The sequence below is a fragment of the Pseudomonas sp. D47 genome, from assembly GCF_045447305.1.
GTDB lineage: Bacteria > Pseudomonadota > Gammaproteobacteria > Pseudomonadales > Pseudomonadaceae > Aquipseudomonas.
The window spans coordinates 1-48,887 of record NZ_JBJGXU010000043.1 but is presented as its reverse complement, the minus strand read 5'-3'; the positions used below and the strand labels follow the sequence as shown (position 1 = coordinate 48,887).

The 48,887-nt window shown below is 61.2% G+C and carries 42 protein-coding genes; 25 read left to right on the top strand and 17 right to left on the bottom strand.

The genetic code is table 11. From position 1 onward, the window contains the following. Positions 1 to 168 precede the first annotated feature (168 nt). The 6 genes from ACI77I_RS23190 to leuC all read right to left on the bottom strand — a co-directional run bounded on the left by ACI77I_RS23190 (position 169) and on the right by leuC (position 7,146). Positions 169 to 1,413 (bottom strand): MFS transporter, encoded by a 1,245-nt coding sequence (locus ACI77I_RS23190; RefSeq protein WP_242155262.1) that lies wholly within the window; start codon positions 1,411 to 1,413, stop codon positions 169 to 171. Continuing rightward, positions 1,410 to 2,135 (bottom strand): 2OG-Fe dioxygenase family protein, encoded by a 726-nt coding sequence (locus ACI77I_RS23185; RefSeq protein ID WP_242155261.1) that lies wholly within the window; start codon positions 2,133 to 2,135, stop codon positions 1,410 to 1,412. The genes ACI77I_RS23190 and ACI77I_RS23185 overlap by 4 nt, the downstream gene beginning before the upstream one ends. A 4-nt stretch (positions 2,136 to 2,139) precedes the next feature. Next, on the bottom strand, positions 2,140 to 3,501 hold the full coding sequence (locus ACI77I_RS23180) for an acetyl-CoA carboxylase biotin carboxylase subunit family protein (protein ID WP_242155260.1): 1,362 nt from the start codon (positions 3,499 to 3,501) through the stop codon (positions 2,140 to 2,142). Positions 3,502 to 3,531: 30 nt separating this feature from the next. After that, positions 3,532 to 4,686: a KamA family radical SAM protein gene (locus ACI77I_RS23175; RefSeq protein WP_242155258.1), complete on the bottom strand. Its 1,155-nt coding sequence runs from the start codon at positions 4,684 to 4,686 to the stop codon at positions 3,532 to 3,534. A 430-nt stretch (positions 4,687 to 5,116) separates the two neighbouring features. Beyond that, positions 5,117 to 5,731, bottom strand: a complete 615-nt coding sequence (gene leuD, locus ACI77I_RS23170; RefSeq protein ID WP_094952093.1) for a 3-isopropylmalate dehydratase small subunit — start codon at positions 5,729 to 5,731, stop codon at positions 5,117 to 5,119. After that, the gene (gene leuC, locus ACI77I_RS23165; protein ID WP_406998509.1) at positions 5,728 to 7,146 is read right to left on the bottom strand and encodes a 3-isopropylmalate dehydratase large subunit; all 1,419 of its coding nucleotides are present in this window, start codon (positions 7,144 to 7,146) and stop codon (positions 5,728 to 5,730) included. Before leuC ends, leuD begins: the two co-directional genes overlap by 4 nt. Before the next feature lie 287 nt (positions 7,147 to 7,433). Here leuC and ACI77I_RS23160 point away from each other — a divergent pair, with 287 nt between their 5' ends. The 8 genes from ACI77I_RS23160 to ACI77I_RS23125 are packed head-to-tail and all read left to right on the top strand — an operon-like array spanning position 7,434 to position 13,605. Next, on the top strand, positions 7,434 to 8,636 hold the full coding sequence (locus ACI77I_RS23160; protein WP_094952095.1) for a PepSY domain-containing protein: 1,203 nt from the start codon (positions 7,434 to 7,436) through the stop codon (positions 8,634 to 8,636). Further along, positions 8,633 to 9,172 (top strand): thiamine pyrophosphate-binding protein, encoded by a 540-nt coding sequence (locus ACI77I_RS23155; protein ID WP_094952096.1) that lies wholly within the window; start codon positions 8,633 to 8,635, stop codon positions 9,170 to 9,172. Before ACI77I_RS23160 ends, ACI77I_RS23155 begins: the two co-directional genes overlap by 4 nt. Further along, positions 9,169 to 9,498 (top strand): hypothetical protein, encoded by a 330-nt coding sequence (locus tag ACI77I_RS23150; RefSeq protein WP_242155254.1) that lies wholly within the window; start codon positions 9,169 to 9,171, stop codon positions 9,496 to 9,498. The genes ACI77I_RS23155 and ACI77I_RS23150 overlap by 4 nt, the downstream gene beginning before the upstream one ends. Further along, on the top strand, positions 9,495 to 10,055 hold the full coding sequence (locus ACI77I_RS23145; protein ID WP_406998508.1) for a DUF6162 family protein: 561 nt from the start codon (positions 9,495 to 9,497) through the stop codon (positions 10,053 to 10,055). Before ACI77I_RS23150 ends, ACI77I_RS23145 begins: the two co-directional genes overlap by 4 nt. A 19-nt stretch (positions 10,056 to 10,074) precedes the next feature. Beyond that, complete coding sequence (locus tag ACI77I_RS23140) at positions 10,075 to 10,995, top strand: metal ABC transporter substrate-binding protein (RefSeq protein WP_406998507.1); 921 nt, start codon at positions 10,075 to 10,077, stop codon at positions 10,993 to 10,995. Next, positions 10,992 to 11,738 carry a metal ABC transporter ATP-binding protein gene (locus ACI77I_RS23135; RefSeq protein ID WP_406998506.1) on the top strand — a complete coding sequence of 249 codons (747 nt, stop codon included), beginning with the start codon at positions 10,992 to 10,994 and terminating at the stop codon, positions 11,736 to 11,738. The genes ACI77I_RS23140 and ACI77I_RS23135 overlap by 4 nt, the downstream gene beginning before the upstream one ends. Next, positions 11,735 to 12,634 (top strand): metal ABC transporter permease, encoded by a 900-nt coding sequence (locus ACI77I_RS23130; RefSeq protein ID WP_094952102.1) that lies wholly within the window; start codon positions 11,735 to 11,737, stop codon positions 12,632 to 12,634. The genes ACI77I_RS23135 and ACI77I_RS23130 overlap by 4 nt, the downstream gene beginning before the upstream one ends. After that, positions 12,634 to 13,605: a metal ABC transporter substrate-binding protein gene (locus ACI77I_RS23125; protein ID WP_406998505.1), complete on the top strand. Its 972-nt coding sequence runs from the start codon at positions 12,634 to 12,636 to the stop codon at positions 13,603 to 13,605. Before ACI77I_RS23130 ends, ACI77I_RS23125 begins: the two co-directional genes overlap by 1 nt. Before the next feature lie 167 nt (positions 13,606 to 13,772). On the opposite strand, the gene ACI77I_RS23120 is transcribed toward ACI77I_RS23125, so the two are convergent. Beyond that, on the bottom strand, positions 13,773 to 14,486 hold the full coding sequence (locus ACI77I_RS23120) for a UTRA domain-containing protein (RefSeq protein WP_010211607.1): 714 nt from the start codon (positions 14,484 to 14,486) through the stop codon (positions 13,773 to 13,775). A 525-nt stretch (positions 14,487 to 15,011) separates the two neighbouring features. Here ACI77I_RS23120 and ACI77I_RS23115 point away from each other — a divergent pair. The 6 genes from ACI77I_RS23115 to ACI77I_RS23090 all read left to right on the top strand — a co-directional run bounded on the left by ACI77I_RS23115 (position 15,012) and on the right by ACI77I_RS23090 (position 20,392). After that, positions 15,012 to 16,079 (top strand): ABC transporter substrate-binding protein, encoded by a 1,068-nt coding sequence (locus ACI77I_RS23115; RefSeq protein WP_094952105.1) that lies wholly within the window; start codon positions 15,012 to 15,014, stop codon positions 16,077 to 16,079. A 208-nt stretch (positions 16,080 to 16,287) separates the two neighbouring features. Further along, positions 16,288 to 17,094 carry an alkaline phosphatase family protein gene (locus ACI77I_RS23110; RefSeq protein WP_094952106.1) on the top strand — a complete coding sequence of 269 codons (807 nt, stop codon included), beginning with the start codon at positions 16,288 to 16,290 and terminating at the stop codon, positions 17,092 to 17,094. Positions 17,095 to 17,099: 5 nt separating this feature from the next. After that, positions 17,100 to 17,936, top strand: a complete 837-nt coding sequence (locus ACI77I_RS23105; protein ID WP_176462973.1) for an ABC transporter permease subunit — start codon at positions 17,100 to 17,102, stop codon at positions 17,934 to 17,936. Then, positions 17,923 to 18,723 (top strand): ABC transporter permease, encoded by an 801-nt coding sequence (locus ACI77I_RS23100; protein ID WP_094952108.1) that lies wholly within the window; start codon positions 17,923 to 17,925, stop codon positions 18,721 to 18,723. Before ACI77I_RS23105 ends, ACI77I_RS23100 begins: the two co-directional genes overlap by 14 nt. Then, positions 18,720 to 19,709 (top strand): ABC transporter ATP-binding protein, encoded by a 990-nt coding sequence (locus ACI77I_RS23095; protein ID WP_242155253.1) that lies wholly within the window; start codon positions 18,720 to 18,722, stop codon positions 19,707 to 19,709. Before ACI77I_RS23100 ends, ACI77I_RS23095 begins: the two co-directional genes overlap by 4 nt. A 29-nt stretch (positions 19,710 to 19,738) precedes the next feature. Further along, on the top strand, positions 19,739 to 20,392 hold the full coding sequence (locus ACI77I_RS23090; RefSeq protein ID WP_094952110.1) for an HAD family phosphatase: 654 nt from the start codon (positions 19,739 to 19,741) through the stop codon (positions 20,390 to 20,392). Positions 20,393 to 20,535: 143 nt separating this feature from the next. On the opposite strand, the gene ACI77I_RS23085 is transcribed toward ACI77I_RS23090, so the two are convergent. Then, positions 20,536 to 21,498, bottom strand: coding sequence for a zinc-binding dehydrogenase (locus ACI77I_RS23085; RefSeq protein WP_094952111.1), 963 nt, complete (start codon positions 21,496 to 21,498; stop codon positions 20,536 to 20,538). A 138-nt stretch (positions 21,499 to 21,636) separates the two neighbouring features. Between ACI77I_RS23085 and ACI77I_RS23080 the strand changes: the two genes are divergently transcribed. Both ACI77I_RS23080 and ACI77I_RS23075 read left to right on the top strand, forming a co-directional pair. Further along, positions 21,637 to 23,718 (top strand): carboxy terminal-processing peptidase, encoded by a 2,082-nt coding sequence (locus ACI77I_RS23080; protein ID WP_176462974.1) that lies wholly within the window; start codon positions 21,637 to 21,639, stop codon positions 23,716 to 23,718. A gap of 117 nt (positions 23,719 to 23,835) precedes the next feature. After that, positions 23,836 to 25,602, top strand: a complete 1,767-nt coding sequence (locus tag ACI77I_RS23075) for a bifunctional diguanylate cyclase/phosphodiesterase (protein ID WP_406998510.1) — start codon at positions 23,836 to 23,838, stop codon at positions 25,600 to 25,602. Here ACI77I_RS23075 and ACI77I_RS23070 read toward each other — a convergent pair. From ACI77I_RS23070 to ACI77I_RS23055, 4 genes are all read right to left on the bottom strand, one after another. After that, positions 25,599 to 25,970 (bottom strand): hypothetical protein, encoded by a 372-nt coding sequence (locus ACI77I_RS23070; RefSeq protein WP_005786715.1) that lies wholly within the window; start codon positions 25,968 to 25,970, stop codon positions 25,599 to 25,601. The two genes, ACI77I_RS23075 and ACI77I_RS23070, sit on opposite strands and share 4 nt — an antisense overlap. Continuing rightward, positions 25,967 to 26,305, bottom strand: coding sequence for a helix-turn-helix transcriptional regulator (locus ACI77I_RS23065; protein ID WP_094952122.1), 339 nt, complete (start codon positions 26,303 to 26,305; stop codon positions 25,967 to 25,969). The genes ACI77I_RS23070 and ACI77I_RS23065 overlap by 4 nt, the downstream gene beginning before the upstream one ends. 96 nt (positions 26,306 to 26,401) lie before the next feature. Further along, positions 26,402 to 26,857, bottom strand: a complete 456-nt coding sequence (locus ACI77I_RS23060) for a YkvA family protein (RefSeq protein WP_094952113.1) — start codon at positions 26,855 to 26,857, stop codon at positions 26,402 to 26,404. A gap of 421 nt (positions 26,858 to 27,278) precedes the next feature. Further along, on the bottom strand, positions 27,279 to 28,019 hold the full coding sequence (locus ACI77I_RS23055; RefSeq protein WP_094952114.1) for an FKBP-type peptidyl-prolyl cis-trans isomerase: 741 nt from the start codon (positions 28,017 to 28,019) through the stop codon (positions 27,279 to 27,281). A gap of 247 nt (positions 28,020 to 28,266) precedes the next feature. On the opposite strand from ACI77I_RS23055, the gene ACI77I_RS23050 reads away from it, so the two are divergent. Then, entirely contained in the window at positions 28,267 to 30,075 is a 1,809-nt protein-coding gene (locus ACI77I_RS23050) for a di-heme-cytochrome C peroxidase (protein WP_406998504.1), read from the top strand. After that, positions 30,072 to 31,235: a catalase family protein gene (locus ACI77I_RS23045; protein WP_406980168.1), complete on the top strand. Its 1,164-nt coding sequence runs from the start codon at positions 30,072 to 30,074 to the stop codon at positions 31,233 to 31,235. Before ACI77I_RS23050 ends, ACI77I_RS23045 begins: the two co-directional genes overlap by 4 nt. A 244-nt stretch (positions 31,236 to 31,479) precedes the next feature. Here the strand turns inward: ACI77I_RS23045 and ACI77I_RS23040 are convergent, their stop codons facing one another. The 4 genes from ACI77I_RS23040 to ACI77I_RS23025 all read right to left on the bottom strand — a co-directional run bounded on the left by ACI77I_RS23040 (position 31,480) and on the right by ACI77I_RS23025 (position 37,473). Then, a complete protein-coding gene (locus ACI77I_RS23040) occupies positions 31,480 to 32,760 on the bottom strand; it encodes an MFS transporter (RefSeq protein ID WP_094952117.1) in 1,281 nt (426 codons plus the stop codon). A 15-nt stretch (positions 32,761 to 32,775) separates the two neighbouring features. After that, positions 32,776 to 33,711, bottom strand: a complete 936-nt coding sequence (locus ACI77I_RS23035; protein WP_263274809.1) for a LysR substrate-binding domain-containing protein — start codon at positions 33,709 to 33,711, stop codon at positions 32,776 to 32,778. A gap of 83 nt (positions 33,712 to 33,794) precedes the next feature. Next, positions 33,795 to 35,804 carry a CocE/NonD family hydrolase gene (locus ACI77I_RS23030; protein ID WP_406998503.1) on the bottom strand — a complete coding sequence of 670 codons (2,010 nt, stop codon included), beginning with the start codon at positions 35,802 to 35,804 and terminating at the stop codon, positions 33,795 to 33,797. 85 nt (positions 35,805 to 35,889) lie between these two features. Beyond that, positions 35,890 to 37,473: a BCCT family transporter gene (locus tag ACI77I_RS23025; protein ID WP_406998502.1), complete on the bottom strand. Its 1,584-nt coding sequence runs from the start codon at positions 37,471 to 37,473 to the stop codon at positions 35,890 to 35,892. Positions 37,474 to 38,205: 732 nt separating this feature from the next. On the opposite strand from ACI77I_RS23025, the gene kdpF reads away from it, so the two are divergent. The 6 genes from kdpF to ACI77I_RS22995 all read left to right on the top strand — a co-directional run bounded on the left by kdpF (position 38,206) and on the right by ACI77I_RS22995 (position 46,331). Then, positions 38,206 to 38,304, top strand: a complete 99-nt coding sequence (kdpF, locus tag ACI77I_RS23020) for a K(+)-transporting ATPase subunit F (RefSeq protein ID WP_053255293.1) — start codon at positions 38,206 to 38,208, stop codon at positions 38,302 to 38,304. Positions 38,305 to 38,411: 107 nt separating this feature from the next. Beyond that, positions 38,412 to 40,118, top strand: coding sequence for a potassium-transporting ATPase subunit KdpA (kdpA, locus tag ACI77I_RS23015; RefSeq protein WP_094953568.1), 1,707 nt, complete (start codon positions 38,412 to 38,414; stop codon positions 40,116 to 40,118). 10 nt (positions 40,119 to 40,128) lie between these two features. Continuing rightward, the gene (gene kdpC / locus ACI77I_RS23010) at positions 40,129 to 40,776 is read left to right on the top strand and encodes a K(+)-transporting ATPase subunit C (RefSeq protein WP_094953569.1); all 648 of its coding nucleotides are present in this window, start codon (positions 40,129 to 40,131) and stop codon (positions 40,774 to 40,776) included. 12 nt (positions 40,777 to 40,788) lie between these two features. Continuing rightward, entirely contained in the window at positions 40,789 to 42,858 is a 2,070-nt protein-coding gene (gene kdpB, locus ACI77I_RS23005; protein WP_406998501.1) for a potassium-transporting ATPase subunit KdpB, read from the top strand. A gap of 132 nt (positions 42,859 to 42,990) precedes the next feature. Continuing rightward, positions 42,991 to 45,642 carry a DUF4118 domain-containing protein gene (locus ACI77I_RS23000; RefSeq protein ID WP_406998500.1) on the top strand — a complete coding sequence of 884 codons (2,652 nt, stop codon included), beginning with the start codon at positions 42,991 to 42,993 and terminating at the stop codon, positions 45,640 to 45,642. Further along, positions 45,639 to 46,331 carry a response regulator gene (locus ACI77I_RS22995; RefSeq protein ID WP_242155245.1) on the top strand — a complete coding sequence of 231 codons (693 nt, stop codon included), beginning with the start codon at positions 45,639 to 45,641 and terminating at the stop codon, positions 46,329 to 46,331. Before ACI77I_RS23000 ends, ACI77I_RS22995 begins: the two co-directional genes overlap by 4 nt. Here the strand turns inward: ACI77I_RS22995 and ACI77I_RS22990 are convergent. Continuing rightward, the gene (locus ACI77I_RS22990) at positions 46,291 to 47,214 is read right to left on the bottom strand and encodes a LysR family transcriptional regulator (RefSeq protein ID WP_406998499.1); all 924 of its coding nucleotides are present in this window, start codon (positions 47,212 to 47,214) and stop codon (positions 46,291 to 46,293) included. The genes ACI77I_RS22995 and ACI77I_RS22990 overlap by 41 nt on opposite strands. Positions 47,215 to 47,319: 105 nt before the next feature. Here ACI77I_RS22990 and ACI77I_RS22985 point away from each other — a divergent pair, with 105 nt between their 5' ends. Then, positions 47,320 to 48,825: an MFS transporter gene (locus ACI77I_RS22985; protein ID WP_406998498.1), complete on the top strand. Its 1,506-nt coding sequence runs from the start codon at positions 47,320 to 47,322 to the stop codon at positions 48,823 to 48,825. Positions 48,826 to 48,887 lie beyond the last annotated feature (62 nt).

The following is a 48,887-nucleotide window of genomic DNA, read 5'->3' as shown; positions in this document are numbered from 1 at the left end:
GCTTGGCTGGTGGCGGCGATCAAAAGACAGCCCCAAAAACTAGGGCTTTAACGGAAAAAACCATCTGCAATCCCTCGCACTGTGTGATCAGGCGAAGGACTTTGCAGAGGTTTTCAGGCGGTATCTGTAGAGCTTATCCGGTAGTTACGTGGGATGTTTCAGTAGTCCCTATCCTCTCCCGTCGCAACGCAAAACTGCACTGCGACGATAAACGCTGTACCCCAGCCATATACCCATGACCAACAAAGCGGTCAGCGGCAGGCCATGAAACAGCACAATCACCTGCGCCGGCGTCCACGTCAGGTAGAACGGCCCCACCACCAACATGCCCACGCCGAAGCCAGCCATCTGGATCAGGGTCAATAAGCTGAACAGCGGCAGGCGCAGGCTGTCTGGCTCGCTTTGCGCACGGGAGATCAACGCCACTTCGGACACGCCGTCGCCCAGCCCCGCCCACACCACCAACAGCAGTGCCAACCACAGTTCGGTTTGCTGGAAGGTCAGGATGAAGCCGCTGGACATCAGCGCCACGCCCAGCATGAACAGGCGTTCCATGGCTTGGGTGCCACGGCCTTTGAGCAACGCACTGGCGATTCGCGCACCGACGAACTTGCCGCACGCCCACACCGCCAGCAGATACCCCATGACGGTCTTGGCTGTGTCCGGCGAAATGTACTGCGACAGCACCGGCCAGCCGACGTTATGCGCAGCGCTACCGAGGGTGTCGAGCATGCTGATCAACAACATCGCCGCCAGCACCGGCGCGCCCCGCAGCCCTTGGGTCAGCTCACGCCACTCCGCCGAGAGCCCGCGGTGCACGGCAACGGTGACCGAATACAAGGCGCGCAACGGCATGATCAGGCACGCAGCCAGGACGTAGGTGCCGATGTTGACGGCAAACACCGCCTCGAATCCTCCCGTGGCAATCAGCAACCCGGACAGCAGGCTGCCGAACACCGCACCGGTGGCCGCCGCCGACGTGATCCACGCATTGGTGCTCACCCGCTGTTCAAGCGCGACCCACGTCGGCAACTGGCTGTTCAGGCCAATCGCAAACAGCGAATTGCATAGGCCGATACCAAACGCGATAAAGGGCAGCACGCTGAGCTGATGCGCCGGTATCAGCACCAGCAGCGGCAACAGCAGCAATGCTCTGGCCAGGTCCAGCCCCGCCAGGGTGCTACGCCCTGGAAAGCGCCGAAAAAACGTAATGCCGAACAAGCTGGCGACAATCCCGCCGGTGACGCGGCACGCCAGGAAAATACTGACAAACACCACGCTTTGGCTGAGCCAGTAAACGTAGGTGGACAGCGCCACCATATTGAGGAACGCGCCAAAGTCCGAAACGCCACGGGCAAAGATGATCAAGCGCGCGTTGCGGGTCGACAGGGTCAGCTGCGGATCTTGGCTCATGCAGGCAGCGCCTCTTCGTCAGTCGGCACGCCGCGCAGGCTCACCAGCAGCAAGTCGCGCCAGGCCGGCGCGGAATCGGCCTGGGGCCGTACATCGCCAGCGCGGTGGTAGAGCCCTCGGTCGTTGATCACGATGGTTTCCAGAAACTGCTCCATCGCCAGGTTCAACACCCGGCTTTGCTCGGCTTGCGTGGTAAATACCTCCGAAACCACCGGCACCGTATTGCTCTGGCCAATGAAGTGCATGAACACCCAATCCAGACCATCCTGGTGAATCCCCGAGGTCGTCGGGCTGCTCGATTGCGCATCTGCGCGGACGCGGAACTGGTGGATATCGATCGTATAGGTCTGCTCGCCAAGATGCGGGGCAATCACCGCAAGATCGGTGGCCAGCAGTTTCTGCATCAGCGGGTGCTCGATAAAGCCGTCCTCGCAATAGCTCAAGTGGTTCACTCCCTGTCGATACTTGATGGCGTAGGTGACCGGCGACTTGAACGCGGCATCCCGGTCGATCTGCAATTGCCGCGATGGCAATAAACGATAGCGCAGAATGCGGCGTTCGCGGTGGGTGTATTCCTTGAACGCCTCGTCTCGTACCAGGTTTGCCCAGTAGGCGCGAAAGCTTTGCTCTTCGCCGGGCTCAACCGCGATCAACTCGCGAAAGTCGCGGCGGTGGCAGTAGTGATGGTCGCGCAAATGCGCGGAAATCTGTGGGATGTCCATATCGCTAAACCTTATTCTCGATGATCACGTGCAGGTTTTGCCTGATCGCGTCATGCAAGGCATGAGCATCGGCGGCATCGTCGACCTTGGCCCAGCACTTGAGCAGGTAGTGCTCTTCAATATCGGCGTCGATGTAGTGACCGGCGTCCTGTTGCGCGTACTCGAGCACCGACGCGTGATGCTCCAAGAACTGCAGGCCCTCGATGCCCTTGAAGTAGCCACTGCGCTCCGGGTAAACCGCCAGCATCGCGTAATGTTGGTCGCCGTTGGCGACCTTGTGCGCGCCAGCCTCAAGTTGCGCATTGAGGCCCGGCTCGCCCAGCAGCAGCTGCATATACAGCTGATGCGGGTTGATCGCAGCAAGGTCACGCAACGCCGCGTTGACATACAGCCCGCCCACGCGCGGGTTGATCTCAATGACCACAGGCCCGGCATCGGTCATGCGGAATTCGAAATGCACCACCGCGTTGGTCAGCCCGACTGCGCGCAAACATGCAGCGGCGTACTCGCGGATCTGCTCGCACTGCTGCGCCGTGAAAGAGGTCGGCGGAGAAATCAGCAGGTTCTCCAGGACAGTGCCGCTGCGCTCGGTCAGCAGCAGTTTTTCGTTGATCAGCAGCGCATGAACGCGCTCGCCGATCACCACGCATTCCACGCTGCCTTCAACGCCGGGGATATAGCCTTCCAGAAGGATACTGCGCCCTGGAATGTATTCGCGCCGCTGTCCGTCTGCTTCGGGCAAGCTGTGCGCGTAGCCATAAAAATCAGCATAAGAGGCTGCGCCGTGGTCGCTCAGGAAATGTGCGTAATGGCTGCGCAGCTGCGCCCAGTTGGAACACTTCGTGATAAACGCCGAGGCACCACCAAAGGGCGGTTTGGCGATCAGCGGATAACCTACCCGGTCGGCGCCCGCCTGGAGTTCCTGCTCGTTATTGCACAGCGCGAATGGCACCGAACGCAGCCCCTGTTTTTTCAACATGCGGCGCATCAGGTACTTGTTATTGCACGCGGCAATCGCCTCCGGGCAGCTGTACACCAGGCCCAGGCGCTTACAGGTGTGTGCAACGATGCAGCCGACTTCGCCCTGTGCAGACGGATGCCCGGCATGGCAGAAAATCGCGCGAATCTGGTAGCGCCCATCCAGCCGGCCCACCAAGTCCAGAATCGACTGTTCAGTTAACGACTCGAGCAGGAACACTTCATCACTGTCGTCCCGCAGCCGCTGCAGGTGATGACGCCCCGCGACCCCAGCGGTCAAACAGACCAGGCCTTGTGCACGCGCGACAGCAAAGTGGGGCTCGCGGTAGCTGTAACGCACCGAAACACTGTCATCGACATCAATAAAAAGAATCGCATCTTGCTTCATAACTGACACAGCCTCTTGCCGTAAGTTAATTCAGGCATCCTGCCAACTGCACCAGTGCCCTTCCCAGTTACGGAAACGGTAATGACGCAGCCCGTCACGCACTTCAAAATGCGGCAAGTCTTCAGGCTTTTCAAAATCCAGCAACGGTACGGTGAACTTACCCTGTGCATGCGGCAGTACATATTCGGGCATGGCAATGTTGGACACGCGCCGCTTGAGGCGATCCATAATAGCGATGGCTTGGCTGATCGAAGCTTTATACTCCGACGCACCCGGTGAGAACGGCATAAAGTGATACAAGTAATACGGCTTTACACCCAGGCGATAAAGATCAATAAACAGTTTATGCAAGGTCGCTTCATCGTCATTCACGCCGCGCAACAGTGGCATGTTAGAAAATACAATGGGCACCACGTTCTGGATACGTTTTACCGCTGCTGCAAAATCAGCCGTCAGTTCAAGCGGGTGGCAAACATGCACACCAAACGCGTTGACGTTGTACTTCTCGAGCATCGCCACCAATTCGTCGGTGACGCGAAACGGGTTGAAACTCAACGCCCGTGAATGAATACGAATCAGCAGGTCGTCACTGATTGAACGCAACGCCGCCAAGTTTTCTTCCAGCTTGCGGTCGGCCAGCATCAACGGGTCACCGCCGCTGAGGATCACTTCTTCAATCGCCGGGTTATTGCGGATGTATTCCACCGAATCCTTGAAGGAGTCGGTGCTGGCGTTGGCTTTCTCGGTACCAACCTGCAAGGTGCGCAGTGCCTCGAAGCAAAACTGGCAATAGGCATTGCAGGTGTTGGTCATGCGCAGAATCACGCGATTGTCGTACTTGTGCTGGCAAATCGGCGTTTTCATTTCATGCCCGAGCTCCCAGTTCTCGGACGTGCCGTCGTAATCGCCCGCGACCTGCTCACTCCAATACGGCACCACTTGGCGCCATAACGGGTGGTCGGTTATCGGGCCGCCAGTGAGTGAGCGCTTGATCAAATCAATATAATAAGGCGTGATCTGCATCTTGCGGTCTTGCAAGTTGTGCTCGATATGCGCTGTTATTTCTTCACTCCAACCACCGCACGCATTGCGCAGTGCAGGTTCATCGCGCAGGGCATTCTTTTGCTGCCAGCGCCAGTCTTGCCATTGTACCGAGCGGTACGTTGCTTGATCAAAAATCGACATGAGTAGGTACTCTCTGTTTTTCAACTTATATTAAGGACATATCAATGCGTGCCGTTCCATGACCGGAAAGGCATTAATATCCGCAATAAAGACAATCGTTTACAGGCGAGCGCTGCCGATCAGGTTATCAGCGTGATCACCGGCACCAGAGAGGTGTAACAACTCACTAATTCATCGGTCATAGCATCAACTTCCTTTTCTTATAATGTGCTGACTTTCCAAGTCAGCCCTCACTTAAGCCGATGATCTACAACGTGTCAACCCAATAACCCTTTACGTTTCCCGGAATTAATCCTTTCGCACGCCACGGCCCCAGCAATGAGTGAGGAAACCCGCTTTTAACGCCGACTATTTGAAAAGTAAATAACACAACAAAACGCCCTCTTATTAAATAGAGGGCGTTCTTTCTACGTATATAACTACGTAATTCTCAACTTAGCCAAGGGTAGGCAGCCAAATGCCTGCGCTCAAACGCTTTGATTTGCTCACTGCGCTGCAAGGTGCTGCCAATCGCGTCCAGGCCGAGCAACAGCGCGGTTTTGCGCAAGGTATCGAGCTGGAACGGGATGACCTGGCCATCGGCCAGCCGAATCTGCTGTGCCTCAAGGTCTACGCTGATCTGCGCCTGGGCAGCCTGGCTGACGGTCTGCCCGAGTTTCTGCAATATCGCCTCGTCCAAGGTAATCAACAACACCCCGTTACGCTGGCAGTTGTCATAGAAAATCCCGGCAAAGCTGCTGCCGATCAGCGCGCGGATGCCCATTTGTTTCAAGCCCCACACCGCGTGTTCGCGACTGGAGCCACAGCCGAAGTTCGGCCCAACCACCATGAAGCTCGCACCCTGCCAGGCCGGCTGGTTCAGCACGAACGCTGGGTTGGGCTGGCCGGACGCTAGAAATCGCAGGTCGAAGAACAGCCCACGGTCCAGACCGCTGCGGTCGATGCCCTTGAGAAACTGCTTGGGCATGATCACGTCGGTGTCGATATTCGCCGCCAGCATCGGCGCGGCTTTGCCGGTGACCAGAGTGAACGGTTGCAGGCTCATACACGGTCTCCAAAGTGGCGAATATCGGTGAGGCGGCCCGTGATCGCGGCGGCGGCGACCATCGCCGGGCTCATCAGGTGCGTGCGTGCACCCGCGCCCTGGCGGCCTTCGAAGTTACGGTTGGTGCTGGAGGCGCAGCGGTCGCCGGCGGCGAGCACATCGTCGTTCATCGCCAGGCACATCGAGCAGCCGGACTGGCGCCATTCGAAACCGGCGTCGATAAAGATCGCCGCCAGCCCTTCGGCCTCGGCCTGGTCGCGCACCTCGGTGGAGCCGGGCACGATCATCGCCCGCACGTGGTCGGCCACGTGTTTACCGCGCACCACGCTGGCGGCGTCGCGCAGATCTTCGATGCGGGCGTTGGTGCAGGAGCCGATAAACGCATGGCTGATGACGATATCGCTGAGCGGCATGCCGGCTTCCAGGCCCATGTAGTTGAGGGCCCGACGCATGTCCTGGCGCAGGATCAGGTCGCTGACGTCCTGCGGGTCGGGCACCCGAGCGCCGATAGGCGCGGCTTGGTCGGGGCTGGTGCCCCAGGTGACCATCGGCTCCAGGGTGTTGGCATCCAGATACACTTCGCGGTCGAACACAGCGCCTGCGTCCGAATGCAGTTGGCGCCAGCCCACCAGTGCCTGTTCCCACAGCTCGCCCTGCGGCGCGCGGGGCTTGCCCTTGAGGTAGGCGAAGACTTTTTCGTCCGGCGCCATGAAGGCGCCACGCGCACCGGCTTCCACCGCCATGTTGCAGATGGTCATGCGCGCTTCGACGCTCAGCGAATCAATGGTGGAACCGCGAAATTCGATGGCGTAACCGGTGGTACCGGACGCACCGATCTTGCCGATCAGCGCCATGATCACGTCTTTGGAGGTCAGGCCTGGCGCCAGCGCCCCTGTGACCGTCACGCGCAGGCCTTTCAGGCGCTTGTAGACCAGCGTCTGCGAAGCCAGCAGGTGCTCGATTTCCGAGGTGCCGATGCCAAACCCGAACGCGCCGAGGGCGCCGTAGGTGGTGGTGTGGCTGTCACCGGCGGCGATCACCATGCCCGGCAGGATGAAACCCTGCTCCGGGGCGATCACGTGTTCGATGCCTTGGCGCTTGTCGAGGATATCCAGCAGCTCAATGCCGAAGTCGCGGCAGTTTTGCGCCAGATACGACACCTGCCGCGCCCCGCCCGCATCCGGCATCGCCGCGATGCGCTTGGGCGTGGTGGGGTTTACATGGTCGACCACCGCCAATGCCGTGCCGGGGCGCCACACCTTGCGCCCAGCCTCGCGCAGGCCGCTGAAGGCCTGGGGGCTGGTGTATTCGTTGATCACCTGACGGTCGATATAAAGCAGCACATGGCCCTGGTCATCCAAGGGGCACACCGTGTGGGAATCGATGTGTTTGTCGTAGAGGGTTCTGGCAGTCATTTTTCTTAGGGCTCACGTTCTTGGGGCTGGCTCAACGGCATACACCCATCCTACGCAGCCACCCCGCCTCATCAATGGCGCCAGGGTGATGGCTTGGAACATGTTTCGTGTTCGATCTGCACCTCAAAGCACTGCGAATGTGAACCTGAAACATTTTCTTTCATATCTGGCTTAGGGATTTCTGATTCTCATCCGTCTTAACTTAGATACAGCCCGTCGCGTCAGCAAAAGCTACGACCGGCCTTTTCCGGGCCTCTTTCGCCCCTCCGATCAAGATCCTCATTCACATGTCGAAGAAGTCGCGCTCCAAACTCTGGTTTCTCGTGCATAGCTGGCTGGCATTGCCCATCTGGTTCTTTGTGCTGATTGTCTGCGTCACCGGCACCCTGGCGGTGGTCAGCCAGGAAATCGTCTGGCTGGCCAACCCGGACATCCGCGCCAGCAAACCATCGGATGACGCCGAACTGCTGAGCTTTGACCAGGTGATCGCGGCCATCAAGCGCGACGAACCCCAGGCAATCGTGCAGTCCATCGTGCGTCCGGATGAATCGCACTTTGCCCTCAGTGTCGACCTCAGCTACCCCGACGGGCGCTCCGTGGAGGTCTACGTCAACCCGTTCACCGGCGCGATCCAGGGCATCAGCCCGTCGTTCAACTTCAAGCAATTTACCCGCGCCCTGCACGGCTGGTGGCTGGTGCCGTTCACCAATGGCTTCAGCTGGGGCTGGTACCTGGTCTCGGCGCTCGGCCTGCCGTTGCTGGCGTCGCTGGTCACCGGGCTGGTGGTCTACAAGCGCTTCTGGAAGGGCTTTCTGCGCCCTACGCTGCGCATCCGCCACGGCGCGCGGATCTTCTGGGGCGATTTCCACCGCCTGAGCGGTATCTGGTCGATCTGGTTTATTGCGGTGATTTCCATCACCGGCACCTGGTTCCTGATCCAGGCGATCCTGGGGGACAACCAGATTTCCATCTCCAGCGAACCGATCGTGCCGGTGATTGCCCGCGAGAAGGTGCCGACGTCTGCGCCCGGCGTGCCGGCACCGATGATCCCGCTGGACGACGCCATCAAGATTGCCACCCAACGCATTCCCGGGCTGGACGCCACGTTCGTGTTCCTGCCGCTCAATGCCTACAGCCACCTGCAGATTGGCGGGCGCGGCTGGTACCCGCTGATGTTCCAGACCGCCCAGCTCAACCCATACAGCGGCGAGATTGCGGTGTCGCACTTGCTGTCCGACCGCTCGACGCTGGAGTTCGTCACCGAATCCATGCGCCCACTGCACACCGGCGACTTTGGCGGGCTGTGGATCAAGCTGATCTGGGCATTCTTCGGCCTGGTGCTGAGCATGATGGTGTTGAGCGGCCTGCTGATCTGGACCAAGCGCACCGCCCTGGCCACCCTCAACGCCCTCAAGCGCGAAGCCAAGACGCAACGTGCGCCGGCTTCCATCCCAGCCATGCACGCTGAAACCTCGCAGGCCCACTCATGAGCAAGGTCGCTCGCGCTACGCCCCCTTCGCCGCTGCGCGCCTTTTGGCTGAAATGGCGGTTCCACATCAACATCCTGCTGTTGCTGGTGCCGCTGGGGTTCATGCCCAAATACTTTGCCGATGCCGCGTTGTTTCGCGGCGACAGCGGCATTGGTGAGCGGGTGGTCGGGGACGTGCAGGTCGGGCCCTGGAGCCTGAAGCTCGCCGAGTTTCGCAATGAAGGCCCAAGCCCGGACCCGGCCGGCCCGATGAAATTCTTCAACGCCGCCCTGTGCGACACCTGCGCCGAGCAGGTCAAGGCCACCTACCTGCGCATCGGCAAACCGCGCAGCCTGCGCGCCGCCGGGGTGATCTTCTTTGGTACGCCGTACCGCATGGGCGCCGCCTTGCCGGTGCCGGAACGCACGCCGGCCGACGCCGAACTGTGGGTCACCATGGAAGGCTGGGACGGCACGATGCATCAGGGTTCCATCCCGCTGAGCCAGGCCTCGCCTGCCACCATTGCCTGGCTGAACAAGCAAGGAGTTAAACCATGACTTTCAAGCGCCTGACCCGCGCCTGCGCCGCACTGTTGCTCGGCGCCGGTTTCAGTACCGTGGCCCTGGCCCACAACCCGATGTGCGAATGCAAAGAGATCCCCGGCGAGCAGATCCAGTGCACCGGCGGTTTCTCCGACGGCAGCGGCGCCCCGGGTGTGACCCTGGACGTGATCGGCTACGACGAAACCATCCTGCTGCCCGGCAAACTCGGCCAGGACTCGACCCTGACCTTCAAGAAGCCTGCGGCCGAGTTCTATGTGCTGTTTGATGCAGGCCCCGGCCACGTCGTGGAAATCGACCAAGCGGATATCCAACCTCAATGAGTACCACACAGGTAGTCCGCCCGGCCGGTGCCGGCCACGAAACCCTCTACGTGCTACTGCTGTGCCTGATCATCCTCGCGGTGGCAGGCTCGGTGATTGCCCTGCACGGTGAAACCCAGGAAGTTGTGGCGCTGCCCAGCCACCAGTTGGATGCGCGCCGCGACCTCAGCGCCGCCGAGCAAGGCATCTACGCCGACCTGCGGGTGACCCTGGATGAGATCCAACTGCTGCAACAGGAGCAAAGCGCGCTGCCGACGCCTGAGCAACTGGCCGAAGAAGGGTTTGCGCCGTTTGCCCAGGACGCCAGTTCGGTCAGCCGTGGCGACCATCGCTGGCAGTTGCTGGCGCCGTCGGCCTATGTAGGTCTAAGCCAGACGCCCAGTGCCAGCGGCTCGCTGCTGATGCGCGTGCACGGCGCCGAGCCGGATATCTGGCTCAACCGCCAAGCCAACCTCGCCGCCCCTTCCGACCTCACTGACCAGGCGCTGATCGCTGCCGGCTGGCAACAGGTGGTCGCGCAATTCGATGCCGGCGTTACGCGCCAGCACCGTCACTGACCGAGAAGACCGATTGCCCATGTCTATTTCATCTCCCCTGTTGCGCCTGTTGCTGGTCAGCCTGTTCAGTTTGATGCTGGCACCTTTGGCGAACGCCGAGGCAGCCAAACGCCTGCGCATCGGCATCACCCTGCACCCTTATTACAGCTACGTCACCAATGTCGTCGGCGACAAGGCCGAGGTGGTGCCGTTGATTCCGGCCGGTTTCAACCCGCACGCCTACGAGCCGCGCGCCGATGACATCAAGCGCATCGGCACGCTGGACGTGATCGTGCTCAACGGCGTCGGCCATGACGATTTCGCCGACCGCATGATCGCCACCAGCGAGCGCCCGGGCATCCCGGTGATCGAGGCCAATGCCAACGTGCCGCTGCTGGCCGCCACCGGCAATGCCGCGCGCGGTGCGGGCAAAGTGGTCAACCCGCACACCTTCCTGTCGATCAGCGCCTCGATTGCCCAGGTCAACAACATCGCCCGAGAGCTGGGCAAACTTGACCCGGACAACGCCAAGACCTACACCCAGAACGCCCGCGCCTACGGAAAGCGCCTGCGCCAGATGCGCGCCGACGCCCTGGCCAAGCTGACCAGCGCGCCCAACCCGGATCTGCGCGTAGCCACTGTGCACGCGGCCTATGACTACCTGCTGCGCGAGTTCGGCCTGGAAGTCACCGCCGTGGTCGAGCCGGCCCACGGCATCGAACCGAGCCCCAGCCAGCTGAAAAAGACCATCGACGAACTGCGCGCCCTGGACGTGAAGGTGATCTTCTCGGAGATGGATTTCCCATCCACCTACGTCGAGACCATCCAGCGTGAATCCGGGGTGAAGCTGTACCCGCTGTCGCATATCTCCTACGGCGAATACACGCCTGAAAAGTACGAAGTGGAAATGACCGGCAACCTCAACACTGTGGTGCGGGCGATTCAGGAGTCGGGGGCATGACGGCGGCAGAGCACCTGAAGGTGGCCAGCATTGGCCCGACCCTCGACTTCGATAAGGTCTCGCTGACCTTGGGCCGCACCGTGATCCTCGATGGCGTGAGCTTCCAGGTCCAGCCGGGCAGCATCCACGCATTGGTCGGCCCGAATGGCGGCGGTAAAAGCTCGCTGATCAAGACCCTGCTGGGGCAAACGCCACACCAAGGGCAGTTGCGCCTGGAGTGGCCGACCACACCCGGCACCGTCGGCTATGTACCGCAGGCGTTGGAGTTCGACCGGGGCTTGCCGATGACTGTCGACGACTTCATGGCGGCCATGTGTCAGCGGCGCCCGGCGTTTCTTGGTTTGTCCAAGCATTACGCCGGGGCAATTGGCGAGGCGCTGGAACGGGTGGGCATGCAGGACAAACGTAAACGCCGCATGGGTGCGTTGTCCGGCGGTGAGCGTCAGCGCGTGTTGCTGGCCCAGGGCCTGATCCCGGCACCGCACCTGCTGGTGCTGGATGAACCGATGTCGGCCCTCGATGAAGCCGGCATCCAGGTTTTCGAACGGCTGATCAATGACTGGCGCCTGGCCGGGATCACCGTGCTGTGGATCGAACACGACCTGGAAGCCGTGGGCCGCCTGGCCGACCGCGTTACCGGCCTGAACCGCCGCGTGCTGTTCGACGCCACGCCCAAAGAGGCGCTGACCCCGGATCGCCTGTTGACCCTGTTCTCCACTCACCCTCGGAGCCCGGCGCAATGAGTTATGAAGCGTTTCGTTTGATGGTCCAGGGCTGGGCCTCTTCCGGCTATCTGCCGGAAGCGCTGGCCTATGGGTTTGTGGTCAATGCCTTGCTCGCCGGTTTGCTGATCGGCCCGGTACTGGGCGGCCTGGGCACGCTGGTGGTGGTCAAGCGCTTCGCGTTTTTCTCCGAAGCGGTCGGGCATGCCGCACTGACCGGCGTGGCCGTGGGCATTCTGTTGGGTGAACCCTACACCGGGCCGTATGGTGCGCTGTTCGGTTACTGCCTGTTGTTCGGCATCCTGCTCAACTACCTGCGCAACCGCACCGGCCTGGCGCCGGACACCTTGATCGGCGTGTTCCTCTCGGTGTCCCTGGCGTTGGGCGCGAGCCTGCTGCTGATCCTGGCGGGCAAGATCAACGTGCACATCCTCGAGAACGTGCTGTTTGGGTCGGTATTGACGGTCAACGGCAACGATTTGCTGGTACTGGCCGTGGTTGGCTCACTGGTGATGGCCCTGGCGCTGCCGCTTTACAACCGCATCATGCTCGCCAGTTTCAACCCGCAACTGGCCGCCGTGCGCGGTGTGGCCGTGAAGACCCTGGATTATTTGTTTGTGATCCTGGTGACGTTGATCACCGTGGCGGCGGTCAAGGTGATCGGCGCGATTCTGGTTGGCGCGCTGCTGGTGATTCCGGCAGCCGCCGCTCGCCTGCTGAGCCAGTCGCTCAAAGGCTTTTTCTGGATCTCGGTGGTGATCGCCACGGTGAGTACGCTGTGCGGCATCCTGCTGCCGATCATCTTCGACCTGCCTATCCCGTCCGGTGCCGCGATCATTCTGGTGGCCGGTATCGCCTTCGCCTTCGCCGCCATCGCGCGCGGCACCGTGCCCAGCCTCAAAGGGAATCTTGGATAATGCGCCCTGTCTTTCGCCCACTGGCCTTGGCCATCGCCTGTTTGCTCAGCACCTCGGCGCTGGCCGCCGTCGACGGTTTTAATCCCAACGAGTTCAAAGTCAACCAAGGCCTCGGCCATGCCGCCCTGACCAAGGCCAAGAAGCCGGTCAAGGTTCTGGCCTCGCTGCCCATCACGTACGGCTTGGCCGAGGTGCTGCTCAAAGGCACCGACGTGAAGCTTGAGCGCGCCGCGCCGCCCAACCTGCCCGGCTCGCGGCAGGTGTCCTACTTCACCGGCCGTGGCGCGCAGGCGTTGAACAGCCTGGCCCAGGACGCCGACGCCACCATCGGCCTGCGATCGCTGTGGGCGGATGACCCGCTGTACCCGGTGGCGCGGCGCAGCAATATCCGCATCATCGAAGTTGACGCCGCACGCCCGGTGGACGGCGGCTTGCCGGGTATCGCCGTGCAGCCGGGCAGCACCGATGGACTGAACAGCCAGCCGTGGCAGTCGAGCAACAACATGGGGCGCATGGCCGATGTGATGGCCGCCGACCTGAGCCGCCTGGCGCCCAGCGCCAAACCAAAGATCGACGCCAACCTCGCAGCCCTCAAACAGCGCCTGCTCAAACTCAACGCCGACAGCGAAGCGCGACTGGCCCAGGCGGACAACCTGAGCGTGGTCAGCCTGAGCGATCACTTTGCGTATCTGGTCAGCAGCTTGAACCTGGAAGTGGTCAGCACCGATGCACGGCCGGATGCCGATTGGACGCCTGAGGCGTTACAGGCGTTAACCGCCAGCTTGAAGGGCAGCGACGTGGCCGTGGTGCTGCATCACCGCCAGCCGAGTGAAGCGGTGAAAGCGGCGGTGACGGCATCCGGTGCGCAGTTATTGGTGTTGAACGTCGACAGTGCGGACCCGGTGGCGGAGTTGGAAAGCAATGTGGATCAGGTGCTCAAAACACTGATGCCTGACTCAGAGTTCTTGTGACAAACAGGCTTGCTGTGGCGAGCGGGCTTGCCCCGCGTTGGGCTGCGCAGCAGCCCCAATAAGACCGCCGCGTTCTTTCAGACAAATCACCTTCGAAGGTTTTGGGGCTGCTGCGCAGCCCAACGCAGGGCAAGCCTGCTCGCCACAACAAGCCCGCCCCCGCAGCGTCACACCACATCCACCCCCACATGAATCGCATCATGCCGCCAAAACTCCAGGTCGCAGTCGATCAAACGCTGGTGCTGGTCATAATTGACCCGGGCAATGCGCAGGCCTGGGCTGCCCACCGACACGCGCAACGCGGCGGCGGCCTCCACCGGCAGTGACGTCGGCACAATCTCAAAACGCACGCGCCCGTAATGCAGGTCGTACTTGCGCGCATACAGCTCGGTCATCGACTGATTCAAATCACACGCCAGAATCCCTGGAAAATACTGCGGGTTCAGGTAGTGCTCCACATACAACACCAAGCGCCCATCAATCCGCCGGCCCCGGCAGATCTGGATCACACTCGACAATGCCGGCAACTGCAGCCAGGCACACACCGCCGCCGACGCCGGTTGCAGCCGCGCCGAAATCACCTCCGTAGACGCCACCCGCCCCTGGTCGCTGACCATCGCGTGAAAGTGGCTGCGCTGCATCAGGTTATAGGCCAGGCGTGGCGGCGAAACAAACCAGCCACGGCGCTCTTCGCGATAAATCTGCCCTTGGGCTTCCAGCTGTAACAAGGCTTCCCGCACGGTAATGCGCGTGGTACCAAACAACTCGCTGAGCTTGCGCTCGGCGGGCAACTTACTGGCAGGCGGCAACAAGCCATGGTCGATCTGCTCTTGCAGCGCCAGGCCGATGGATGTCACCGCCTTGATTGCCTCATCACGCATTAACGTTACCTATCTGGACTAGACCAGCACCGTTCAGGTGCACAAACCGCGCTGTATTCGGGCGTCTGCTGTTGCTTGCTAGCCTAGGCATAACAGATGACCGACAGATGACAGTCCCTGTCCACACCCGCCTCCATACCCTGCAATACATCGGCCAAGTCCAGGGCCTGCGGGTACTTGAGCATGGTCTACGCTGAGTCTGGAATGAGCGACATAAGCGATTTAAAAACGACATCGACATGAAACTGTCATCCAGCGAGCCTAGATTGGCTCAGGTATTGCTCTGACCTAGACCAAACGGGGCGATTCATCACTGATTTCTTGGGGCGCGCCGGGCCCTTCGGGTTGTGCCTGAAAGCCAGCCATGCTGTGTTGCAGTCCTTGGCAAGGAAACGCCCCTTACCTGCGGACTGCGCCTTGCCTGGCCGGCTTTCAGGCGCAACGCGCCCCAAGAAATCAGTGATGAAACGCCCCCCGCACACGTTCATAAAAACGCCGCGTTGAAAACGCCCAAAGGAGCTTCGGATGAAAAAGCTTTTCCTGGCATCACTGTTAGGCTCGACCATTGCCATGTGCACCGCCGCCATGGCCGCTGACACCGATTTGAAAACTCTGGAAGCCGCCGCGAAAGCGGAAGGCGCCATCAACAGCGTCGGCATGCCCGATGACTGGGCCAACTGGAAAGGCACCTGGGAAGACCTGGCCAAGACCTACGGCCTCAAGCACATCGACACTGACATGAGCTCGGCCCAGGAAATCGCCAAGTTCGCCGCCGAGAAAGACAACGCCAGCGCCGATATCGGTGACGTCGGCGCCGCCTTCGGCCCGATCGCGGTGAAACAGGGCGTGGCCCAGCCGTACAAACCGACCACTTGGGCACAAGTGCCGGATTGGGCAAAAGATAAAGACGGCAACTGGGCACTGGCCTACACCGGCACCATCGCCTTTATCGTCAACAAAAAACTGCTGCACGGCTCCGAAGCCCCGAAAAGCTGGGCTGATCTTAAGACCGGCAAATACAAAGTCTCCATCGGTGACGTGAGCACCGCCGCCCAAGCCGCCAACGGCGTGCTGGCTGCAGCCTTGGCCAACGGTGGCGACGAGAAGAACATCCAGCCTGCGCTGCTGATGTTTGCCGAGATCGCCAAGCAAGGCCGCCTGTCGCTGGCCAACCCGACCATCGCCACCATGGAAAAAGGCGAAGTCGAAGTGGGCGTGGTTTGGGACTTCAACGGCCTGAGCTACAAAGCCAAGATGGCCAACCCGGATGACTACGTGGTGCTGATCCCCTCGGACGGCTCGGTGATTTCCGGCTACACCACCATCATCAACAAATACGCCAAGCACCCGAACGCCGCCAAGCTGACCCGCGAGTACATCTTCAGCGACGCCGGCCAGACCAACCTGGCGCGCGGCAACGCTCGGCCTATCCGTGCCGAGCACCTGACCCTGCCGGCCGATGTACAGGCCAAGCTGCTGCCGAACGAGCAGTACAAGAAAGTCACGCCGATCAAAGATGCCGACGCTTGGGAGAAGACCTCCAAGGCACTGCCGCAGAAGTGGCAGGAAGAAGTCATTATCAATATGCAGTAAGGCCTGAGCTGTAAACACGGTCAGTGTAGGCGCTGGCTTGTGTGGGAGCCGGGCTTGCCCGCGATGCAGACGACTCGGTGTTTCATGTGATCCGAGGTGATGCTATCGCAGGCAAGCCAGCTCCCACACAGGCCCGCTCCCACATTTTTCACTCAGTTCCCCCCAGAACACCGAACCAAGTCTAATCCGTTGCGGAGCCCCAGCCCCTATGAAGCACAACGTCATCCTTGTGGTGCTCGACGGCCTGAACTACGAGGTTGCCCGCCATGCCATGGGGCATCTGCAGGCCTATATCGGCGCAGGACGCGCAGCGCTTTACAAACTGGACTGCGAACTGCCGGCCCTGTCCCGGCCCTTGTATGAATGCATCCTCACCGGCGTGCCACCGATCGACAGCGGCATCGTCCACAACCATGTCTCGCGCCTGTCCAACCAGCGCAGCATTTTCCATTACGCCACCGACGCAGGTCTCACCACAGCGGCGGCGGCTTACCACTGGGTCAGCGAGTTGTATAACCGCACACCCTTTATTGCCGCGCGTGACCGTCATACCGACGACAAGGCGCTGGCGATCCAGCACGGGCATTTCTACTGGAATGACCACTACCCGGACTCGCACCTGTTTGCCGACGCCGAGAGCCTGCGCCACAAACACGCGCCGAATTTCCTGCTGGTGCACCCAATGAACATTGACGACGCTGGCCACAAGCATGGCCTGGACACCGCGCAATACCGCAACAGCGCGCGCTCGGCCGACATCATCCTTGCCGACTACCTGCAAGGCTGGCTCGACGCCGGCTACCAGGTGCTGGTGACCGCCGACCACGGAATGAACAACGATCGCTCGCACAACGGCCTATTGCCGGAAGAACGCGAAGTACCGCTGTTCGTGCTGGGTTCGGCGTTTAACTTCGACCCCGCTGCCAGCCCTAAGCAAACCGACCTGTGCGGCACCGTCTGCGAGCTGCTGGGTGTGCCCCATGACAAACCTGTATGCCGGGAGCTGTTGAAGTGAACGCCATGACCCGTAGCAAATGGCTGGCGATCCTGTGCCTAGTGCCCTTTGCGCTGTTCTTTATCGTGTTTGAAATCGCCCCGCTGGTGTGGGTAATGATCAACAGCCTGCAATCGGAAGAGTTCGGCTGGGGCCTGGCCAACTTCACCAAGATCTTCAGTTCGAAGTTCTACCTGCAGGCCATCCAGTACAGCCTGGAGATCAGCTTCTACTCCAGCGTGTTCGGCATCCTCATCTCAGTGCTCGGTAGCTATTCGTTACGCCGCGTCGATGGGCGGTTGCGCAATTTCGTCACCGCCTTCGCCAACATGACCAGCAACTTTGCCGGTGTGCCACTGGCCTTCGCCTTCATCATCCTGCTGGGCTTCAACGGCAGCATCACTATCATGCTCAAGCAGGCCGGAATCATTCAGGACTTCAACCTGTACTCCAAGACTGGCCTGATCATTCTTTACACCTACTTCCAGATTCCACTGGGCGTGCTGCTGCTCTACCCGGCCTTTGATGCGTTGCGCGAAGACTGGCGCGAATCGGCCTCCCTGCTTGGCGCCAGCAGCTGGCAGTTCTGGCGGCACATCGGTCTGCCGGTGCTCACCCCGGCACTGCTCGGCACCTTCGTGATCCTGCTGGCCAACGCCCTTGGCGCCTATGCCACGGTGTACGCGCTGACCACCGGCAACTTCAACGTATTGCCAATCCGCATCGCGGCGATGGTCTCCGGCGACATCTCCCTGGACCCGAACATGGCCAGTGCCCTGGCCGTGGTGCTGGTGGCGCTGATGACCGTGGTCACCGTGGTCCATCAACTGCTGCTCAAGAGGAGCTACCATGTCTCGCGCTGAAGCCGGCTCGGCCGCCCTCTACCATCGCGTAGTGGTGTACCTGTTGTTTGCGATCCTGGTGTTGCCGCTGGTGGGCACCTTTGTCTACTCGATTGCCAGCAGTTGGTCGGCGACCATCCTGCCCTCCGGCTTCACGCTGAAATGGTACGTGCAACTGTGGAGCGACCCGCGCTTTTTGGCCGCTTTCGGTCAGTCGCTGCTGGTATGTGTGGGCGCGTTGGTCCTGTCGGTGGTGCTGATTCTGCCGCTGCTGTTCGTGGTGCATTACCACTTCCCCCGACTCGACGCGCTGATGAACATCCTCATCCTGCTGCCCTTCGCGGTGCCGCCGGTGGTGTCCTCGGTGGGCTTGCTGCAACTCTACGGCTCCGGGCCGCTGGCGATGGTGGGCACACCGTGGATCCTGATCGGCTGCTACTTCACCGTGGCGCTGCCGTTCATGTACCGCGCGATCACCAACAACCTGCAAGCGATCAACCTGCGTGACCTGATGGACGCCTCGCAGCTACTCGGCGCCAGCACCTGGCAGGCGGCGATCCTGGTGGTGCTGCCGAACCTGCGCAAAGGCCTGATGGTGGCGCTGCTGCTGTCGTTCTCGTTCCTGTTCGGCGAGTTCGTGTTCGCCAATATCCTGGTGGGCACCCGCTACGAAACCCTGCAGGTGTACCTCAACAACATGCGCAACACGAGCGGCCACTTCACCAGTGCCATCGTCATTTCCTACTTCTTCTTTGTGCTGGTGCTGACCTGGGCCGCCAATATCTTGAACAAGGACAAAAGCCAATGAGCTTCGTCAGCGTCCAACACCTGCAAAAAGGCTACGCCGGCACCCCGGTGTTCAGTGATATCAATTGCGAGATCGCCAAGGGCGAATTCGTCACCCTGCTCGGCCCGTCCGGTTGCGGCAAGTCGACCTTGCTGCGCTGCATCGCCGGCCTCACCTCGGTGGACAGTGGCCAAATTCTGCTGGATGGCCAGGACATCGTGCCCCTGAGCCCGCAGAAACGGCATATCGGCATGGTGTTCCAGAGCTATGCGCTGTTCCCCAACATGACCGTGGAACAGAACGTCGCCTTCGGCCTGCGCATGCAAAAGGTCAACGCCGACGACAGCCACAAACGCGTGCAGGAAGTGCTGCAATTGGTGGAACTCAAGGAGCTCGCTGGCCGTTATCCGCACCAGATGTCCGGCGGCCAGTGCCAGCGCGTGGCCCTCGCCCGCTCCCTGGTGACTCGCCCGCGCCTGTTGCTGCTGGATGAACCGCTGTCGGCGCTGGATGCACGGATTCGCAAGCACCTGCGCGAGCAGATCCGCCAGATCCAGCGGGAACTGGGGCTGACCACGATTTTCGTGACCCATGACCAGGAAGAAGCACTGACCATGTCCGACCGCATCTTCCTGATGAATCAGGGCAAGATCGTACAAAGCGGCGATGCCGAGACCCTTTACACTGCACCGGTGGATGTATTCGCCGCCGGTTTTATCGGCAACTACAACCTGCTCGACGCCGACAAGGCCAGCCAGTTGCTGCAACGCCCGATCAGCGGGCGCATCGCGATTCGCCCGGAGGCCATCGAACTGAGCCGCAGCGGCGAGCTGGACGCACTGGTGCGCAGCCACAGCCTGCTGGGCAACGTGATTCGCTACCGCATCGAAGCGCGCGGCGTGGAGTTGGTGGTGGATGTACTCAACCGTTCGGCCGACGACCTGCACCCGGATGGCCAGCGTTTGGCACTTTCCATCGACCCCAGTGCGTTGTGTGAAGTAGCCTGACGCGACGATTTAATGAGAGAGCATGACGGATGGCATTGGTAATTTTTGATTTGGACGACACCCTGATCCACGGCGACTGCGCCACCCTGTGGAGCGAGCAGATGGGCCGCCTGGGCTGGGTCGACCCTGAGTCGTTTATGCGCAAGAACAACGAATTGATGGACGCCTACAGCCAGGGCAAGCTGCGCATGGAAGACTTCATGGCCTTCAGCCTGGAGCCGATGATCGGCCGCACGCCGGAAGAAATCGAGCACCTGGTGGAACCCTGGGTCGAGGACGTTATTGAGCCGCTGATCTACAGCGACGCCACCAAGACCATCGCCCGGCACCGTGCGAATGGCGACCGGGTCCTGGTGATTTCCGCCTCGGGCACGCATTTGGTCACGCCGATTGCGGCACGCATCGGTATCGACGAAGTGTTGGGAATTGATCTTGACGTCAGCCATGGCGCGTACAGCGGCCGTACCGTGGGTGTACTGACTTACCGTGAAGGCAAGATCACGCGGTTGCTCGAATGGTTAGAGCGCGAAGGTGAGACGCTGGAGGGTGCGTATTTCTACTCGGATTCGCGCAATGATTTGCCATTGCTGTTGAAGGTCGATCACCCGCAGGTGGTGAACCCGGACCCGGTATTGCGCGAGCATGCCGAGAAGGCCGGCTGGCCGATCCACAACTGGGTGTGACCCCGACTTATTTGAATTGAAATCCAATCCACTGTGGGAGCGGGCTTGCCCGCGATAACGGTGTATCAGATGAAACATTCTTCACTGAGACACTGCTATCGCAGGCAAGCCTGCTCCCACATTGAACGCATTCCAGTTCAGAGTCAGGCCAAACTGTCGTCAATCACCAACACCAACTTCCCGGAGATCTGGTTGGTCGCCAACTCGGCAAACGCCGCCTCGGCATCCTTGATCGGGAAGGTCTTGGCCAGTTGCGGGCTCAAGCGCCTCTCGGCAAACAGCGGCCATACATGCTGGCTCAAGTCACTGAACAGGTCCGCCTTGAACTGATCACTGCGGCTGCGCAGGGTTGAGCCGAGCAGCTGGATACGCTTGCCCAGCACCTGCGCCAGGTCAAGCTGCGCGTCGCGCCCGCCCATCAAGCCAATCAACACCCAGCGACCGTCCAGGGCCAGCAGCTTGAGGTCCAGCGCCGCATAGTTGCCACCCACCGGGTCGAGGATCACGTCAAACGGCCCGAAATCGCGCAGCCCTTCAATCCCCTCAGTACGTACAACGCCACCCTGGGCGCCGAGTGCTTCGCAGTAGGCCAGGCGCTCCGCCGAGCCGACGCTGACCCAGCACGGGCTGCCAAACGCCTTGCACAGCTGGATCGCCGCCGAGCCCACGCCACTGGCGCCGGCATGCAGTAATACTTTTTCACCGGGTTTTAGACCCGCCAGCTGGAACAGATTCAGCCACGCCGTGCTGTACACCTCAGGCAACGCCGCTGCTTCGGTCAGCGACAAGCCTTCCGGCACTGGCAGCACGTGGCGCGCATCCACCACTACTTCTTCGGCCATGCCGCCACCGGCCAGCAGCGCGCAGACGCGATCGCCGACCTGCCAGGACGACCCCGGCCCAACTTCGCTGATGATCCCGGAACACTCAAGACCGAGCACAGCGCTGGCCCCGGGCGGTGGCGGATAGAGCCCCGCGCGCTGTAATAAATCGGCGCGGTTGAGGCCCGCAGCCGCCACACGAATGCGAACTTGGCCTACATCGCAGGTAGGACTGGGTTCTGTCAGCCACTCCACATGACCTTCAACGCCTTGCAATGCTTTCACAGTGCCTCCATAGTGAGTCTGGACTGAGCCCGTTGCTGTAGCGCCGGGCTTTTTGCATTATGCGACCGGATCATATGGAACCGGCTCCCTCAAAGACGGCCTAATATGCGTTATCAATTGCCCCCGCGTCGAATCAGCATGAAGCATCTGTTCCCCAGCACCGCCCTCGCTCTTTTCATTGGTCTAGGCTTCGCGTCGATGTCGACCAATACGTTCGCAGCCAATAGCTGGGACAACCTTCAGCCTGATCGCGATGAGGTGATTGCCAGCCTTAACGTTGTCGAGTTGCTCAAGCGTCATCACTACAGCAAGCCGCCGCTGGACGACGCTCGCTCGGTGATCATCTATGACAGCTACCTCAAGCTGCTGGATCCGTCGCGCAGCTACTTCCTGGCCAGCGATATCGCTGAGTTCGACAAGTGGAAGACCCAGTTCGACGACTTCCTCAAGAGCGGCGACCTGCAGCCCGGTTTCACCATCTACAAGCGCTACCTGGACCGCGTCAAAGCGCGTCTGGACTTCGCCTTGGGTGAGCTGAACAAAGGCGTCGACAAGCTCGACTTCACCCAGAAGGAAACCCTTCTGGTGGACCGTAAGGACGCGCCTTGGCTGACCAGCACCGCCGCCCTTGACGACCTGTGGCGCAAACGCGTCAAGGACGAAGTGCTGCGCTTGAAGATCGCCGGCAAAGAGCCCAAGGCCATTCAAGAGCTGTTGACCAAGCGCTACAAGAATCAGCTGGCACGTCTGGACCAGACCCGTGCCGAAGATATCTTCCAGGCCTACATCAACACCTTCGCGATGTCCTACGACCCGCACACCAATTATCTGTCGCCAGATAACGCGGAAAATTTTGATATCAACATGAGTCTGTCGCTGGAAGGCATCGGTGCCGTCCTGCAAAGCGACAATGACCAAGTCAAGATCGTACGTCTGGTGCCGGCAGGCCCTGCCGACAAGACCAAGCAGGTCGCCCCGGCCGACAAAATCATCGGCGTAGCCCAGGCCGACAAAGAGATGGTCGACGTGGTCGGCTGGCGCCTGGACGAAGTGGTCAAGCTGATCCGTGGGCCGAAAGGCAGCGTGGTGCGCCTGGAAGTGATTCCGCACACCAATGCACCGAACGACCAGACCAGCAAGATCGTGTCCATCACCCGTGAAGCGGTGAAGCTCGAAGACCAGGCCGTGCAGAAGAAAGTCCTCAACCTCAAGCAGGATGGCAAGGACTACAAGCTGGGCGTGATTGAAATCCCGGCCTTCTACCTGGACTTCAAGGCGTTCCGCGCTGGCGATCCGGACTACAAGTCCACCACCCGCGACGTGAAGAAAATCCTCACCGAGTTGCAGAAAGAGAAAGTCGACGGTGTAGTCATCGACCTGCGCAACAACGGCGGCGGCTCCCTGCAGGAAGCCACCGAGCTGACCAGCCTGTTTATCGACAAGGGCCCGACCGTGTTGGTACGCAACGCTGACGGCCGTGTCGACGTGCTCGAAGACGAGAACCCAGGCGCCTTCTACAAAGGCCCGATGGCGTTGCTGGTCAACCGTCTCTCAGCTTCGGCCTCGGAGATTTTCGCCGGCGCCATGCAGGACTATCACCGTGCGCTGATCGTCGGTGGCCAGACCTTCGGCAAAGGCACCGTGCAGACCATTCAGCCGCTGAACCATGGCGAGCTGAAACTGACGTTGGCCAAGTTCTACCGGGTATCCGGGCAGAGCACCCAGCATCAGGGCGTGCTGCCGGATGTCGACTTCCCGTCGATCATCGATACCAAGGAAATCGGCGAGAGCGCCCTGCCCGAGGCCATGCCGTGGGACACCATCCGCCCTGCGATCAAGCCGGCGTCGGACCCGTTCAAACCGTTCCTGACGCAGCTTAAGGCTGACCACGACGCCCGCTCCGCCAAGGATGCCGAGTTCGTGTTTATCCGCGACAAACTGGCCCTGGCCAAGAAGCTGATGGAAGAGAAAACCGTCAGCCTCAACGAAGCGGATCGCCGTGCGCAGCACACCAGCATCGAAAATCAGCAGCTTGTGCTGGAAAACGCCCGCCGCAAGGCTAAAGGCGAAGACCCGCTCAAAGAGCTGAAGAAAGAAGATGAAGATGCACTGCCGGCCGAGCCTGAAAAAACCAAGCCGGAAGACGACGCCTACCTAGCCGAAACAGGTCGGATCCTGCTGGACTACCTGAAAATCAGCAAGCAGGTGGCGAAGCAGTAAATGATGGCAATTTAATGTGATCGCTCCTCAGAGTGTCATCATATAGACATCATTCTGTCGTGAAATGAAGGACCGCCGGCGTTGAGCCTGCGGTCCTTTTTTTCGATCGAGACCGACATGACCATGACCGAACAGCTGAATGCATTGGGCTCTATCCTGGCTCAAGGCAGTTTGCACAGCCTGTTCCAACCGATCATTTGCCTGTCCGAACGACGCATCCTGGGCTACGAAGCCCTCAGCCGTGGCCCGTCCAACAGCCCGTTGCACTCCCCAGTAGCCCTGTTCACAGTCGCCCGCCACGCCGGGCGCCTCAGCGAATTGGAAATGGCCTGCCGTGAAAGCGCCTGCCGACGCTTCAGCGAGCAAAAACTGCCGGGCAAGCTGTTCCTGAATATCTCGCCGGAATCCTTGATGGAAACGGCGCATCAACCGGGGCGCACCCTGCAACTGCTGCGCGACTTCGGCATTCCGCCCAGCCAGGTGGTGATCGAACTCACCGAGCAGACCCCCACCGACGATTTCAACCTGCTGCAAACAGCGCTTCATCATTACCGCGACATGGGCTTCGCCATCGCTCTGGATGACTTGGGCGCCGGGTATTCCAGCCTGCGCTTGTGGTCGGAGCTGCGCCCGGATTACGTGAAGATCGACCGGCACTTTATCGACGGCATCCATCAGGACGCACTCAAGCGCGAGTTCGTCGGCTCCATCCTGCAAATCGCCAGAGCTTCGCGCGCCCAGGTGATTGCCGAGGGCATTGAGCTGCCGGAAGAACTGGCGGTATTGACGGAGATGGGCGTTGACCTGGTGCAGGGCTACCTGCTTTGCCGTCCGCAGGAACACCCACCGCAGGAAGCACGCCTGATGCTGCCCAAGCAAGACAACGCCAACATCGCCCTCAACGAGGAAGGCAGCGACCTCAGCGCTCTGCTCAACGAGCAACCGGCGGTGCACCAGGACACCGCCACGGCGCTGGTGCTGGAGTCGTTCCGCCGCCAGGCTAACCTCAACTCACTGGCGGTACTGGACGGGCGCGGCCATCCGGTCGGCATCGTGCATCGGCACTCGTTGTCCGACGCGCTGCTCAAGCCGTTCGCCACTGACCTGTTCGCGCGCAAGCCAATCAGCCGTTTGATGAGCGATGACTTTCTGGCAGTGGAGCTGAGCCAATCCCTGCAGCAAGTCAGCCGACTGTTGACCAGCCGTGCGCGGCAACGGATTGAGGAAGACTTCATCATCACGCTCAATGGCGATTACCTGGGGCTGGGCCGGGTGATCGATGTGCTCAAGCTGATCACTGAGCTGAAAATCCAGCAGGCACGTTACGCCAACCCACTGACCCTGCTCCCCGGCAACGTGCCGATCCAGCAGTGCCTGACGCGGCTGTTGCAGCAGCAAAGAGAGTCGGTGATCTGCTACGTGGATATCGACAGTTTCAAGCCGTTCAATGACATCTACGGCTATGGACGCGGGGATGAGGTGTTGCTGTGCCTGGCGCAGTGCCTCAACGACCGGGTCGACCCCAGCCGCGACTTTGTCGGGCATATCGGCGGCGATGACTTTTTGCTGGTGCTGGGCCCACAGGATTGGCGCAAGCGGCTCAACCAACTGCTGGATGATTTCCACACCCAGTGCCGACGTTTCTATCGCGCCGAACACCTCGATGCCGGCTGCTTTGTGGCGTTGAGTCGCCAGGGTGTGCGCCAGGAGTATGCCTTGCTGTCACTGTCGATCGGCGTGGTGCATTTATATCCGCAGGCCTGTGCACAACTGGATGCCAGCCAGTTGGCGGAGCTGGCCTCGCAGGCCAAGCACCATGCCAAGGATGTGGCTGGCTACAGCATTCATGTGATCAACAGCCTGGACATGCTGGCCCAGGCTTAGGCCTCGGCGGATTCCGGGTACTCGTACTCGAACACCCGCACCACTTCCGAAGCGTGCCAGGATGCGGCGGCCACGCCATCGGATGGCCCGCTGAAACGCCCCAAGCGCTCCACACATTCAAAAAAACCGGTGCGCGGCAGGCGGCTGGCGCCCTGGCTGATCACCAGCGAGCTACGCAATGGCTGCTCGGCCTTGGCGTCCAGCGCGGCCAGGTGTTCCAGGGCGGCGGCCAGGGTCTGCATCGCCGGCGTGGGGAATTGCAGGCGCTCCAACAGCGCGCGGTAAGTCAGCAGGTGGCGCTGTCGGCGCGCCTGGTCCAGTTCGTTGAGTAATCCGTCCCAGTGTTGACGGCTGATACGTAGGCTCAAGATTCATCCCTCCATCCTGCAACGCCCAACTCCCAGGCCAGGCTGCGGCGTATGGCGGCATCCGGCTGGCGTTCACCACTTTCAATCAATCCCAGGTACGAGGGGCTGATACCCACGGTGCGGGCCAGCGTTTCGATGGCCAGGCCCTTGGCTTCACGCAGGCCGCGCAGGTCCGCGAGCGGGCGCAAGGCCTGATCGGGAGCGACCTGGGCGGTAGAAGTAGGCGTTGGCACTGGTTGTTGCTGACCGGCGGCTTTTAGTAGCGCCTGGTACTGGTCCCATGGCAACACCGCGTATTCGGGTTCGCCATCGCGTGAAATTATCTGAATATCCATGACCGCCCCGTAGGATAACAACACTCACTAAGTAAGCACTTTCCTTAGGAGTGTAATCCTAACAGCCACAAAGGTCGCAGAGGGATATAAGCGTCGTCAGTTTTTTTGCGGGTTTTCCTCGGCCAACAGCGCAGGCGTCGCTGGCAGGCGCTCAACCACGGCGAGCTTTTCCGGACGCTGGGCGTCGCGCCAGGCGCGGAAGGCGCTCATTTCGCCGTCCAGGGTCTTCATGACCCATGCCAGCACGGCAATGTCGTCGAGCATACCGAACACAGGAATAAAGTCCGGGATCGCGTCAATCGGGCTCAAAAAGTACATCAGCCCCGCCACCACCGAGATCAGCGCCTTGGGGCTGATCGCCCTGTACTCACCGCGCCAGTAGGCCAGACACAGAGCCTGAAGCAATTTGAGATCATCCTTGAGCTTACCCAGCCGGTTACCTTGGTTTGAGCCTTTGGCGGCGACGGCAAACAGCAGGGTCGGCAACCGCCCACGGCCGAGCAAGCGGGCGGCCATGGGCAGGAAACGGGTGAAATTGAAGGGTGGTTTCATTCGTCACTCCAGTTCCAGACGACATAAAAGGTTATCCACACAAATTGTGGATAACCTTGTGAACAGAGCCTGTTTTATCGGCTGAAAGCCACGGGATACAAGGCTTTCAGTCAGATCGGGCGTTTTTTGCGCACATAAAAAAAACCCAAGATTTCATTGACTTGGCGTTGATGTGCCGCTACCCGTGCTCGAGTCTTATATCAGACTGTTTCAGGTTGCAGGGGTTCGTTTGGATTTGCTGCGGGTTCAACGTGAAGTGAGCTGAATACTCCTCTGTGGCAGCTGGCATCACCGCAGTGTGAGCGACACACCGAGTTGCCTGCATCGCAGGCAAGCCAGCTCCCACATGAACACTCATTTATGCCGACACCAGATACGACAACGCCCCGTCGAAACGGGGCGTTGTCTGTTCAGGCGCCGATTACTTCTTGGCAGCTGGAGCCGCAGGTGCGTCAGGGGCTTCAGCCTTGGCTGGGTCCTTGATGGCCAGCAGTTCCAGGTCGAATACCAGCACGGAGTTGGCTGGAATCGCTGGGCTCGGGCTCTGGGCGCCGTACGCCAGGTCGGACGGGATGTACAACTCGACCTTCTCGCCAACGTGCATCAGTTGCAGGCCTTCGACCCAACCTGGGATCACGCCGCTGACCGGCAGGTCAATCGGGCTACCGCGATCCACGGAGCTGTCAAAGGTAGTACCGTTGGTGAGCTTGCCGGTGTAGTGAACGGTCACCACGTCGGTCGGCTTAGGCTGTGCGCCATCGGCCTTCTTCACGATCTTGTACTGCAGACCCGAAGCTGTGGTGACTACACCGTCTTTCTTGGCGTTTTCTTCGAGGAATTTCTTGCCGGCGGATGCCGACTCTTCACTCATTTTGGTCATACGTTCTTCTGCACGCTTCTGCAGTGCGGCAAACGCTTCAACCAGTTCGTCGTCTTTCAGCTTCTGTTCTTTCTTACCGACGGCATCTTCGATGCCCTGGGCTACCGCTTTGGAGTCCAGGTCATCCATACCTTCTTGAGCAAGGCTTTTGCCCATGTTCAGGCCGATACCGTAGGAAGCTTTCTGCGCCGGGGTTTTCAGCTCTACGCTGGTCTGCGAATCACAACCCGCAAGTACCAGGCTAACCAGGGCCACCGCCGCCGCCAACCGATGCTGTTTCATGCTATTTCCTTGTTCATGCGCCAAAAGGGCAATCGAATAAAGTCGCGAGCTTATCAGGCGGCCACGACCAATGGCTACCGGCATGTGAGCAGGAAACTTCTGATAAGTTCACGTGTTTAAAAGCATTTTCATTCATTATGAAGGCCCGCGAAGGATCGCGGGACCCGCTGCAACCAGACTGCTGGCCACTTGCCGCACCTGTGACGCAGTGGCATAAGAACGCTACAACTCGACAAGGATAGTTATCTTGCGCATTTTTTCCCGTGTTTTACTCCTGATATTGATAGCGCTCGGCTTGCTCCTGGCCGTGGTGCTCTATTACACCGTCAACCCCAAGCTGCCGGGCTATGTGCCCGTGGAGCAAGTGCACTACCAGGACCAATGGAGTGCCGCCGACCGCCAGACCTACTACTTCACGCCCCAGGGCACCCAGGTAAAAGGCCTGCATTACGCCTGGTTCACCGCCCTGGAACTGCCGTTCTCCGACCAGCGTTTTGCCACGCCCGAGTACCTCGCGCGCTTCGGTTTCTTGGTGGACCCCAAGCAAGTCCCCACCGCACAAAACCCCGGCAACCTGCCAGTGGGTTTCACCCGGCACCAGAACGCCGGCAGCCCGGTTGAATACCTGGACATCACCTGCGCCGCCTGCCACACCGGCGAGCTGCACGTTAAGGGCCAAGCCCTGCGCATCGATGGCGGTTCGGCCCAGCACGTGCTGCCCTCAAGCGTGCCCACGTTGCGCGGCGGCAGTTTCGGCCAGGCGCTGGTGGCCAGCCTGGCCGCCACTTATTACAACCCGTGGAAATTCGAACGCTTTGCCCGCCACGTGCTGGGCGATCGCTACGACGCCGAGCACAACCAACTGCGCCAGGACTTCAAGCAGTCGCTGGATAGGTTTTTCACCGTCGCCTGGAACGACACCCATCGTGGCCTCTACCCCACCGAAGAAGGCCCGGGCCGCACCGACGCGTTTGGCCGTATCGCCAACGCCAGCTTCGGCGACGCCCTCTCCCCGGACAACTACCGAGTCGCCAACGCGCCGGTGGACTACCCCTACCTGTGGGATATCTGGACCTTCAACTGGGTGCAATGGAACGGCTCGGCCCAGCAGCCCATGGCGCGCAATATCGGTGAGTCCCTCGGTGTCGGCGCGACGTTGGATTTCTTCGACAGCGCCGGCCAACCGCTTCAGGGCGATGCACGCTACCCCTCCAGCGTGCGCGTGCGTGACCTCAACCTGCTCGAAGAAACCTTGCAACGCCTCAAACCGCCCACCTGGCCGGAAGACCTGTTCGGCGCTGTCGACAAGCCCCTCGCCGCCCAAGGCCGCGCGCTGTTCTCCGAGAACTGCGCCGGCTGCCATGTGCCCGCCGTCAGCCAGGCCAATGGCCGCCCGGTGCAACAACTGAAAATGCTCCCCGTGGAGTACATCGGCACCGACCCCGGCGCCGCCAGCAACATCGCCGACCTGCGCTATGACCTCAGCGCCCTGCAATGGGACCCGGCGGAACTGGCCAAGCTCAACGTCGAGCTGCACCCCACACCGACCGCACCGCTGGACCTGCACAAAATGTCCGTGGCCCAAGGCCTGGCCTACATCACCGCCTTCGTCGAAGACCACGCCTACCGCGCCGCAGGTGTAACCCCGGCCGAGCGCCAGCGCCTGAACGGTTTCGGCCTGCCCATCGGCGTACGCGAGTTGCGCGCCTACAAAGCGCGGCCATTGGCCGGCGTGTGGGCCACACCGCCGTTCCTGCACAACGGCTCGGTGCCGACGATCTACCAATTGCTCTCGCCCCAGGACGAGCGCAGCACCACCTTCTATAAAGGCACGTTCAACTATGACCCGCGCCACCTGGGGTTTGAGACCGGCGCGTTCAAGAATGCCTTCCTGTTCGATACCCACATCACCGGTAACCACAACAGCGGCCATGAATTCCGTGCCGGCCAGCGCGGTAATGGCGTGATCGGCCGCGGCCTGCTGCCGCAAGAGCGCTGGGCGTTGTTGGAATACCTCAAAGTGCTGGGCGGCCCGCTGGAGCAACAGTTGCCATGATTATCCGATCTCACAAGGAACCTTCGATGCTTGCACGTCTGTGGCTGCGCCTCGGCGCATTTCTGGGTAAAGCCCTGCTGTGGCTGGTGGGCTTGGGCCTGCTGGGCTGGCTGATCGCCACTGCCTGGTTTGCCTGGCAACACAGCGGCCCGGTGTCGCCGGATGAGCAGATCCCACCCGGTGAAGCGGCCATGACCCAGGGCATCATCCAAACGGCGGTGCGCATCGTCGATCAGCACCGCGAAGGCACGCGCTACCTGCGCGATGCCCATGCCAAGGCCCATGGCTGCGTGAAGGCTGAAGTCAGCGTAGTGGCGGATCTCGACCCGGCATTGCGTCAGGGCGTGTTCGCCGAGCCGGGCAAGACCTGGCAAGCGCTGATGCGCCTGTCCAACGGCAACGCCTACCCGCAGTTCGACAGCATCCGCGATGCACGCGGCATGGCGCTCAAACTGCTGAGCGTACCGGGCAAACAGCTGCTGGACGACCAACAAACGCGCACGGAACAGGACTTCGTGATGTTCAGTCACCCGAACTTTTTCGTCAGTGACGTGGCGGAGTACGCGCAGAACATCGGCGCTCAGGCGGACGGCAAGAAGGTCCAGGCATTCTTCCCCAAGGCTGACCCACGTAGCTGGCAGGTGCGTCACTTGTTTATCGCCCTGGCAACGTTAGCCCCCGCACCCACCAGCCCGACGCAAACCACCTACTTTTCGGTATCGCCCTATAAATTCGGCACGGCTAACGCCAAGTTCCGGGTTGCGCCCGACCCACAAAGCTGCCCGGAATACGCATTGCCCGAGCAGAACCAGGACCTGCCGAACTTCCTGCGCAGCGCCTTGAATCAGCAACTGTCGATTGATCGTGCACCGGCTTGTTTTGTGCTGCAGATTCAGCGGCAGAATCCACAGAAATTTATGCCGATCGAAGACACCAGCATTGAATGGAAGGAGAGCGATGCGCCGTATGAGACCGTGGCCAAGGTGCGGATACCCGCGCAGGATTTTGATACGCCCGAACAGAACCTGGCGTGCGACAACCAGTCTTTCAACCCTTGGTTCGGCGTCGCCGAGCATCGCCCCATCGGCGGTATAAACCGCTTGCGCAAGGCGGTATACGAAGCGGTCAGCGATTACCGCCACAGCCGCAACACCCCGTAAATAGTGCGTAACAATGGGCCCGGCGCCGTAAGGTTTGCGCCGGGTCTATTGAGCAGCTTTCGCCGTACCTCTACCGTAATTGCCTACCCCATCACGTAGGAAATCACCGTGGAAAGCTCAACCCTCGGCATGCTCGTACTGACCGTTATCGCCGTATTCGGCACCGCCGCGTTTTGCTTCGAGCACTTGGCTACGCGCCAGCCGCGCAAGAAAAAAGCCAAATAGCTATCAAGCCAAGCAGCCTTCACGGCTTGCTCTCGGGCGCGGGGTCGTTGATCACCAGTTCCTCGGGAATTTCGTCCACCCGAGGGTCGAGTACCACCGCCATGCCCCCCATCGGATGTTCGGGCATGGCCACGTGGTGCAGCGGCGCCCCTTCGACAAGGTATTCACCCGTGACCTTCTTGGGTTGCACACGCCAGATCAGCAACAGCGCACAGGCCGAAAACAGCATGTAAAACGCGCCATGCCCGTAGCTGTTCATCAGCGCGCCGCTGAGCATCGGGCCCAGGCTGGCACCGATGCCGTGGGTGGCGAGCATCATGGCACTCAAGGGCACACGCCGGGGCTGTTCGACGTTGTCATTGGCCAGCGCCACCGCCAGCGGGTAAAGGGTGAACAGCAGCAAACCGCTGAGAAAGCCGAACACCAGCAACAAGGTATACGGCAGTTGCACCAGCCCCCACAGCGGAATCACCACCAGGCCCAAGGCCAATGCGCAGGCGCGAATCAGCCGCGAGCGATCGATGCGGTCCGACAGCCAGCCTATCGGCCACTGGCCACACAGCCCGGCAAAGATCGACACCGCGACAAAGGTACTCGCCTGGGCGGTGCTCAGGCCGTTGCGCGTGGCGAATACCGGGGCCAGCGCATAAAACGCGCCGATCATAAGGCCCGTCACAAATACCGTGGTCAGCGCCTGGGGCACCCGTTGCCAGAAAAACCCCACTTCCAGCGGCGCTGCCACCAGCTTGGCCGGATGCAGGCGCCGGGTCATGGTCACCGGCAACAGGCAGGCGGCAAAGCAGATCGCGACGATCACCAGGGGTTTAAAGTCCAGCTCGGGCCGCCAGATCAACACGCCCTGCCCCAGCATCAGGCCCAAAGACACCGCCACCATGTAGCCGGCAAATACCGCACCGCGCTGGTTGTTTTCCGCCTGCTCGTTCAGCCAGCTTTCGATGACCATGTATTGGTTCATCATCACCAGGCCCATCACAAACCGCAGCACCAGCCAGAACTCCAACTGCTCGAACAGCACATGCAGCAACACGATGATGGTGGCGGCCCCGGCACACGCCACATACGAGCGCACATGCCCGACGCCGGCAATCATGCGGTGGCCGAACTTGGCGCCGCAGACCATGCCGGCGTAATACGCCGCCGTCAGCGCGCCGATCCACACCTCGTTGATGCCCTGGCTGCTCAGGCGCAGGCCGATAAAACTGAAAAACAGCCCGTTGCCGGTGAGCATCAAGATGGTGGCGCTGTACAGCGCAGGAAAGGTCAGGAATGTCAGGCTCATGAGAACAGTCGGTGGTTAAGGGGAGGCATTCAAGCGGCTGGTGTGAGCCAGCAACCATTGGCGAAAACTGCGCGCCGCCGACGGCGGGTTGCGGTGATGAGGTTGCATCAAGTGCAGGCGGCCACGGCTGTGCAGGGTGTGCGGCAGGGCCATTTGCAGGCGCCCAGCGGCCAGTTCACCCGCCAGCAGGCTCTTCCAGCCCAGGGCGACGCCGTGCCCCATGACCGCCGACTGCATCAACAGTTGATAGCTGTTGGTGCGCAGCGCATGGCGCGGGGTGTGGTACTGGGCACCGACATCGGCAAACCAGTCGGTCCAGGTCAGCCAGTCGTTGTGATGGTCCTCAACGATCAGCAAGGTGTGGGCGTGAAGCAAGTGTTGCAGGTCGTGAATCGGCCCGTGACGCTCGATATAGCCAGGGCTGCACACGGTAATCACCTGCTCGCTGTCGAATACCGGCGATAACTCCAGGCCGAGGGGCGCCGGCAGCTCATCGAGGTGATAGAACAAGCCCAGGTCATATTCATTCACATCCAAATGGCTGGGGCTTTCGCTGCACAGAATGCGGATATCCAGGTCTGGGTGCTCGCGCTGAAATTGCGGCAGCAGGCCAGCAAGCCAGATGGTACTGATGGTGGGCGTACTGGCCAGGGTCAACTGGCGGTCGGCACCGCGACGGCGCAACTCGGCGGACTCACGGTCGAGTTCGCGCAACAGGCGCTGCACGGTGCGAAAGTAGCGCAGCCCCGCTGGCGTCAGGCTCAGCCCCAGTGCCAGCCGGTAAAACAGCGGGCGGGCCAGGTCTTCTTCCAGGCGCTTGACCTGTCGGCTGACTGCGCTTTGGGTCAAGTTCAGTTCATGGGCAGCCTGGGTAAAACTCAAATGGCGGGCAGCCGCTTCGAAGGTCTGCAAGCAGTTGAGTGGCGGAAGATCGACGTTTCGGCGCGACATGAATAGCCCCAATAGCAGAAACGGGCCCAGGTTTACCCAGGCCCGTGGAGATCACGTTGGCAAGCATCCTGCCAGTTGCTTACTCACAGCGCGACCCTGGCCACGCGTTTGCTCCATTGCCGACGATGTTCCAGCTGGCCATTTTCCCAGGCCGTCTGTTCCGCTTCCACGTAGAACCACTCGGCGTCGGCGTGCACGCTCAGGCTGCTTTCCACCTCCACGGCCCAGGCATCGCGGCTGACACGGTAATGCCAGTAGATATCGGCACGGGTCGACAGCGGGTCCCAAGGCAACGTGCGGTATTGCTCGGTGCAGCGCTGATCTACAGATAAGCCATGATCGGTAAAGCGCACCGCGCCGAGGTCGTCCTCGATCTTCACACAGACTTCGCCACTGCCCACGTCTTCGATCAAGGTGCGTTTCGGCGCGGCGGCACGCAGGACTTCCAGCGCAGCCGGGGTTGCCGCTTGCGGCGCATCGAATGGGCATGCCACTGCATCGCCGGTAAAGATCGGCAGTTGCAGGCTTTGCAGGCTCGGCAGCAGGGTCAGGGTGGTCAGCTCGCGGCTCGGCCACAGCAACGGGAAACTGGCGGTACTCAGGGCCAAGCGCAAACGGTAACCGGCGGGCAGGCGCATGCCGATATTGTCCAGGTTCAGGTGCACGTCCATCGGTTCGCCTGGCACAACCGGCGTGACGCGGGAAAAGTCTTCGCGAAGCTTGAGATTCAGCACGCCGTAACTGATCTGCGTGACTTGCCCATCCGGCGCCACCGCATTCAGACGCGCCACCAATTGCCCACAGGCGGTGTCACTGGCCAGGCGCAGCGTGAGGCGCGCATCCCCCAACAGCGCCAGGGTTTCGGTCAGCGGCGGGGAGTCGAAGCACAGCGAGTGGGCATCATCGCGGCGCTGGTCCGTCGGCCCGTCGGGGCCAAACCAGATGGCGCAGTATTCGCCCTGATGCAGGCCGGTGGTCAGCGGCGAACAAATGCTGCGCGCAGCGACCAGCGCCTGGTTGCCGGGGTTGAGGCCGCGCTCATCGAGGCTGAAATCGGTCCACTGCACCTGCGGGTCCGGCCACCCGGACGTCTGCACCCAGATGCCCGGCCGCTCAGCATAACTGCCCTTCGGCGACAGAATGTCCTGTAGGTAAAAAGTGCAGGCAGCGTCATCCATCACCCCATTTTCGATGCCCTTCAGCCAGTGATCCCACCATCTTTTTGCTTCTTGCAGGAAGCCGATGGCCGGATTGGGCACGGCGAAATGCGGATACTTGTGAATCCACGGGCCAATCATGGCTTTCTTCGGCCCCGGCAAGTGCTCCATCATGCGCGACACCGTGTTGCGGTAGGCATCGCCCCAGCCGCCCACGGCGTAGACCGCCGCCTTGATCTTCGAGTAGTCCTCGCACACCGAACCGTGGCGCCAGTAGTCATCGCGGGTCTGGTGATGCAGCCAGGTTTCGGCGAGCAGCGGCATGGCCTCCAGGCGTTGCTGCCAGAGGGTTTTCCAGGCGTCGCCGACCAGCACCGGGTCGGGCACCGCAGCGCTGAAGTTGAGCATCGTCGCGGCCCAGCCGAAGTTCTCCATCAGCAGGTTGCCGCCTTTGTAGTGGATGTCGTCGCCATACCGGTCATCGGTGGAGCACAGCGTGATGATCGCCTTCAGTGCCTCGGGCTGGCGTGCCGCCACTTGCAGGCCGTTAAAGCCGCCCCACGAGATGCCCATCATGCCGACGTTGCCGTCGCACCAAGGTTGCTGGCACAGCCAGTCGATGACTTCGAGGGCGTCGTCCTGTTCCTGCAGCAGGTATTCGTCGGCCATCAGCCCCTGGGATTCGCCATTGCCACGCATGTCCACGCGCACACAGACATAGCCCTGGCCCGCCATCCACGGATGGGTCAGCGCATCGCGCACCGCAGTGCCGTCGCGCTTGCGGTACGGCAGGTATTCCAGGATTGCCGGGAAGGTCTGCCCACCGGCGATATCGGGCAGCCAGATGCGCGCGGCCAGTTGGGTGCCGTCCTTCAGGGGGATCAGGCAATGCTCGATTTCACGGACCTTGTAGGCAAATTCGGTAACGATTTTCATCGGTAACTCCAACACATTTATTGCGAACAAACGGCTCCCCTGCGCTCGGCAGGGAGCGCGCAGGGAGACACACAGGATTCATGCTTTAGCGGGCAAATTCCGCAACGGGGCTCGCACCAAGTGAGCCGGGCTCGGCGGCCGGCTGCAGGCTTTTCACATCGAGCAGCGCCGGGTCCTTCAGCCAGAAGATCAGCGAGGTACTGGCCAGCAGCACCAGGATCATTCCGGGTAAGCCACCGAGGTTGGAGAGCATTTTTACCCCGTCGATGCCGACAAAGGCGACCATCACCCACGACACCGTGCCAATGATCACGCCCCACACAATCTTCAACATTGGGTTGCCGTCCAGGTCGGAGTCGGCGGTCACACCTTTGCTGCACAGGTTAGCGATCACATCGGTGCTGGAGTCCGCTGCCGTCACAAATGTGATGAACGCCACAAACAGCAGGAACGCGATCATCACGCCGCTGGCCGGCAATTGCTGGAACATCTGGTACAGCACGTGCTCCACGCCCTGCTCGTTCAGCACCCGGTTGAGGCTGCCCTCGCCCACAGCGTCGAAGTACAGGCTGGTGCCGGAGAAGATGCAAATCCAAACCGCAGTGAACAATGCCGGGTACAGCATGTTGATATGGATGAACTCACGCACGGTGTAGCCACGGCCGATCTTGCCAAGGAACATCGCACTCACCGGTGCCCAGGCAAACCACACCGACCAGTAGAACACCGTCCAGCTCTGCGGCCAGGTGTCGCCACTGGCGGTGCCGGTGAACAGGCTGCGGCTGAAAAAGGTGTCGAGGTAAACGCCCAGTGATTCCACACCCAGGCTGAACATGTACAGGGTCGGCCCGCACAGCAGCACGAACAGCCCCAGGGCCAGCATGATCCAGGTGTTCAACGACGACAGCCTCACGATGCCACGCTGTAAGCCGCTGGCCGCCGAGGCGACAAAGGTGAGCACAATGATCGCGATGATGATCGCCAGGCGCAAAGGCGTGGTTTCACCGCCGATGTATTGGCTCAGGCCGCCCGACAAGGTCAGCGCGCCCGTGCCCAGGGACGAGGCCATGCCGGCCACCAGGGCGAACATCGCCAGGGTGTCGATCAGCCCTGCGTAGCGCCTGACCCGTGCTTCACCCAGCAGCGGCTCAAGCATGGCGCCGATAGAGAAATGACTGCGACGGTTATAGAACACCAGCGCAAACACCAGCGAAGGCACCAGGTAAATGGCATAGGGCGTGAGGGTCCAATGCAGGAACATCGTCGACATGGCGAAGCTTTTTGCGGCGCCGCTGCCCGCTTCGATCGGCAGGCTGCTGGGCGGCCCGTACAGGTGATAGAGCGGCTCGGCGGTGGTCCAGAACAACACACCCACCGCCAGCGTGGTGCACAGCGCGACCATGAACCAACGCCATTTGCTCAGCAACGGCTGGGCGTCTTTACCTCCAATGCGCACCGTGCCCAGGGGCGAGAGATAGACGATAGCGGTCAACACCACCATGGCAAACGCGCCGGCACTGAACAGCCACGAGAAGTTCTTGAGGATCACACTGTTGAGCTGTTTGCTGATCGCAAGGAATGCATTCAGGTCAATGTAGCTGGCGATCACCGCCGCCAGCAGAATCAGAAACGTTGGCCAGAACACCCACGCACGTAAAGGATATTTCATAGATTGCCATTCCCCTTGCAGACTATTTTTATCGCCTCGAAAGGCTATTAGAGAGCGGGCACTGCAGCGTCCTGCTGCCGGAAGCCCGCCTGGAAGTCTTCGCGTGGCTATAGATAACCGTTTAAGCGGCAAGTGACGCAATTGACCAATGAGCATGGGGGTATTCCCCCACGTCATGACGCCCCGGCACAGTTCAGTTGATCTTCGCTGCTATGAGCATTGCGCTCCAAGTTACCGAACAGTGCGCAGCGCGCGGGTGCCTTAATCCGTAATGGGCGCGCGCCCGTGACCGCCAAATCGCTGATCATCCGTAAAGAATGCGTATAAATAGCCTATTCGCCATAACGATTACGTCGCCTCTATTGAGCAACTAACCCCGCACCCTCTACCGTCACGTCCTGCCCTAATCACCCGTAGGAAGTCATCGTGGAAAGTTCAACGTTAGGCATGGTCGTCCTGTCAATGATTGCGCTCTTCGGCACCGCTGCGTTTTGCTTCGAGCACCTCGCCACCCGTGGCGAAAAGAAAAAGAAAGCCAAATAAGCTGATCAGCGAAATCAGCAGAACCCCAGACTTTCAAGGGATACCCCAGCACCGGGCTATCCCTTGTTTTCGTTCGCCCGGCAAAAACCCATCTATATACCGTCTTAATACCGCCCCCCGTAATCAGTGCCCGAGCTTGATACCCAAGCGCTTAACCTCGCCGGCTTATTCAACAAGGGGAGTTACACCGTGCTCACACTGACCTTCATTTATGTCGCCAGCGGTTTATGTGCCGTCGGGCTGTTCGCTTACTTGGGCTACGCCCTCATTCGCGCCGAAAAGTTCTAGGGAGCTCGCCATGTACGACGTGATGTTTATGGGCCTCTCCCTGGTGTTCTTTAGTGCGACTGCCATGGCCATTGTCGCCATGGGCAAGATTTGAACGGAGCCACGACATGTTAAGCACTTTGCTGGAATTTGCGCTGGTCCTGGGGTTGATGACCGCGCTCGCCGTGCTGATGGGCAAGTGGCTGACCCGGGTATTCACCGGGACCCACCACGCCCTGCCGGAACGCGGTACCTATCGCCTGCTGGGCATCAACCCGTTAGAGACCATGGGCTGGGCCCGCTATGGCTCAGCGTTGCTGCTGTCGAACGCGGCAATGATGCTGCTCGGCTATATCGTCCTGCGTTTGCAGGCGGTGATGCCCATCAACCCGCTGGGGCTGGCCGCACAAACCCCGGACCTGGCGTTCAACACCGCCGCGTCCTTTATTACCAACACCAACTGGCAGGCGTACTCGGGCGAAACCAGCCTGTCGAACTTCAGCCAGATGGCGGTCATCACCTTTCTGATGTTTGTCGGTGCCACGTCCGGCGTGGTCGCGGCGGCAGGTTTTATTCGTGGATTGAGCCGTTCGAGCTCAGCCGATATCGGCAACTTCTGGGTCGACTTCACCCGCACCCTTTACCGGGTGATGCTGCCGCTGTGCGTGGGCATGGCGCTGGTCTATGTGTGGCAAGGCATGCCGCAGACCTTCGCCTCTCAAGCCTTGGCAACGACGCTTGAGGGCGCGCAGCAACAGTTGATTGTCGGCGCAGTCGCCAGCTTTGAATCGATCAAGCATATCGGCACCAACGGCGGCGGCTTCTTCAGCATGAACGCCGCGCATCCGTTCGAAAACCCGACGCCGCTGACCAACATCCTGCACATCCTCAGCATGCTGTTGATCCCGTCGGCACTGACCTACACCTTTGGCAGCATGCTGGTGCAACGCCGTCAGGGCTGGGTGTTTTTCGGCACCTTCCTGGTGATGTTTATCGGCTTCCTGGCGCTGGTGTATGGCGCCGAGCAAACCGGCAACCCACTGCTGACCCAGGCCGGCGCCAACCAGACGCTGTCGATCGAGCAAAGCGGCGGCAACATGGAAGGCAAGGAATTGCGCTTTGGCATCGCCGACAGCAGCCTGTTTATCGCCACCACCACCGCTGCCACTACCGGCTCGGTCAACACCATGCATGACTCGCTGACGCCCATGGGCGGCTTCGTGCCGCTGGCGCAGATGATGCTCAACTGCGTGTTCGGCGGTGACGGCGTGGGCTTTATCAACCTGATCCAGTACGCGCTACTCACCGTGTTCCTGGTGGGCATGATGATCGGCCGCAGCCCGGAATTCCTCGGCAAGAAAATCGAGGCCCGCGAGATGAAACTGGTGATGCTCTCGGTGCTAGCGCACCCCATCAGCATCCTCGGTTTCACCGCCCTCGCCGCCCTGTGGCCGGACACCCTGGCCAGCCTCAACAACCTCGGCCCCCACGGTTTCAGCGAGGTGCTCTACGCCTACACCTCGGGCACCGCCAACAACGGTTCGGCGTTTGCCGGGCTGAACGCCAACACGCCGTTTTTCAACACCACCATTGGCCTGGCGATGTTGATCGGACGCTTCTTCACCATGCTGCCGATGCTTGCCGTGGCCGGTTCCCTGGCGATGAAAAAGACCGTACCGGCCGGCGCCGGCACCATCCCCACCGCGACCCCGCTGTTCATGCTGCTGGTGGTGTTCGTGGTGCTGGTGGTCGGTGGCCTGACCTTCTTGCCGGCGCTCGCGCTCGGCCCGCTGGTGGAGCAACTGCAGTTGCTGTCCGGCCAGACGTACAACTAAGGACATGTTGATGACGACTCAATCGATATTCAAAGGGCTGCTGCGTCCGGTGCTGGTGTCGGCGGTGTTTTTCATGCTGCTGACCGGGCTGGCGTACCCCGCCTTCACCACCCTGGCCGCGCAACTGTTGCTCCCGTATCAGGCCAATGGCTCGCTGATTGAACGCGACGGGCTGGTGATCGGCTCGGCGTTGATCGGCCAACACTTCACGAAGCCTGAGTACTTCCAGGGCCGCCCGAGCATGACCCTCGGCGCCGATCCGCAAGACCCGAGCAAAAGCATTTCGCAGCCGTACAACGCCGGTTCCAGCGGCGCCAGCAATTTGGGCCCGACCAGCCAGAAACTGCTGGACCAAGTGGCGGCGCGGGCCAAGGCCTATCGCCAGGCCAACGGCCTGGCCGCCGATGCCCAGGTGCCAGTGGACGCAGTCACCGCCTCCGCATCGGGCCTCGACCCACATATCTCGGTGGTCAACGCCCGGCTGCAACTGGCCCGAGTAGCGCGCCTGCGGCACATCCCCGAAGCCGAGCTGCTGCAACTGCTCAACGACCACACCGCCGCGCGCACCCTCGGCTTGCTTGGCGAGCCACGGGTGAACGTGCTGCAACTCAACTTGGCGCTGGATGCACGTCAGCCCTCTATTGCGGTCAGTGAGTAAGAGATTGCCCTCATGAAGAATGCTCGTTTACCCCTGTTTGACCGACGCATCGTGCTCACCGCCGGCGTCGATGCGTTGAAGAAACTGCTGCCCCAGGCCCAATGGAAAAACCCGGTGATGTTCGTGGTGTACCTGGGCAGCATCCTCACCACTCTGCTGTGGTTCCAGTCCCTGGGCGGCAAGGGTGAAGCGCCCAGCGGTTTTATCCTCAGCATCACCTTGTGGTTGTGGTTCACCGTGCTGTTCGCCAACTTCGCCGAAGCCCTGGCCGAAGGTCGCAGCCGCGCCCAGGCCGCCAGCCTGCGCGGCATGAAACGCCAGACCCTGGCCAAGTTGCTGCAGCAGCCGCGCCACGGTGCGGCCTGGTTGCCGCTGGAAGCCAGCCTGCTGCGCAAAGACAACGTGGTGTTGATCGAAGCCGGCGACCTGGTGCCGCTGGACGGCGTGGTGATTGAAGGCGTGGCCTCGGTGGATGAAAGCGCAATCACTGGCGAATCGGCGCCGGTGATTCGCGAGGCCGGTGGCGACTTTTCCTCGGTCACCGGCGGCACGCGGGTGCTGTCGGATTGGCTGGTGGTGCGCATCAGCGTCAACCCCGGCGAATCGTTCCTGGACCGCATGATTTCGATGGTTGAATCGGCCAAGCGCCAGAAGACCCCCAACGAAGTCGCGCTGACGATTTTACTGGTGGGCCTGACCCTGTTGTTCCTGCTGGTGATCGCCACGCTCAGCCCTTACTCGATTTTCGCCGTGGCCATGAGCGGCAGCGGCAGCGTGATCAGCGCCACGGTGTTGGTGGCATTGCTGGTGTGCCTGATCCCCACCACTATCGGCGGCCTGCTCTCGGCCATCGGCGTGGCGGGCATGAGCCGGATGATGTCGGCGAACGTCATCGCCACCTCCGGCCGTGCGGTCGAGGCCGCGGGCGATGTCGACGTGTTGCTGCTGGACAAGACCGGCACCATCACCCTGGGCAATCGCCAGGCCAGCAGCTTTTTGCCAGCACCGGGCGTGAAAGAAGCCGAGCTGGCCGATGCCGCGCAGCTCGCGTCGCTGGCGGATGAAACCCCAGAAGGCCGCAGCATCGTGGTGCTGGCCAAACAGAAATTCGACATCCGCGCGCGGGACATCAACGCCCTGGGCGCCAGCTTTGTGCACTTCACCGCGCAAACCCGCATGAGCGGCGTAGACCTGCCCGAAGGCCGGGCGATTCGCAAAGGCGCGGCGGATGCGATTCGCAGCCATATCGAAGCCCAGGGTGGGAGTTTCCCGGCGGCGTTGCAGGCCAAGGTCGATGAAGTGTCACGGCGCGGCAGCACCCCGCTGGTGGTGTGCGACGGTGCCAAAGCGTTGGGCGTGGTAGAGCTCAAGGACGTGGTCAAAGGCGGCATCAAGGAGCGCTTCGCCGAACTGCGGCGCATGGGCATCAAGACCGTGATGATCACCGGCGACAACCGCCTGACCGCCGCCGCGATTGCGGTGGAAGCCGGGGTGGATGACTTCCTCGCCGAGGCCCGCCCGGAAGACAAGCTGCAACTGATCCGCGACTACCAGGCCCAGGGCAAGCTGGTGGCCATGACCGGCGACGGCACCAACGACGCACCGGCGCTGGCCCAGGCCGACGTGGCGGTGGCGATGAACAGCGGCACCCAAGCGGCGAAAGAGGCCGGCAACATGGTCGACCTCGACAGCAACCCGACCAAGCTGATCGAAGTGGTCGAGGTCGGCAAACAGATGCTGATGACCCGTGGCGCCCTCACCACCTTCAGCGTGGCGAATGACGTGGCGAAGTACTTCGCAATTATCCCGGCGGCGTTTGTTGCCACCTACCCGCAGCTCGGCGCGTTGAACATGATGCACCTGAGCAGCCCCAACTCGGCGATTCTCAGCGCGGTGATTTTTAACGCGCTGATCATTGTCGCGTTGATTCCGCTGGCGCTGCGCGGGGTGACCTACCGCGCGATCGGTGCGGCGGCGTTGCTTAACCGCAACTTGCTGATCTACGGCCTGGGCGGGGTGTTGGTGCCGTTCGCCGGGATCAAGTTGATCGACATGCTATTGACCGGATTAGGTCTCGTGTAGCACCGAAGCCCAATGTGGGAGCTGGCTTGCCTGCGATAGCGGTGGGTCAGCTAGCCCTGTACTGACTGACTCGCCGCCATCGCAGGCAAGCCAGCTCCCACAGTTAAATGTGTTGTATTCAACAGGAATGACATGCCCGCATTAAACGATGACCGCCCCGACCCCGACGCCCTGCTGGCACGGGTACAGCTGGAAGAACAGGCCGCCTTGCGCGGCAAATTGCGTATCTACTTCGGCTCCAATGCCGGGGTGGGCAAGACCTGCGCCATGCTCGCGGCGGCGCAACGCGAAGTCGCCCTGGGCCGTGACGTCCTCGCAGGCGTGGTGGAAACCCATGGCCGCGCCGAGACCGCCGAGTTGCTCGACGGCCTGGAACAACTGCCCCGTGCCGCCCTGTTGCACCGCGAGTTCGCCCTCAGCGAATTCGACCTCGATGCTGCCCTGCGCCGGCACCCCACCGTGGTGTTGGTGGACGAATTGGCCCACAGCAACGTGCCCGGTTCGCGCCACCCCAAGCGCTGGCAAGACGTTGAAGAACTGCTCAGCGCCGGCATTGATGTGTGGACCACCCTCAACGTCCAGCACCTGGAAAGCCTGAATGATCTGGTCAGTGGGATCATCGGCATTCGCGTACGCGAAACGGTGCCGGATCATGTGTTCGATAACGCCCACGAAGTGGTGGTGATCGACCTGCCGCCCGATGATCTGCTGCAACGCTTGAAGGACGGCAAGGTGTACCTGGGCCCACAGGCGGAGCGCGCCTCGCGGCATTTTTTCCGCAAGGGCAACCTGTTGGCATTGCGTGAGCTGGCGCTGCGCCGCACGGCCGACCGCGTCGATACGCAAATGCGTGTGTACCGCCGCGAACGCTCGATCAGTACCTTGTGGCCGGCCCGCGAGCGGCTGTTGGTTGGCGTGGCGGGCGATGCCGGCGATGAGCGTCTGGTGCGCGAAGCGGCGCGCCTGGCGCAAAAACTCGAAGCCGACTGGATCGTGGTGCACGTGGCCGCGCACCAAGGCCGCGGCGCCAGGCGCTACCTGACCGCGATGAAAACCTTGGCATTGGCCGCCGAATTCGGCGCCGACACCGCGACGCTGCCGGGCATGGACGTGGCCGAGGCGCTGGCCGCCTGCGCCCGCGAGCACAACGCCAATCGCCTGGTGCTCGGCCACCATCCACGCCAGACGTGGCGGTTCTGGCACCAGTCGGTCAGCGACCGGATCAGCCGGCACCATCCGCAAATCGATCAGATCGTGATTGCTCATGGGCTGTTGCCGGGCAAGCCGCCGCTCATCGAAAAAACTGCACCGGCTGCCGGTACAACGCTGGCGTATCTGTGGGCCAGCCTGGCGTGTTTCGCCGCCAGTGCCGTCGCCGCCCTGCTGCTGCAGGTGTTCGACCTGGCCAACGTGGTCATGCTGTTTTTGCTCACGGTGGTGCTGGTGGCCCTGCGTTTAGGGCGCGGCCCCGGCGTATGGGCGGCGATGCTCGCGGTGCTGTGTTTCGACTTCTTTTTCGTGCAGCCGCGCTACTCGTTCACCGTCAATGACACCCAGTATTTCTTCACCTTTGCATTGATGCTCGGCATCGCCCTGATCACCGGGCAACTCACCGCGCGCCTGCGCCACGAAGCACGCACCGCCGCCGCCCGCGAACGGCGCGCCACCTCATTGGCGCGGCTGGCCCGCGACCTGTCGGCGGCGCTGACCGTGGAGCAAATCAGTGAAGTGGCCCTCCGCACCTTCAGCGGCGTGTTCGAAGCGCGGGTCGGCCTGGCGCTGCCGGATGCCGCCGATGGCGTGCACAGCGTGAGTGCCAGCGGGTTGCCGATCGACGACAGCATCGCCCAATGGACCTACGACCATGGCCAAGCCGCCGGCCACGGCACCGACACCTTATCGGCGGCCAAGGGCTGCTACTGGCCGCTCAAAGCGCCGATGCGTGTACGCGGCGTACTGGTGCTGGAGCTGGCGCAGAGTGAACGCTTGAGCGACCCGCAGGAACGCCGGCTGCTGGAAGCCTGCATGAGCCAACTGGCGATTGCACTGGAGCGCGTGCACTTCGTCGAAGTGGCGCAAAGCACGCTGGTACAGATGGAAGGCGAGAAAATGCGCAACACCTTGCTCGCGGCGATTTCCCACGACCTGCGCACACCGCTGACCACACTGATCGGCGCCGCCGACACCGCCCTGCCCCATGCCCCGCCCGGTCCGCTAACCGAATTGCTCACTGGCATTCATGAACAGGCCACCTCCATGCAGCGGCTGATCGAAAACCTGCTGGACATGGCGCGCATGCAGGAACGCGGTGTGCGCCTGAACCGCCAATGGCATTCGCTGGAAGAAATCGTCGGCAGTGCGCTGCGCCAACTGCGTGAGCCACTGGCGCGCCACCGCCTAAACACCACACTGGACCCGCAATTGCCGCTGGTGGAAATCGACGCGCTGTTGATCGAGCGCGTGCTGGTCAACCTGCTGGACAACGCCGCCAAGTACACCCCGCCGGGCACCCGCATTACCGTCGCGGCGCGCGCCGTTGCCGACACCATCGTGCTTGAGGTCAGCGACAACGGCCCAGGCAGCGCCCCGGCCAATCTGTTCGAACCCTTCACGCGCGGCCAGCAGGAATCGTCCGTCGCCGGCATCGGCCTGGGCCTGGCGTTGGCCAAACGCATCGTTGAAGCCCATGGCGGGCGCATCGAAGCCAACCCCGGCCACGCGGGCGGCATGCACTTCATCATTATCTTACCGGCGGGCACCCCGCCGCTTATGGAAGCCCTATGAGCACTGCACGCATTTTGATTGTTGAAGACGAAGCCAATATTCGCCGCTTCGTCGGGATCGCCCTGCAAGACGAAGGCTTTCAGGTGTTTGAGGCCGACAGCGTCAAACGTGCGCTGATCCATGCCGCCAGCCGTCAACCGGACCTGGTGATCGTCGACCTCGGCCTGCCGGACGGCGATGGCAAGCAACTGATCAGCGAACTGCGTGGCTGGCTGGCCGTGCCGATTCTGGTGCTGTCGGCGCGTGATCGCGAGGAAGAAAAAGTCGCCGCCCTGGACGCCGGGGCCGATGACTACCTGACCAAGCCGTTCGGCGTGCCCGAGTTGCTCGCCCGCATCCGCGCGCAACTGCGCCGGCATGGGCAGACCGGCGCCGTGGCGGCCACCAGCAAAGTCGCGTTTGGCGAGATTGAGGTCGACCTTGCAACCCATGAGGTATGGCGCCAGGGGCAGCCGGTGCACCTCACGCCCATCGAGTACCGCTTGCTCTGCGCGATGATTCGCGGCCAGAGCCGTGTACTGACGCACCGTCAATTATTACTGGAAGTGTGGGGCCTGGATTACGTGGATCGCGCGCACTATTTGCGCGTGCACATGGCGCACTTGCGGCAAAAACTAGAAGCAGATCCGGCACAACCGCAGCATTTTATTACCGAGTTGCAGGTGGGCTATCGGTTGATGGGGGTGTGAACAGATGCTCGGCGGCAAAGTCCACAAACACGCGGATTTTTGGCGACAGATGCCGACTGGACGGCCACAGCGCCCAGAACTGGCCCTCGTCATCAGCGTGCCCGTCCAACACGGTTTCCAACTGTGCTTGAGCCAGCGCCTCACGGGCCAGAAAGTCCGGCACGTAGGCAATGCCATGGCCATCAATCGCCGCCCTGAGCATGGCTTCCATATTGTTCAAGGTCAGTGCGGTGGGCAGGCGCAACTGAGTGATCGCCGGGTTGGCGGATAAGCTCCAGTCCATGATTTTGCCGGTGGTAGCGAACCGATAACGCAGGCATTGGTGGTGTTCAAGATCACTGAGGGTTGCTGGGCGGCCATTAGCCCGCAGGTACGTTGGGGGCGCACACAGTACAAACCTGAACGGCCCGAGCTTACGCGCCATCAGCGTCGAGTCGGCCAGGCCGCCGCTGCGGATCACCACGTCGAAACCCTCCTCGATCACGTCCACTAGGTGGTCGTTGAAATCCAGTTCCAACTCAATCTCCGGATAGGCTTGCCTGAATGCGAGCATATGGGGAAAGAGGAAGCGATAGCCGATGGTGGGCAGGCTGACCCGCAGCTTGCCACGCGGTGCCTGCATGGCATGGGAGAGCATGGCGCGGGCGTCCTGCAGGTCATCGAGGATTTTGCGACTGCGCTCATAGAACAGCTGGCCCTCGGCGGTGAGGCTGACTTTGCGAGTACTGCGGTGCAACAGCCGCACCTTCAGTTCGGCCTCCAGCTTGGCGACGTTTTTGCCGACCGCCGAAGCGGAAATACCCATCGCCCGGGCAGCCCCGGTAAAGCTGAGGGCTTCTGCCGTTTTGACGAAGGCGACCACACCGTTGAGATTGTCCGCCACGTCATTGCATCCTTTTAGTCCGCTATGAGCGGAATGTAAGCCTGTTTATCGATGATTACATCCTAATTAGAGTCTTTATCTCGATAGATCAACGGGACATTCCCCATGAACGCAGCAAACCACTCCACGCATGGCCGCTATGCGATCTTGGCCGCGATCTGCCTGGCGGCCCTGGTGCTGCCCATGAGTTTTACCGGAGGCGCGGTGGCCACGCCCTTTATCGGTCAAACCTTCGCAGCCCATCCCACACCGCTGGCGTGGATCACCAACGCATTCATGCTCAGTTTCGCCAGCCTGTTGATGGCCGCCGGAACCCTCGCTGACCGCTATGGGCGCAGGCGTTTGTTCTTGTGGGGAATGGCGCTGTTCAGCCTGGTTTCCCTGCTGTTGGCCGTGGTGCCGGGCATACTCTGGCTGGATATATTGCGCGGGGTGCAAGGCGTTGCAGCGGCGACAGCATTAGCCAGCGGCTGTGCGGCATTGGCCCAGGAATTTGACGGCCATGCCAGAACGCGCGCCTTCAGCCTGCTGGGCACGACCTTTGGCGCCGGCCTAGCGTTTGGCCCGCTGCTGTCAGGGTGGCTGATCGAACAATGGGGCTGGCGCGCGATTTTCCTCGCCACCGCCTTGCTGGCCGGCCTCTCGCTATTATTTGCCGCGCCCACAATGCGTGAGAGCCTCGACCCGTACGCACTGCGCCTGGATGTGGCCGGGGTGTTGACGTTTTCAGCCATGCTGGTGAGCTTGACCACGGCGGTGATCCTGTCACCGGAACAGGGTTGGAGCTCCTTCACGACCCTCTCTTTGCTGGTGGCGACGGTGGTGTTTTTACTGGCGTTTATCCTGGTTGAAAACCGCGCAAGCCAACCGATGTTGGACCTGCGGCTGTTTCGCTTTGCGCGCTTTCTTGGCGTGCAGTTACTGCCGATTGGCACCTGTTACTGCTACATCGTCTTGATTGTGCTGCTGCCGCTACGGTTTATCGGTGTGGAAGGTGCCAGTGCATTTGACGCAGGCTTGATGATGCTGGCGCTGTCGGCACCGATGCTGGTGGTGCCGATCATTGCCGCGACGCTGACGCGCTGGCTGTCGCCCGGCCTGTTGTGTGCCATTGGCCTGCTGATCGCGGCAGCAGGTCTGTACGGGTTGAGCCGGGTCGAGGTCGGCCAGCCGCTGCAGGCTGTGGCCGCGATGCTGGTCATTGGGATGGGTACGGGGTTGCCGTGGGGTTTGATGGACGGCCTGGCAATCAGCGTGGTGCCAAAAGAACGCGCAGGCATGGCGGCAGGGATTTTCAATACAACCCGGGTCGCCAGTGAAGGTGTAGCGCTGGCGATCACCATGGCGGTGTTGAGCGCGTTGATCGCGCAGCATCTACCAGCGAGTACTGCTCAGGATGTTTTAGTGGTTGCCCAGCAGTTGGTCATGGGTGATGCCCGACACGCCAGTACGAACATTCCACTGGATGTGCTGCGCACGGCTTACATCGCCGGGTTTACTACGTTGCTGCAATTGTTGGCCGGGCTCACCTTGCTTACCGCGGTGGTGGTGTGTGTGTTCTTGGGCCGACGCGATGTCGCGCCGATGCGCGCCGTTGAGTCGCCCTGCTGAATCGCAGGCAAAAAAAAGCCCGCTCAATGAGCGGGCTTCTTGTGGTGACCTGGCGTTCAGCG

Coding starts and splice junctions, on each gene's coding strand:
- ACI77I_RS23190 (WP_242155262.1), bottom strand. CDS start 1,413: ATGAGCCAAGATCCGCAGCTGACCCTGTCGACCCGCAACGCGCGCTTG.
- ACI77I_RS23185 (WP_242155261.1), bottom strand. CDS start 2,135: ATGGACATCCCACAGATTTCCGCGCATTTGCGCGACCATCACTACTGC.
- ACI77I_RS23180 (WP_242155260.1), bottom strand. CDS start 3,501: ATGAAGCAAGATGCGATTCTTTTTATTGATGTCGATGACAGTGTTTCG.
- ACI77I_RS23175 (WP_242155258.1), bottom strand. CDS start 4,686: ATGTCGATTTTTGATCAAGCAACGTACCGCTCGGTACAATGGCAAGAC.
- leuD (WP_094952093.1), bottom strand. CDS start 5,731: ATGAGCCTGCAACCGTTCACTCTGGTCACCGGCAAAGCCGCGCCGATG.
- leuC (WP_406998509.1), bottom strand. CDS start 7,146: ATGACTGCCAGAACCCTCTACGACAAACACATCGATTCCCACACGGTG.
- ACI77I_RS23160 (WP_094952095.1), top strand. CDS start 7,434: ATGTCGAAGAAGTCGCGCTCCAAACTCTGGTTTCTCGTGCATAGCTGG.
- ACI77I_RS23155 (WP_094952096.1), top strand. CDS start 8,633: ATGAGCAAGGTCGCTCGCGCTACGCCCCCTTCGCCGCTGCGCGCCTTT.
- ACI77I_RS23150 (WP_242155254.1), top strand. CDS start 9,169: ATGACTTTCAAGCGCCTGACCCGCGCCTGCGCCGCACTGTTGCTCGGC.
- ACI77I_RS23145 (WP_406998508.1), top strand. CDS start 9,495: ATGAGTACCACACAGGTAGTCCGCCCGGCCGGTGCCGGCCACGAAACC.
- ACI77I_RS23140 (WP_406998507.1), top strand. CDS start 10,075: ATGTCTATTTCATCTCCCCTGTTGCGCCTGTTGCTGGTCAGCCTGTTC.
- ACI77I_RS23135 (WP_406998506.1), top strand. CDS start 10,992: ATGACGGCGGCAGAGCACCTGAAGGTGGCCAGCATTGGCCCGACCCTC.
- ACI77I_RS23130 (WP_094952102.1), top strand. CDS start 11,735: ATGAGTTATGAAGCGTTTCGTTTGATGGTCCAGGGCTGGGCCTCTTCC.
- ACI77I_RS23125 (WP_406998505.1), top strand. CDS start 12,634: ATGCGCCCTGTCTTTCGCCCACTGGCCTTGGCCATCGCCTGTTTGCTC.
- ACI77I_RS23120 (WP_010211607.1), bottom strand. CDS start 14,486: ATGCGTGATGAGGCAATCAAGGCGGTGACATCCATCGGCCTGGCGCTG.
- ACI77I_RS23115 (WP_094952105.1), top strand. CDS start 15,012: ATGAAAAAGCTTTTCCTGGCATCACTGTTAGGCTCGACCATTGCCATG.
- ACI77I_RS23110 (WP_094952106.1), top strand. CDS start 16,288: ATGAAGCACAACGTCATCCTTGTGGTGCTCGACGGCCTGAACTACGAG.
- ACI77I_RS23105 (WP_176462973.1), top strand. CDS start 17,100: ATGACCCGTAGCAAATGGCTGGCGATCCTGTGCCTAGTGCCCTTTGCG.
- ACI77I_RS23100 (WP_094952108.1), top strand. CDS start 17,923: ATGTCTCGCGCTGAAGCCGGCTCGGCCGCCCTCTACCATCGCGTAGTG.
- ACI77I_RS23095 (WP_242155253.1), top strand. CDS start 18,720: ATGAGCTTCGTCAGCGTCCAACACCTGCAAAAAGGCTACGCCGGCACC.
- ACI77I_RS23090 (WP_094952110.1), top strand. CDS start 19,739: ATGGCATTGGTAATTTTTGATTTGGACGACACCCTGATCCACGGCGAC.
- ACI77I_RS23080 (WP_176462974.1), top strand. CDS start 21,637: ATGAAGCATCTGTTCCCCAGCACCGCCCTCGCTCTTTTCATTGGTCTA.
- ACI77I_RS23075 (WP_406998510.1), top strand. CDS start 23,836: ATGACCATGACCGAACAGCTGAATGCATTGGGCTCTATCCTGGCTCAA.
- ACI77I_RS23065 (WP_094952122.1), bottom strand. CDS start 26,305: ATGGATATTCAGATAATTTCACGCGATGGCGAACCCGAATACGCGGTG.
- ACI77I_RS23060 (WP_094952113.1), bottom strand. CDS start 26,857: ATGAAACCACCCTTCAATTTCACCCGTTTCCTGCCCATGGCCGCCCGC.
- ACI77I_RS23055 (WP_094952114.1), bottom strand. CDS start 28,019: ATGAAACAGCATCGGTTGGCGGCGGCGGTGGCCCTGGTTAGCCTGGTA.
- ACI77I_RS23045 (WP_406980168.1), top strand. CDS start 30,072: ATGATTATCCGATCTCACAAGGAACCTTCGATGCTTGCACGTCTGTGG.
- ACI77I_RS23040 (WP_094952117.1), bottom strand. CDS start 32,760: ATGAGCCTGACATTCCTGACCTTTCCTGCGCTGTACAGCGCCACCATC.
- ACI77I_RS23035 (WP_263274809.1), bottom strand. CDS start 33,711: ATGTCGCGCCGAAACGTCGATCTTCCGCCACTCAACTGCTTGCAGACC.
- ACI77I_RS23030 (WP_406998503.1), bottom strand. CDS start 35,804: ATGAAAATCGTTACCGAATTTGCCTACAAGGTCCGTGAAATCGAGCAT.
- ACI77I_RS23025 (WP_406998502.1), bottom strand. CDS start 37,473: ATGAAATATCCTTTACGTGCGTGGGTGTTCTGGCCAACGTTTCTGATT.
- kdpA (WP_094953568.1), top strand. CDS start 38,412: ATGTTAAGCACTTTGCTGGAATTTGCGCTGGTCCTGGGGTTGATGACC.
- kdpC (WP_094953569.1), top strand. CDS start 40,129: ATGACGACTCAATCGATATTCAAAGGGCTGCTGCGTCCGGTGCTGGTG.
- kdpB (WP_406998501.1), top strand. CDS start 40,789: ATGAAGAATGCTCGTTTACCCCTGTTTGACCGACGCATCGTGCTCACC.
- ACI77I_RS23000 (WP_406998500.1), top strand. CDS start 42,991: ATGCCCGCATTAAACGATGACCGCCCCGACCCCGACGCCCTGCTGGCA.
- ACI77I_RS22995 (WP_242155245.1), top strand. CDS start 45,639: ATGAGCACTGCACGCATTTTGATTGTTGAAGACGAAGCCAATATTCGC.
- ACI77I_RS22985 (WP_406998498.1), top strand. CDS start 47,320: ATGAACGCAGCAAACCACTCCACGCATGGCCGCTATGCGATCTTGGCC.